Source organism: Actibacterium sp. MT2.3-13A, assembly GCF_018139985.1.
In the GTDB taxonomy this organism is placed as follows: domain Bacteria; phylum Pseudomonadota; class Alphaproteobacteria; order Rhodobacterales; family Rhodobacteraceae; genus JAGSOU01.
Genome location: NZ_JAGSOU010000002.1, coordinates 109571 through 165596 on the forward strand (window position 1 = coordinate 109571; position 56026 = coordinate 165596).

The following is a 56026-nucleotide window of genomic DNA, read 5'->3' on the forward strand; positions in this document are numbered from 1 at the left end:
GCCAGCTGGAGCGGCTCTTCCGCCGTTACCTCAACCGCAGCCCCAAGCGCTACTACATGGAACTGCGGTTGCAGAAGGCGCGCAACCTGTTGATGCAGACCGACATGAGCGTGATCAATGTCGCGCTGGCCTGCGGCTTCGCCTCGCCGTCGCATTTCTCGAAATGCTACCGGGCGCATTACAACACCACCCCCTACCGCGAACGCGGCAGCCAGGCGGCCCGGCCGCCGGCCTGAGGCTCAGAACCGGGCGGCGACCTGGTCGTAATTGCTGTTCAGGGCGAAGCTGATCACCACCACCCCGTCGTCGCGCTGATGGGTGATCGCGTAGAACCAGATATAGGCCAGCCCGGTCCAGTAGCCGACGATCTCCTCGCGGAAGCCATTCTCCAGCAGCCGCGTGCGGACCGTCGCGCGGTGGGTGAAATCGGCGGGGTAGATCGCGAGGAACTGCTGCTGCAGCCCGTTCAGCTGCTCGGCGGTGTATTCGTCGCGCCCGCCCAGCCTCTGGATCAGCGGGATGAAGTCCCGCCGGGCGATATGGCCATCGACGAAGCTGTGGAACGTGGCGTCGTCGGCGAAGATGCTGTCGGTCTCCTGGGACCGGACGGGGGCGGCGCTCAAAAGCGACAGGACGGCGGCAAGGACACAAAGAAAACGCGGCATCAAACCCTCCTCTGGCGATGGGTGATTCCACGCTAGTTTCAAGCCCGAATCCGGTCAATGGACGCTACGGCAACCAACGCATGCAGGGTTTTCATTTCACCGCGCCCGATCTAACGTTCGCGCCGGACGACCTATTCAACATGGGAGTTGAGAGATGAAAAAACTGCTTCTGGCCACCGCGCTGAGCACCCTGGGCGCCACCGGCGCACTCGCCGCCGATGAAATTAAGGTCGGCGTCGCCCTCGCCTTCACCGGCCCGCTCGAATCGCTGGCCCCGCCGATCGCTCAAGGCGCCGAACTGGCCCTGAAGGAGGCCAGCGACTCGGGCGTGTTCCTGGGCGGCGCCACCGTCACCCCGGTCCGCGCCGACACCACCTGCATCGATGCCGCCGCCGCCACCGCGGCCGTGGAGCGCATCATCACCGCCGACCGCGTGTCGGGCGTGATGGGTCCGATGTGCTCGGGCGCGACCACCGCGGCGCTGCAGAACGTGGCCGTGCCGAACGGCGTGGTCATGATTTCGCCCTCGGCCACCTCGCCGGCGCTCTCGACCATCGAGGACAACGGGCTGTTCTTCCGCACCGCGCCCTCGGATGCCCGCCAGAGCCAGGTCATGGCCGACATCATCCTCGATCACGGCATCAAGGAAGTCGCCGTCACCTACACCAACAACGACTACGGCAAGGGCCTGGCCTCGACCTTCGAGGAAGCCTTCACCGCCAAGGGCGGCACCGTGACCCTGAACACCGCGCATGAGGACGGCAAGGCCGACTACTCGGCCGAGGTCGGCGCGCTGGCCTCGGCCGGCGGCCAGGCACTGGTGGTGGCAGGCTATGTCGACCAGGGCGGCGCGGGCGTGGTCCAGGCGGCGCTCGACAGCGGCGCCTTCGACACCTTCGTCTTCCCCGACGGCATGGTTGGAAACGCGCTGACCGACCGCTTCGGCGCGGATATCGACGGCTCCTTCGGCCAGAACCCGGCCGCCGCCGGCGAGGGCCGCGACATCTACACCAAGATGGCCGAGGCCGCGGGTTTCGACGGCACCTCGGCCTTCTCGGGCGAGGGCTATGACGCCGCGGCGCTGATCGTTCTGGCGATGCAGGCGGCCGGCTCGGCCGACCCGGCGGTCTACAAGGACAAGGTGATGGACGTGGCCAACGCGCCCGGCGAGAAGATCCTGCCCGGCGAGATCGGCAAGGCGCTGCAGATCCTCGCCGATGGCGGCGACATCGATTATGTCGGCGCGGCCTCGGTCGAGCTCATCGAGCCCGGCGAAAGCGCCGGCTCCTACCGCGAGATCGCCATCGAGGGTGGCGAGATCAAGGTCGTCGGCTATCGTTGACACCATCCGTCAAATCACTAAGACAGCCCGGCCCGTTGCCGGGCTGTCTGAGTTTTGAGAGAATGACCCACGCGTAAACGGGGGCGGTCGATGATCATCGCACAGGACGTGCACAAGCATTTCGGCGGTTTTCGCGCCGTGGACGGGGCCACGATCGAGATCGCCGAAGGGTCGATCACCGGCTTGATCGGCCCCAACGGCGCGGGCAAATCCACGCTGTTCAACGTGATCGCCGGGGTGCTGAAGCCCACCTCGGGAAAGATCACCATGGCCGGCGAGGACATCACCGGCCTCCCGCCGCATGAGCTGTTCCACAAGGGGCTTCTGCGGACCTTCCAGATCGCACATGAATTCTCGTCGATGACGGTGCGCGAGAACCTGATGATGGTGCCCGGCGGCCAGCGCGGCGAAAACCTGTGGAACGCCTGGTTCCGCCGCGGACAGGTGGCCGAGGACGAGCGCGCGCTGGCGAAAAAGGCCGACGAGGTGCTGAACTTCCTCACCATCGACCACCTGGCGGACGAGAAGGCGGGCAACCTGTCGGGCGGGCAGAAGAAGCTGCTGGAGCTGGGCCGCACCATGATGGTGGACGCCAAGGTGGTGTTCCTCGACGAGGTGGGCGCGGGGGTGAACCGGACGCTTCTGAACACCATCGGCGACGCCATCGTGCGGCTGAACCGCGAGCGCGGCTATACCTTCTGCCTGATCGAGCATGACATGGATTTCATCGCCCGGCTCTGCGACCCGGTGATCGTGATGGCCGAGGGCAAGGTGCTGGCGCAGGGCAAGGCCGACGCGATCATGCAGAACGAGGCGGTGATCGAGGCCTATCTCGGCACTGGCCTGAAGAACAAGGCGACGGCGCAATGAGCGGCGCGAGCCCGGCCGGGAGCGCCCGGCGTGACGGCGCCGCGCCGGCCGCGAAGGGCGGGATCTTGAGTATTTTTGCCAAGAAGAAGGGGGCGTGCTGAGATGGCTGAGCCGTTTCTGATCGGCGAGGGGATGACCGGCGGCTATGGCGGCGCGGACATCCTGCATGGCTGCACGCTGGCCGTGGAGCGCGGCGAGATCGCGGTGATCGTGGGGCCCAACGGCGCCGGCAAGTCGACCGCAATGAAGGCGGTGTTCGGGATGCTGAACATCCACACCGGCCGCGTGGTTCTGGACGGCGAGGACATCACCGCGCTCAGTCCGCAGGAGCGGGTGGCCAAGGGGATGGGATTTGTCCCGCAGGTCAACAACATCTTCGCCACCATGACGGTGGAGGAGAACCTTGAGATGGGCGCCTTCCTGCGGCGCGACGATTTCTCGGGGACGATGGAGGAGGTCTATACCCTCTTCCCGATCCTGCGCGAGAAGCGGCACCAGCATGCCGGCGAACTCAGCGGCGGGCAGCGCCAGCAGGTGGCGGTGGGCCGGGCGCTGATGACCCGGCCGAAGCTGCTGATGCTGGACGAGCCCACCGCGGGGGTCAGCCCCATCGTGATGGATGAGCTGTTCGACCGGATCATCGAGGTGGCGCGCAGCGGCATCTCGATTCTGATGGTGGAGCAGAACGCCCGCCAGGCGCTGGAGATCGCCGACAAGGGCTATGTGCTGGTGCAGGGGCGCAACGCCTATACCGACACCGGCAAGGCGCTGCTGGCGGACCCCGACGTGCGCCGGACATTCCTGGGGGGCTGAGGCATGGATATTCTCAACGCATTGGTGGCGCTGGCGAATTTCGTCATCATCCCCGCCACCGCCTATGGCGCGCAGCTGGCGCTGGGGGCGCTGGGGGTGACGCTGATCTACGGCATCCTGCGGTTTTCCAACTTCGCCCATGGCGACACCATGGCCTTCGGCACGATGGTCACGGTGCTGGTGACCTGGGGGCTGCAGAGGGCGGGCGTGTCGATCGACCCGCTGCCCACGGCGCTGCTCGCCCTGCCCTTTGGAATCGCGGCGACGGCGGGGCTGCTCTTGGGCACGGACCGGATCGTCTACCGTTTCTACCGCCGGCAAAAGGCGAAGCCGGTGATCCTGGTGATCGTCTCCATGGGGGTGATGTTCATCATGAACGGGCTGGTGCGCTTCATCATCGGGCCCGATGACCAGCGTTTCGCCGATGGCGCGCGGTTCCTGATCAATGCGCGCGATTTCAAGCAGGCGACCGGCCTCGAAGAGGGGCTGGCGCTGCGCTCCACCCAGGCGCTGACCATCGTGACGGCGGTGATCGTGGTGGCGGCGCTGTTCTGGTTCCTCAACCGCACCCGCACCGGCAAGTCGATGCGGGCGTTCTCGGACAACGAGGACCTGGCGCTGCTGTCGGGCATCAACCCCGAGCGGGTGGTGATGTATACTTGGCTGATCGTGGCAGCGCTGGCGACGATCGCCGGCACGCTTTACGGTCTCGACAAGAGCTTCAAGCCCTTCACCTATTTCCAGCTGCTTCTGCCGGTTTTCGCCGCCGCCATCGTGGGCGGGCTCGGCAGCCCGCTGGGCGCGATCGTGGGCGGCTTCGTCATCGCCTTTTCCGAGGTGACGGTCACCTATGCCTTCAAGAAGGTGCTGGCCTATCTGCTGCCCGAGGGGCTGGAGCCCGAGGGCCTCGTCCAGCTGATGTCGACCGATTACAAATTCGCGGTCTCCTTCGCCATCCTGATCATCGTGCTGCTGTTCCGCCCGACGGGCCTGTTCAAGGGGAAATCGGTATGACCAAGCGTGACACCTTCCTTTTCGTTCTGGTGGCCCTGCTGATCCTGGGCACCGGCCTGTTCCAGAGCTGGAACGCGGCGCTGGCCATCGTCAACATGGGGCTGATCTCGGCCATCATGGCGCTGGGCGTGAACGTGCAGTGGGGCTATGCCGGCCTCTTCAACGTGGGTGTGATGGGCTTTGTCGCGCTCGGGGGGCTGGGCGCAGTGCTGATCTCCATGCCGCCCGTTCCCGAGGCGTGGTCTGCGGGCGGCGCGCGCGTGCTGCTGGCGCTGGGCGTCGGCGCGGGCGCGCTGGTCGCCGCCGTGATGACATGGAAGCGCATGGCCAAGGGGCGCGTGCGCGGGCTGGCGGTTCTGGCGATCCTGATCGTCGGCTTCTTCGCGTTTCGCGCGCTGTTCGACCCGGCGGTCTCGGCTATCGAGGCGGTGGACCCGGCCCGCACCGGCTATCTCGGGGGGCTGGGCCTGCCGATCCTGCTGGGCTGGCCGGTGGGCGGGCTGCTGGCCGCCGTCGCCGCCTGGGCCATCGGCAAGACCGCGCTGGGGCTGCGCTCGGATTACCTGGCGATTGCCACGCTGGGGATCGCCGAGATCATCATCGCGGTGCTGAAGAACGAGGACTGGCTGTCGCGCGGGGTGAAGAACGTCAACGGCCTGCCCCGCCCCGTGCCCTACGAGGTCGATCTGCAGAGCAGCGCCGCTTTCGTGGCGCGGGCCGATGCCTGGGGGATGGATCCGGTGCTGGCCTCCACCATCTTCGTCAAGCTGTGCTACATGGGTCTTTTCGCGCTTGTCCTGCTGGCCCTGATCTGGCTCAGCCAGAAGGCACTGAATTCGCCCTGGGGGCGGATGATGCGCGCGATCCGCGACAACGAGGTGGCGGCCGAGGCGATGGGCAAGGATGTCAAGGCGCGGCATCTGCAGGTGTTCATCCTGGGCTCCATCGTCTGCGGCATCGCGGGCGCCATGATGACAACGCTGGACGGGCAGCTGACGCCCTCCTCCTACCAGCCGCTGCGTTTCACCTTCCTGATCTGGGTGATGGTGATCGTGGGCGGGTCGGGCAACAACTGGGGCGCGGTCCTGGGCGGTTTCCTGATCTGGTTTCTCTGGGTGCAGGTGGAGCCCCTGGGCAACGCCCTGATGGGGCTGATCACCGCCGGCATGGCCGACGGATCGGCGCTGAAGGCGCATCTGCTGGAAAGCACCGCGCATATGCGGCTGCTGACCATGGGGGTGATCCTGCTGCTGGTGCTGCGCTTCAGTCCGCGCGGGCTGATCCCCGAACGCTGAGGCGCGGGCGCGTCTTCGATGCTGACGGGGCGCGGCCACGCGGCTAGGATCGTGGGCATGGATGACATGGCCCTTCTTCTGCTGGCCGCTGGGGCCTCCTCCCGGATGCGCGGGCGCGACAAGCTGCTGGAGCCGGTGGAGGGCCGGCCGCTGCTGCGCCGGCAGGCGGAGGCGGCGCTGGCCACTGGCGCGCGGGTCTATGTGACCCTGCCGCCCGGCGCCGAGGCGCGCCGCGCCGCACTGGAGGGGCTTGCGGTCGAGGTCGTGGAGGTCGCGGATGCGGCGGCCGGCATGGCCGCCTCCTTCCGCGCGGGCATCGCCGCCCTGCCCGCGGGCTGCCGCGCGGCGCTGGTGGTCCTGGCCGACATGCCGGAGCTTGGCGCGGAGGATTTCAGGCGATTCTTCAATGCTTTCCGGGACGATCCTGAGGCGCCGATCCTGCGCGGGGCCGGCCCCGATGGCCAGCCGGGCCACCCCGTCCTTTTCCCGCAGCGGCTGTTCGCCGAGCTTGCCCGGCTGCACGGCGATCAGGGCGCCCGGACGGTGCTGCAGGCCCACCGGGACGAGATCCGCCCGATCCCCCTGCCCGGCCAGCGCGCGCTGACCGATCTGGACACGCCCGAGGCCTGGGAAACCTGGCGCAACGCGCAACAGTAACGCGAAAGGCGCGCCATTGGCGCGCCCCTCTCAACATTGCAGCGCACGGGCGATGCCACGCACCGCCCGCAGGCCCGGCCGGGGCGCCAGCCCCGGCCCGTGCTGCATATCCCGTCGGATCAGTGCAGAAGCAGCGCCGCCTCGTGCCGCTTGAGCGTCTTGCGCGCGGCGCTGTAGCCCTCGAGCCCCTGATGCGTGCGCAGCTCGGGGAACAGGTCGAGGATCTCGTTGCGCTGCGAATTGCCCATGCCCCGGAGCGTGTAGTCGCCGGGTTGGAAGCTCTCGGTCCAGGCGCCGTTCGACAGCACCACCTCGTGCTGGTCGAACATGAAATGCACATAGGTCGTGCCCAGCGTGTTCAGCACCGAGACCCCGCGGTTGTTCACCAGGTGCTTGGCCGCGGCCAGGACCTCGTGCTCGTCGAAATAGAGCGCGGTGCGGTCGTTGGCGACCAGCAGCCGGTGGTTCGGGCTGACCACCATGTCGCGCTCCGGCAAGCCGTGGCCAAGCGCGCCCTTCTGCACCAGGATCGGCTTCAGATGCGGCGCGCGCGCCAGGTCGCGGCCGTTCAGCGCCTTCTGGCCGATCCAGCGGATCTCCTGAATTCCGTTGTCGCGGGTGATGATCTTGTCGCCCTCGCGCAAATCCTCGACCCGGCGCTCGCCGGTGGGCGTCGCGATCATGGTCCCCGGCGTGAAACAGGGGATCACGTTCTCGATCTCCTCGAAGCGCATGGTGCCGGTGATCTCGCCGTCGGCGTCGCGGAAATAGACGGTGCCGTTCTCGGGGTTCGAGTCGTAGACGACATTCAGCGAGCCGCCCGGGTTCTGCGCAGCCCCCGCCCCGGTCAGGTCGAGCGTGTCGTAATCGTCGCCGCCGCCGCCGCCGTGGACGAATTCGCCCTGGTTGCCGCCGAAGAAGCTGTCGCGGTCGTCGCCGCCCGAGAGTGTATCCGCCCCCTGCCCGCCAATGATCGTGTCGTTGCCGGTGCCGCCGTAAATGGTGTCCTCGTCGATGCCCCCGTCGAGCCAGTCATTGCCCGCGTCGCCGTAAAGCGTGTCATCGTCGTCCTCGCCATGGATCACGTCGTCGCCGGCGCCGCCGTGGATCGTGTCCATGCCGTTGTCGGGCACCAGATCGCCCTGGTCGTCGCGGATGTTCAGGCTGTCCGGGAAGGACGGGCCAAGGCCGCCATAGATGGTGTCGTTGCCCGCGCCGCCATCCACCAGGTCGGAGCCTTCGGAGGCGGTGATCAGGTCGTCGCCCTCGCCGCCCTTCACGGTGTCGTCATCGACGCCCGCGTTGATCACGTCGTTGCCCGCGCCGCCATCGATCAGGTCGTTGTCGTCGCCGGTGGCGATCACGTCGTTGCCGTCGCCGCCAAAAACGGTGTCACGGTCGTCGAACGGGTCCGCATCGCCCGGGAACAGCCCCGGATAGCCGCGATCCGGCAGCGGAGTGCCGTTGCCCGCGTCGATCACATCGTCGCCGTCGCCGCCGTCGACGGAATCGCTTCCGCCGGCGCCGATGATGGTGTCGTTCCCGGTCCCGCCGATCAGCGTGTCGTCATAACCCATGCCGTCCGCTCCCGAGCCACCGGCGTCGGCCGGGTCGTAGCACTGATGGAAATCGGAATATTCGAGCACGAGGTCGGTGGCGCCGGTGTTCAGCGTCGGCCCCGCATCGGGCAGCGCGCCGTTGAGGTTGCCGTCCACGGCGAAATAGGTGCGTTCCGTCCCCGCCTTGAGCGACACGCCCATCAGCGGCTCCAGCCCGGCCAGCGCGGGGTCGTTGACCTCGATGTAATCCCTCAGCTCGGCGTAGAAATCGTCGAGGTCGTTGCTGATGAAGGTCGCGGTTCCGCTGTCGGGGAAATTGTCGATCTTCACCGTGTGGTCATAGAGGCCGTCGCCGTCGGTGTCGTAGTAAAACACGACGTTCGAGATGTCCTTGTCGCTCGGCTCGAAATAGTCGGAGCCGCCGTCGGGGCTGTCGCCGACGATGTAGTCGTCCCCGGTGCCGCCCTCGATCAGGTCGGCGCCGGAATTGCCCAGCAGGGTGTCGTTGCCGCCGCCGCCGAAGAGCGAGTCGTCGCCCGCGCCGCCGATCAGCAGGTCGTCGCCCTCGTCCACGACCTCGGCCGGGGTCGAGACCTCATAGGGCGAATTCAACAGCGTCAGGTCCGGCCCGGTCAGCGCCACCGAGAAGACCGGGTCGTCATAGTCCTGGTCGTCGGCATAATACGGGTCGCCGTTGGCGTTGATGTCCTCGAAGCCCAGCGTCACCGAGCCGTCGGCGTTTTCCGACACGCCGGCGAAATGCTCCACCCCATCGGCGTTCAGACCGACATGGCTGCCGTAGCCGGCGGTGTGGTAGATGTCGCCCGAGATCACGGTTTCGGTGCCGTCGGTGGCGACATGCACCAGGATCGGCGTGACGGTGTCCAGCGTGGCCGGGCCGCCCGTCGCCGCGTCGCGGAACACGAAGCTGCCCGCGCCCAGCCCGTCGAAATCGTTCAGCCCGGCGCCGTTGGTGATGGCGAAGACGCCGACCTGCGCGCCGGCCGGGATGTTGTCGTAGTTGTAGGCGCTCACGCCCGGCTCCAGGTCGCCGCCCGAGCCTTGCGCCGAGGTGTCGTCGAAGGCGATCTCGACCTGTGCGATCTCGCCGGTCGCGGGGTCGATGTAATAGACCCCCAGCGTGTTGTGGTAGCCGGCCTCCTCGTATTCGAAGGTGATGGTGGCCGCGCCGGTGGCGGCGCCGCCGTCACCATAAAGGATGTCGTTGCCGGTGCCGCCGTCCAGCGTGTCGTTGCCCGAGCCGCCGTAGACCTCGTCGTCGCCGCAACCCGACAGCACGGTGTCGTCGCCGGCGCCGGCCAGCACGATGTCGTCATCGGAGGCCTCGCCGGGCAGCATCGCATCGCCCGCGTCGATCATGTCGCCATCCGGGTCGCCGGTGTAGGCGGCGTCGATCAGGTCGTCGTTGGCGGTGCCCTCGACGATGCCGTCGGGCGCCTGCGCCAGGTCGAAGCTCATGTCGGAATAGCCGATGGTGCCGGAATACGTCGCGTCGTCGCCATCCTCGTAGACCAGTTCCAGGCTGACGATCGGGCCGGCGACGGAGACGGTCACGGTATCGGACGCGCCCGAGCCCTCGACGCCGGAGCTGTCATGGCCCTCGCCCTCGATGCTGTTGCCCGAGACGGCGTGGTTGGCGGTGGTGTCGGAAAAGGTGACGGGCACGATATTGCCGTAGGCGTCCCGCGCGATCACGGTCACCTTGTCGTCCCAGCTGCAGCTCCCGGCGTCGACGTCGAAGATCTCGAAGCTGAGGTTCTCGACCGGCTCGGAGAAGTTGATGGTGGTCGTCACCGGCTCGGAAACGCCGCTGGAGGGTGCCAGCGCGCTTTCGCCGAAGCGCGAGCCCTCGCCCACGGCGGCGGCGCTGTCGCCGTCGGAATTGGTGGGGGTGGAAACGGTGACATCCACCGAGCCGGAGCCACTGCTCAGCGTGGTCGTGCCGTCGTCATTCGCGGTTGCCCAATCAAGCAGAAAATCGGCCATTGCGTAATTCCTTTGCCTATCAGCGGGCCTGTCGGCTCAGGCCGCACCACCCTTAAACTCTTCGCTTTCGTCCCCGGCCCACCCCCGATTGCAGGGCCGCGGACAGTCGTGTTCGGACAGGTGGAGGACCGGCCGTTTCACGCACGACCCGCCGTGGCGGGGCACTCGTTCTCGCTTGCCCAACGGATCAGTTCACTCGTCATCCATTGGCCGGTCACACCTGCCCTGGTCATGCGGAGCGACAGTCGTCAGGCCGGATGGCGGGCCCGCATACGCAACGTCGTTCACCGGATCGGAGACAGCCGGGCCGCGGCGGACGGTGGGGCCGCGCCAGTCACATGGCACAGCTTTCCCGTCTGCGCGGTGCATCGCTGCCCGCGCAGTGCCGTTCTCATCGGTCGGTGCACTCCGCCCTGCGGCATCGCCAGGATACCGTTGCGTGTGCGGCCGCCCCCGTGGCCTGATCTTGTCGCCCCCCAGTTGGGCATGGATGTTTTAGCCGGTTGGCCGGGCGGCACAAAACAAAAAAGGCGAAATCGAGGCGTCTAGATGGCATCGAGACGGCCAAAAGATAGCGATCATGCCTCATTTGGGGTGGAATTGGATCGGGGGATTGTTTCCCGAGACGACCCACCGGATTTAGGCAATTCGCCAATATGTTGTGGGGTTTCTAGGGCTTTCGGAGCATATCCGGTCGCCTCGGCGCTGAAATTCCGCGTCTTCTGCGGCGTTTCCGCTGCATTGTTCCCGTTTGGGAAATGGCTGTCCGGCGCAAATCCGGCAACAGGCCGTGGCGAATGTGTCATCAATGGGGCAAGGGTCAAGTGTTCTCGAAACCGCGGCAATGGCATCGGCGCATCGCCATTGGTGACGTTTCTTGTGATCGGACGGGCGGCTCCGCCCGAATCACCCAGCCGTCCCAGGCGCCGTCCGGGACGGCCCGGCGGGGCAGTCGAATGGGCGGCCGCGCCGAGGCGGCGAATCCCAAAAAAACTTTGAAACTGGTGCCCGAGGTGGGACTCGAACCCACACGGCATTGCTACCGGGGGATTTTGAATCCCCTGCGTCTACCATTCCGCCACTCGGGCCAGCCCGCGCGGTGTAGCGTGGCCGCGCGGCCCGGTCAACGCCGCTCAGAACGCCACGCGCACCAGCCACAGCGTCAGCCCCGGACAGGCCAGCAGCAGCGCCACGCGCAGCAGGTCCGACAGCACGAAGGGCGCGACGCCGCGATAGGTCAGCCCCAGCGGCACGTCGCGCGCGACCGCGTGGATGATGAACAGGTTCATCCCCACGGGCGGGGTGATCAGCCCGACCTCGACCACGATCAGGGCCAGCACCCCGAACCAGATCGCGGCCTCCTCGGGGCCGAGGCCGAAATCCAGCGCCTGGATGACGGGATAGAAGATCGGAACCGTCAGCAGGATCATCGAAAGGCTGTCCATCACGCAGCCGAAGACCAGATAGCAGGCCAGTATCGCCACCAGCACCGTCAGTGGCGCGAAGCCCTGCGCCGTCACCCAATCGACCAGCGCCTGCGGGGCCTGCGTGAGGGCAAGGAAGGCGTTGAACAGCTGCGCCCCCAGCACAATGAAGAAGATCATCGCCGTGGCGCTGGCGGTCTCCAGGATCGCGGCGCGCAGCCCGGCCCAGCCCAGCCCCCCGCTCAGCGCGCCGTAAAGCCCGGTCGCCACCGCGCCCACCGCCGCCCCCTCGGTGGGGGTGAACAGCGCCTGCACCCCCTCCCGCCCCCAGTTCCAGTCGGCCGCGATGCCGCCCATCACCAGGGCGAAGATCGCCACCACCGGCCAGATGCCGACCAGCGTGCGCAGACGGCGGGCGAGCGGCACCCGCTCGGCCGCGCTGGCGGCATCGGGGCGCAGCCGCACATAGACCGCCACGGTCAGCATGTAGCCCAAAGCCGCCAGCAGGCCCGGGATCAGCGCCGCCATGAACATCTTGACCATGTTCTGCTCGGTCAGGATCGCATAGAGCACCAGGATGATCGAGGGCGGGATCAGGATGCCCAGCGTGCCGCCCGCCGCCAGAACCCCGGTGGACAGCGCGTCGGAATAACCGCGTTTGCGCATCTCGGGCAGCGCGACATGACCCATGGTGGAGGCGGTGGCGAGGCTCGATCCGCAGACCGCGCCGAAGCCCGCGCAAGCCCCGACCGCGGCCATGGCGATGCCGCCCTTGCGGTGGCCCAGCCAATCCGAGGCGGCGGCGAAAAGCGCCCCGCTCATCCCCGACCGCGTGGCCAGCTGCCCCATCAGCAGGAACAGCGGCACGATCGAGAGGTTGTAGTTGGAGAACGTGTCGTAACTCAGCGATTTCAGCTGGCCGAGCGTGGCGTTGGGGTAGCCCAGCACCATCCATGTGCCGGCAAAGCCGGTGATCCCCATCGCCACGGCGATCGGCACCCGCAGGAAGATCGCCAAGAGCATCAGCGCAAACCCCGCGAGCGCCAGTTCCAGCCCGGTCATGGCCGCCCCTCCTCCCCGTCCAGCGTCCAGTTCAGGCCGCGCCACATGGTATAGAGCGACACCACCAAGAACGCCGCCGCGCCCCCCAGCGACAGCGCGTAGGGGATCCAGACCGGCAATTGCAGGTCATAGGTGGTTTCAGCGAAGAACGGCCTGTCGCCCATGCTCAGCGCCGCGCGCAGGGCATCGCCGCCATAGGGAAACCTCTCGCCGAAGCCGAGCCAGAGCCGCCACAGGATCACGCCCGCGGTCAACGTGATCAGCGTGTCGCCCAGCAGGCCGAATGCCGCCCGCGCGCGCGGCGGGAAACGCTGGATCAGCACATCCACCGTCACATGCCCGCGCCGCAGCTGGCACAGCGGCAGGAAGGAGAACACCGCGATGGCGCAGCCCGCCTCGACCAGCTCGTAATCGCCGGTGACCGGCCCGAGGCCAAGCCCGGACAGCGCGCGCCCCGTCACCGAGGCCACTGTGACCAGCGCGATCCCCAGTAGCGCCGCGCCGCCGCCATAGGCCATCCCGCGCGCCGCCCGATCGAGCACGCGGCCGGTCGCAGCCTCCGCCGCCCTTGCGATCGCCATTCCCCGCGCCTCCCCGCGCCCCGCATTCCCGTTGCGCGCCGGTGTAGCCCGGGCACGTCCCGCCCCGCAAGGTTCGCGCGCGCTTGACCCCGGCGCCGGGACATGCTGCATGGGCCGCGCAACGAGGCGGGAGTGGGCCATGATCCGCGGGCTCTATGACTGGACGATTTCGCTGGCCGAAAGCCGCTATGCGCTCTGGGCGCTGGCGGTGGTGTCCTTCGTGGAAAGCTCGGTCTTCCCGATCCCGCCCGACGTGCTGATGATCCCGATGATCATCGCCCGCCCCGCGCGCGCCTGGGTGATCGCGAGCGTGGCGCTGGCGGCCTCGGTGCTGGGCGGGATGCTGGGCTATTACATCGGCTACGGCCTGTTCGAGAGCGTCGGCCGCCCGGTGCTGGAGTTCTACGGCAAGGACGCCTATTTCGAGGACTTCCGCGCCCGCTACAACGAATGGGGCGCCTGGGCGGTGCTGGTCGCGGGGATGACGCCCTTTCCCTACAAGGTGATCACCATCCTGTCGGGCACCACGGGGCTGAACCTCGGGGTTTTCATGCTGGCCAGCGTGGTCGCGCGCGGCGCGCGGTTCTTCATCCTGGCGGGGCTGCTGTGGAAATTCGGCGCACCCATTCGTGATTTCATCGAGAGGTGGCTGAACTTGATCTTCGTGATCTTCGTGATAGCCCTGATCGGAGGCTTCTATCTGGTGAAATATCTATGAACCGACGCATGCTGATCCTTCTCGCCGCCGGCGGTTCCCTGGCGCTTCTGCTGGGGGCGTTCGGGTTCCAGTATCTCGGCGGGCTCGCGCCCTGCAAGCTGTGCCTGTGGCAGCGCTGGCCACATGGCGCGGCAATCGCGATCGGGGCGCTGGCGCTGGTGCTGCGCGGGCCGGCCCTGCCGGTCTTCGGCGCGCTCGCCGCTTTGACCACGGCCGGTATCGGCACCTATCACACCGGGGTCGAGCGCAAGTGGTGGGCCGGACCCAGCTCCTGCACCGGCGACGGCGGCGCGCTGAGCGGGCTGTCGGGGGGCGATCTGCTGAATTTCGACGCCCAGACGACCATCATCATGTGCGACGTCGTCCCGTGGGAGATGTTCGGCCTGTCGATGGCCAGCTACAACGCGCTGGCCTCGGTCCTGTTCGCCGCGCTGTGGCTGATGGCGGCCCGCGCGCGCTGAGCGCCGCCCGGCGCCACGGCCCGCGCTAAGGCCGCCGGCAAACCGGGGCGCCTCGGAAATGGCCGCCGGAAAGGATTTACATTGCAATGAAAACAATGCGTTACCCCTCCTTCCGCGCAGCGGGTGGGGAAACCGCGCCCGGACCATTGCAGCCCATATCCGGGATCGGATATAGTGAGCGCCACAAGATATAGAGCGCGGACAAACGGGCGGAAAAGAACATGAACGATACGCCGGAAACCCCTGAAAACGAAGACGAAGGCGCAGGCGGTCCGGTCTATTCCGGCCCCTCCATCTCGATCGAGGAGGAGATGAAGACCTCCTACCTCGATTACGCGATGAGCGTGATCGTCTCCCGCGCGATCCCCGATCTGCGCGACGGGCTGAAGCCGGTGCACCGGCGCATTCTCTTCGCCATGCACGAGACCAACAACACCCACGACAAGCCCTATCGCAAATCCGCCCGCCCGGTGGGCGACGTGATGGGGAAATACCACCCCCACGGCGACTCCGCGATCTATGACGCGCTGGTGCGGATGGCGCAGGATTTCTCGATGTCGCTGCCGCTGCTGGACGGCCAGGGGAACTTCGGCTCGATGGACGGGGACAACCCGGCGGCCATGCGCTACACCGAGGTGCGGATGGACAAGCCCGCCCAGGCGCTGCTGGCCGATATCGAGAAAGAGACGGTCGATTTCCAGGACAACTACGACGGCAAGGACCGCGAGCCGACGGTCCTGCCCGCGCGCTATCCCAACATGCTGGTCAACGGCGCCGAGGGGATCGCGGTGGGCATGGCCACGCGCATTCCGCCGCACAACCTGGGCGAGGTCGTGGATGCCACGCTGGCGCTGATCGAGGACCCGGATCTGACCTCGGAGCAGCTGATCAACTATATCCCGGCGCCGGATTTCCCGACGGGCGGGATCATCCTCGGTCGTTCGGGCGCGCGGAAAGCCTATCTCGAGGGGCGCGGCAGCGTGGTGATCCGCGCCAAGACCCGCGTCGAGGAGATCAGGAAAGACCGCTACGCCATTGTTCTCGATGAGATTCCCTATCAGGTGAACAAGGCCTCGATGATCGAGAAGATCGCCGAGATGGTGCGCGAGAAGAAGATCGAGGGCATCGCCCATGTCCAGGACGAATCCGATCGCGTGGGCGTGCGCGTGGTGGTCGAGCTGAAGCGCGACGCAACGCCCGAGGTGGTGCTGAACCAGCTGTTCCGCTTCACCCCGATGCAGGTCTCCTTTGGCTGCAACATGCTGGCGCTGAACGGCGGCCGGCCCGAGCAGCTGACCCTGCGCCGCTTCCTCACCTCCTTCATCAGTTTCCGCGAGGAGGTGGTGGCGCGGCGCACCGCCTATGATCTGCGCAAGGCGCGCGAGCGCAGCCATATCCTGTGCGGTCTCGCCGTGGCGGTCTCCAACGTCGACGAGGTGGTCGCCGCCATCCGCAGCTCGGCCGACCCGGCCGAGGCGCGCGAAAAGCTGATGACCCGGCGCTGGCCGGCCGCCGATATCGCCGATTATATCCGGCTGATCGACGACCCGACCCACAAGATGAACGAGGACGGCACCTACAACCTGTCCGAGACCCAGGCCCGCGCCATTCTTGACCTGCGCCTCCAGCGCCTGACCGCGATGGGCGTGAAGGAGGTCACCGACGAACTGCAGGACCTGGCTGCCAGGATCAAGGACTACCTCGCCATCCTGCGCTCGCGCGAGCGGATCATGGGCATCATCGCCGACGAACTGCGCGAGGTGAAGGAACAGTTCGCCGTGCCGCGCCGCACCGAGATCGTCGACTGGTCCGGCGACATGGAGGACGAGGACCTGATCGAGCGCGAGGAGATGGTCGTGACGGTCACCCAGTCCGGCTATATCAAGCGCACGCCGCTGGCCGATTTCCGCGCGCAGCGGCGCGGCGGCAAGGGGCTGTCGAGCATGGCCACCAAGGAAGAGGACGTGGTCACCACCCTCTTCGTCGCCAACACCCACACCCAGCTGCTGTTCTTCACCACCGAGGGGATGGTCTACAAGCTGAAGACCTGGCGCCTGCCGCTGGGCGGGCGCACCGCGCGCGGCAAGGCGATCGTCAACATCCTGCCGATCCCCGCCGGCGTCTCTGTGGCCGCGATCATGCCCGTCGACCGCCCCGAGGAGGAATGGGCCGATCTGCAGATCGTCTTCGCCACCACCGCGGGCGACGTGCGCCGCAATGCGCTGAGCGATTTCACCAATGTCATGCGCAATGGCAAGATCGCGATGGACCTGCCCGAGGGCGTGTCGCTGGTCAACGCGCGCATCTGCGCCGAGGAGGACGACGTGATGCTGGTCACCGCCCATGGCCGCGCGATCCGCTTCCCGACCACCGATGTGCGTGTCTTCAAGGGCCGCAAGTCAACCGGGGTGCGCGGCATCCGGCTGGCCGAGGGCGACAGCGTCGTGTCGATGGCCGTGATCCGCCATTTCGAGGCCACCGCCGAGGAACGCGCCGCCTATCTGAAGCAGCGCCGCCTGGTGGCCGGCGCCACCGAGGAGCCGGCCGACGAGGACGAGCCCGAAGTCGCCGCCGGCCAGCTCTCGACCGAGCGCTATGCCGAGATGTCGGCGGCCGAGGATCTGATCCTGACCATCACCGCGCGCGGCACCGGCAAGCTCAGCTCCAGCCACGACTATCCCGTCCGCGGGCGCGGCGGCCAGGGCGTGCAGGCGATCGACAAGGCGATGCGCGGCGGGCCGCTGGTGGCCTGCTTCCCGGTCGAGATCGACGACCAGGTGATGCTGGCGACCTCCACGGGACAGTCGATCCGCTGCCCGATCGAGGGCATCTCCTTCCGCTCGCGCAGCGCCGGCGGGGTGAAGGTGTTCGACACCGCCCGGGGCGAAGAGGTGGTGTCGGTCGCGCGGATCGCCGATCAGGCCGACGAAGACGACGCCGAAGCCGGCGAAGCGTAAGCAGACGCGCGCCGCGGCCCCGGACCGGACATCCGGCACGATGGGGCCGCGGCAGGTCCGCCTGTGGCGGCCGCGCGATTCCTTTCGAGTTTTGTGCAATTGTGCGCAGAAACTGTTAGGATTGATGCGTTTATACCGATCTTACGCACACTTAATGTCGCTCCATCGCCTGTCACAGTCAAAAGGGTAACGCGACATGAACGACACCAAATCCTATGCCGGGCTGCTGGCCCGGATCCTGCTCTCCATCCTCTTCATCACCGCCGGCTATGGCAAGCTGGGCGCGGCGGAGGGCACTGCCGCCTACATGGCCTCGCAGGGCGTGCCGGGCCTGCTCGTCTGGCCGACCATCGTGCTGGAGCTTCTGGGCGGCCTCGCCATCCTCGTCGGTTTCCAGACCCGGATCGTGGCGCTGGCGCTGGCCGGGTTCAGCGTTCTGGCCGGGCTGATCTTCCACCTGGTGCCGGGCGACCAGATGCAGATGATCAGCCTTTACAAGAACCTCGGCCTCGCCGGCGGCTTCCTGCTGCTGGCGGCCCATGGCGCGGGCGCGCTGTCGCTCGACGCGCTGCGCGCCGGCAAGCGCCGCGCCGCGACCGCCTGAGACCCGGGCGAAGGGGCGGCCCACGCCGCCCCTTCCCCTTTTCCCGCAAAGCGCTTACATCGCGCAGCATGAGCAAAGAACTTCACATCATCGGCGGCGGGCTTGCGGGCTCCGAAGCCGCCTGGCAGGCCGTTCAGGCCGGCATCCCCGTTGTCATCCACGAAATGCGCCCCGGCGTGGGCACCTTCGCGCACCAGACCGGCAAGCTGGCCGAGATGGTCTGCTCCAACTCCTTCCGCTCGGACGATGACGAGCAGAACGCCGTGGGCCTGCTGCATTGGGAAATGCGCCAGGCCGGCGGGCTGATCATGGAGATGGCCGACGCCCACAGCCTGCCCGCCGGCGGCGCGCTGGCCGTGGATCGCGAGGGCTTCTCGCAGGGCGTCACAGACCGGCTGCGCGCCCATCCCCTCGTTACCGTCGCGGAGGGTGAAATCACCGCGCTGCCCGAGGACGGCCACTGGATCATCGCCACCGGCCCGCTGACCTCCGGCGCCCTGGCCGAGGCGATCCGGGCCGAGACGGGGGCCGAGAGCCTCGCCTTCTTCGACGCCATCGCGCCCATCGTCTATGCCGACAGCATCGACATGGAAAAGGCGTGGTTCCAGTCGCGCTACGACAAGGGCGAAACCGAGGAAGAGCGCACCGCCTATCTCAACTGCCCGATGGACAAGGCACAATACGAGGCCTTCATCGACGCCCTTCTGGCCGCCGACAAGGCCGAGTTCCACGAGGGCGAGACCGCCGGCTATTTCGACGGCTGCCTGCCGATCGAGGTGATGGCCGAGCGCGGCCGCGAGACCCTGCGCCACGGCCCGATGAAGCCCGTGGGCCTGACCAACCCGCACCAGCCGGACGTCAAGGCGCACGCCATCGTGCAACTGCGCCGCGACAACCAGCTGGGCACGCTTTATAACATCGTGGGTTTCCAGACCAAGATGAAGTATGGCGCGCAAACCGATGTTTTCCGGATGATTCCGGGGTTGGAAAACGCCCGCTTCGCGCGCCTGGGCGGCATCCACCGCAACACCTTCCTCAATTCGCCCACGCTGCTCGACGAGCAGATGCGGCTGAAATCGAAACCGCATATCCGCTTTGCCGGTCAGATCACCGGGGTCGAGGGCTATGTCGAAAGCGCGGCGATGGGCCTGCTGGCCGCCCGCCTCGCCGTGGCCGAGATCGAGGGGCGGAGCCTGCCGCCCGTGCCCGCCACCACCGCCACCGGCGCGCTGGTCACCCACATCACCGGCGGGGCCGAGGCCAAGACCTTCCAGCCGATGAACGTCAATTTCGGACTGTTCCCGCCGGTCGAGGGGCTCAGGGCCGGCCGCCGCGGCCGCAAGGACCGCTACAAGGCCTACACCGACCGCGCCAAGGCCGACTGGCGGGCCTGGCTCGCCGGCTAGGATGCGCACCCGCTTCGCCCCCTCGCCCACCGGGCCGCTGCATCTCGGCCATGCCTATGCGGCGATCCTTGCCCATGACATGGCGCGGGCGGCGGGCGGGGAGTTCCTGCTCAGGATCGAGGATATAGACCGGGCCCGCGCGCGCCCCGAATGGGAGGCCCTGATCTACGAGGATCTCGCCTGGCTGGGCCTTTCCTGGGAACCCCCGGTGATGCGCCAGTCCGCGCGCCTGCCCGCCTACCGCGCCGCGCTGGACAGCCTCTGGGCGCGGGGCCTGCTCTACCCCTGCGCCTGCCGCCGCCGCGACATCGAGGAGGCCGCCCGCGCCCCGCAGGAGGGCGCCCCGCAGCACGGCCCCGACGGGCTGGTCTATCCCGGCACCTGCCGCCCCGCCGCCGCCCCGAGCGGCCCGCTGCCCGCCGACCGCGCGCTGCGCCTCGACATGGCCCGCGCCTGGGCGTCGATCGGGCCCGCGCCGATGCATTTCATCGAAACCGGCGCCGGCCCCGCGGGCGAAACCGGCCAGATCGCCATTCGCCGCGAGCAGGCCCTCTCCGGCATCGGCGACATCGTGCTCGCCCGGCGCGACATGGGCACCTCCTATCACCTCTCGGTGGTGATCGACGACGCGGCGCAGGGCATCACCCATGTCACCCGCGGCGCGGACCTGTTCGAGGCCACCGCGATCCATGTCCTCCTGCAACGCCTGCTGGGCCTGCCCACGCCGCTCTACCACCACCACCGCCTGATCCGCGACGAGCACGGCAGGCGGCTGGCCAAGCGCGACGACGCCCGCGCCATCCGCAAATACCGCGAGGACGGGCTCAGCCCCGCCGAGATCCGGGCGATGATCGGCCTCTGACCTTCTTCTTGGAAAAATACTCACGGCGCGACGCCGCCGTCAGCCGGCAACGGGTTTCATCAGCTCCACCTCCTCGCCGTCCCGCACGGCGGTGTAGAAACAGCTGCGCCGGTTGGTGTGGCAGGCGGGTCCCGTCTGCGCCACGATCAGCAGCAGGCAGTCGCGGTCGCAATCGACGCGGAAATCCACCAGCCGCTGGACATGGCCCGAGCTTTCCCCCTTAACCCAGAAGGACTGGCGCGAACGCGACCAGTAGGTCACGCGCCCGGTCTCCAGCGTGCGCACCACGGCCTCGGCGTTCATCCAGGCCATCATCAGCACCTGGCCGCCCTCGTCCTGGGCGATGGCCGGGATCAGGCCCTGGTCGTTGAAACGCAGGGATTTGATGTCGAAAGCCATCGGTGGGCTCCTTTGCAAACGTGTCACAGCGGGTTATCTATGGGATGAGACCGACGAGGGAAAGCCATGAGCGACACCGACCTGATCAAGCTGTATTCCCAGCGCATCCTCGCGCTGGCGGCCGATATCCCGCATCAGGGCCGGCTCGACTCGCCCTGCGGCAGCGCGCGCAAGCGCTCGCCGCTCTGCGGCTCCACGGTGACGGTGGACCTGTGCCTCGCCGACGGGCGGATCACCGATTTCGCGCAGGACGTGAAGGCCTGCGCGCTGGGACAGGCCTCGGCCTCGGTCGTCGGCGCCAGCATCATCGGCCGCAACCGCGCAGAGGTGCAGCGCGCGCGCGACCAGCTTTCCGCGATGCTCAAGGAGGGCGGCCCGGCCCCCGAGGCGCCCTTCGACGGGCTCGAGGTGCTGATGCCCGCGCGTGAATACAAGAACCGCCACGCCTCGATCCTGCTGGCGCTCGACGCCACGCTGGAGGCCTTCGATCAGGCCGCAAGCGCCGCCTGCGCCTGACGGCAGCCCCGCTTCGGAAGACCCCAAGAAAAAACCGCCGCGCGTCGTGGGGCGACGGCGGCGGTCAGTGGCGATTCAGGCGTCCGGGCGGCGGGGAAGAGGCACTCCCCTGAATGCACGAGGACAGGCAAGCCCGGCAGTCAGGCGCATCGCTTGGGGACGGGATGCGCGGCCCGGGACGCGGATCGCAGGCAGAAACGGTTTCGGCTCAGAACAGCCCCGGCAGGTGCAGCCCGGCCAGCAGCATGACCATCAGCGCCATGACGCCAAGCGCATCCTGCAGCAGCGTGGCGGAGGAACGTTCGATCACGGATTTCAGCTCGGTCAGCATGGGTGGGATCCTTGCGATGGTCACTGTGTTGCCACTTTGTTCCCACATCGCGCCGAAAAAATAAAGAACTTTTTAGGAACATTTGAGAACAAAGCGGAACAAAAAGGCTAACCCACTGAAATCAAACGGATCGCCTTGTCCTGCTCCATCAGCCACAGCAGCACGCGCGCAGCGCGGCCGCGGGGGCTGTCCAGCGTCGGATCCTCCTGCAGCAGCAGCCGCGCGTCGGCCTGGGCCACCGCCATCAGCGCCGATTGCCGCTCCAGATCCGCGATGCGGAATCGCGGCAGGCCCGATTGCGCGGTGCCGATCAGGTCGCCCGCGCCGCGCATCGCCAGGTCCTCCTCGGCGATGCGGAATCCGTCCTCGGTCTCGCGCAGGATCTCCAGCCGCCGCCGTCCCCCCTCGGTCAGCGGCGGGTCGTACATCAGCAGGCAGGTGGAGGCCGCAGCGCCGCGCCCGACGCGCCCGCGCAGCTGGTGCAGTTGCGCCAGCCCGAAGCGCTCCGCGCCCTCGATCACCATGATCGAGGCATTGGGCACATTCACGCCGACCTCGATCACCGTGGTGGCGACCAGTACCTTGGTCTCGCCCGCCACGAAGCGCGCCATCGCGGCATCCTTCTCGGCGGGCGGCAATTGGCCGTGGACCAGCCCGACCAGCCCCTCGCCCAGGGCCGCGCGCAGGCGCTTGAACCGCTCCTCGGCGGCGGTGGCCTCGATGGTTTCGCTTTCGCCGACCAGCGGGCAGACCCAATAGGCCTGCCGCCCCTCGGCGATGGCATGGCGCAGGTGATCCACCACCTCCTCCATCCGCCCGGCGGAGACCAGCGCGGTCTTGACCGGCGTGCGCCCGGGCGGCTTCTCGTCCAGAACCGACACGTCCATGTCGCCGTATTGCGCCAGCGACAGCGAGCGCGGGATCGGCGTCGCGGTCATCACTAGAACATGTGCGCCGCGTCCCTTGGCGCTCAACTCCATCCGCTGCGCGACGCCGAAGCGGTGCTGCTCGTCGATGATCGCCAGCCGCAGGTCGTGGAATTCGACGTCCCGTTGGAACACCGCATGGGTGCCTACCAGGACCTGGATGTCGCCGCGCGCCAGCGCGTCGAGCTTGGCGCGCCGCTCCGCCCCCTTGTCGCGGCCGGTCAGCAGCTCCAGCACCACGCCGGCCTCCTCGGCCAGCGGTTGCAGGCTTTCGAGATGCTGGCGCGCGAGGATCTCGGTCGGCGCCATCATCACGCCCTGCCCGCCCGCCTCCACTGCGACCAGAAGCGCCATGAAGGCGACCAGGGTCTTGCCCGCGCCAACATCGCCCTGCAACAGCCGGTTCATGCGGCGACCGGCGGCCATGTCCGCGGCGATCTCGCGCATGGCGCGTTCCTGCGCCCCGGTGGGCGTGTAGGGCAGCGCCGCCAGAACCTTGCGCCGCAGCCGCCCGTCGCCCTCCGTGGGCTTGCCGGCGCCGCGCCGCGCCGACTGGCGGGCCAGCGCCAGCGTCAACTGATGCGCGAACAGCTCGTCATAGGCCAGCCGCTGGCGCGCGGGCGCGGTCGGGGAAAGATCGGCACCGCCGGCGGGCGCATGCGCCGCGCGCACCGCCTCGGCCCAGCCCGGCCAGCCCTCGCGGGCCACAAGGCTGGGGTCGATCCATTCCTCAAGATCCGGCAGCCGCGTCAGCGCCGAGGCGACGGCGCGCGTCATGCCCCGCTGCGTCAGCCCCGCGGTCAGCGGGTAGACCGGCTCGAAATCGGGGATCTCCGCCGCGTCCTCGGGGCGCAGGATATGGTCGGGATGGGCCATCTGCGCCACCCCGTCGAACAGCTCCACCTTGCCCGAGACCACGCGGCTCTCGCCCGGCGGAAGCTGGCGTTGCAGGTAGTCGCCGCGGGCGTGGAAGAAGACCAGCTGAAAGGCGGTCTCGGCATCCTGGACCTGCACCCGGTAGGGGCCGCGCCCGCGCGGGGCCATATGCGCGCCCACCCGCACCTCGACGGTGGCGGTGCTGCCCGGGGTCACCTCGCGGATGCTCGCGCGGCGCCGCCGGTCGGTGCCCGAATGCGGCAGGGTGAAGATCAGGTCGCGGGGCTTCACCACCTCCATCTGCTGGAACAGCCGCGCCGTTTTCGGCCCGATCCCGTCGAGCCCCTCAAGCTCCGCGAAGAGCGGAAACAGGATGTCGGGCCGGCCGCTCATGCGTCCCCGATCAGTTCCAGCCAGGCGTCCTCGTCGATGGTCTCGACCCCCAGTTCCTCGGCTTTCTTGGCCTTGGAGCCCGCACCGGGCCCCGCCACCACCAGATCGGTCTTCTTCGACACCGAGCCCGAGACCTTGGCCCCCAGCGCCTCAGCCCGCGCCTTGGCCTCGGCGCGGGTCATCTTTTCCAGCGTGCCGGTGAAGACCACGGTCTTGCCCGCCACAGGGCTGTCCGCGGCCCTGGGCGCCTCGACGGGCTGGATGTCGAGCTGCGCGACCAGCCGGTCGATGGAGGCGCGCTCGGCCGGCTGGGCGAAGGCGGTGACCAGCGCCACGGCGACGGTGGTGCCGATGCCGTCGACGCCGACCAGGTCGTCCCAGGCTGCGCGCGCCCCCTGCGGGAGCGCGGGTTCCCCGGCCCAGACGGCGGCGCGGGTGTCGGCGACCCTGGCGCGCCGCCCGTCCTCGGCGGCCACGGCGCGCTCGGCCGCGACCGCGGCCTCGGCCTCCAGATACCGCTCCAGCGCCGGGCGCGCGGCGTCGAGCGCGGCGACCATCGCCGGCCATGTGCCGTAGTGGCGGGCCAGATCGGCCGCCACCACCTCGCCGACATGGCGGATGCCGAGGGCGAAGATCACCCGGTTCAGCGCGATGCGGCGCCGCTCCTCGATCGCGGCAAAGAGGTTCTGCGCCGATTTCTCGCCCCAGCCCTTCACCTGGGCCAGCGGTTTGCCGGCGAGGTGTTCGATGCCCGCGATCACATGGTCGGCGTCCTCGTCGGCCACCGGCACGCCTGACGCGCGCAGCATCTCGGCCAGCCGGTCGAGGAACTCCGCCCCGCGCTCCGGCACCGCGATCTGGCGCGACACCAGTTCGCGCGGTTTCGCCGTCAGGCGCTGCGGATCGCCGTCGCGCGCGGCGAGGGTGAAGATATCAGCCGGTTCCGAGATCCGGCAGAGGTAGTAGAAGAATTCCACCTGTTTCGCGCCCAGCCCCTCGATGTCGAAGGCCGCGCGCGAGACGAAATGTTTCAGCTTTTCAACGGCCTGCGCCGGGCAGATCAGCCCGCCGGTGCAGCGGCGCACCGCGTCGCCCTCCTCGCGGATCGCGTCGGAGCCGCATTCGGGGCATTCGGTTGGGAATGCATAGGGCTCGGCATCGTCGGGCCGTTTCGACAGATCCACGTCGGCGACCTTTGGGATCACGTCGCCTGCGCGATAGACCTGCACCCAGTCGCCCTCGCGGATGTCCTTGCCGCCGCGGATCATCTCGCCCGATGCGGACCGCCCGGCGATGTAATCCTCGTTGTGCAGCGTCGCGTTCGACACCACCACGCCGCCCACCGTGACCGGGCTCAGGCGGGCCACCGGGCTCAGCGCGCCGGTGCGGCCGACCTGGATCTCGATCCGCTCAAGCCGGGTCCAGGCGAGCTCGGCCGGGAATTTGTGCGCGACCGCCCAGCGGGGCGTGGTCGCGCGCATGCCGAGGCGGCGCTGCAACTCGAGATCGTCGACCTTGTAGACCACGCCGTCGATGTCATAGCCCAGCGTGGCGCGCTGATCCTCGATCCGGCGGTAATGGTCCAGCAGGGCCTCGGCGCTGTCGCACAGCGCTGTCAGCGGGTTGGTCTGGAAGCCGAGATCGCGCAGCCGGGCGATGGCTCCGCTTTGGGTCTGCGCCAGCGGCTCCGACAGCTCCCCCCAGCCATAGGCGAAGAATTTCAGCGGCCGCCCCTGCGTCACCGCCGGGTCGAGCTGACGCAGCGACCCCGCGGCGGCGTTGCGCGGGTTGGCGAAGCGTTTCTCGCCCGCCGCCTCCTGCCGGGCATTCAGGGCGGCGAAATCGGCGTGGCCCATGTAGACCTCGCCGCGCACCTCGAGGATCTCGGGCGCGCCGCTCAGGAGCTGCGGGATATCGGAGATCGTGCGGGCATTGGCGGTGACATTCTCGCCCACCGCGCCGTCGCCGCGGGTGGCGGCCTGCACCAGCCGGCCATTCTCGTAGCGCAGCGACAGGCTGAGCCCGTCGATCTTGGGCTCGGCGGTGAAGGCCAGCAGCGCGCCGGCGTCCAGCCCGAGATAGCGGCGGATGCGGGCGACGAACTCCTCTACCTCGCCGTCTTCGAAGGCGTTGGCCAGCGACAGCATGCGCTGGGCATGGGTGACCTTGGAAAACCCCTCGGCCGGGGCGGCGCCGACCTGCTCGGTCGGGCTGTCGGGCCGTTTCAGCGCCGGGAATCGCGCCTCGATCGCGGCGTTGCGGTTTTTCAGCGCGTCGAATTCCGCGTCCGACATCACCGGCGCGTCTTTCTGGTAATAGGCGCGGTTCGCCTCGCCCAGAATCCCGGCCAGCCGCGCCAGTTCGGCCGCGGCCTCCGCCTCGCTCAGATCCTCAACCGCCTTCGTCTCGGACAACTCGCATCCCTCCCGGCCTGTCCCCGGAAAGTGATAGGAGGACAGGGCGGGCAGGTCCAGCCCGCGCGTGGCGTCGCCCCGCGCCCTTTGGCCCGGGGCGTCACGGCGCGCGCCTCACGCCCCCAGCGCCACCGGCCCGGCGACGACCGCCGCCTCGGGGTCGCGCAACACATAGCCGCGCCCCCAGACCGTCTCGATATAGTTCTCGCCGCCAGTGGCCTGGCTGAGTTTCTTGCGCAGCTTGCAGATGAAGACGTCGATGATCTTCAGCTCGGGCTCGTCCATGCCGCCGTAGAGATGGTTGAGGAACATCTCCTTGGTCAGGGTGGTGCCCTTGCGCAGCGACAGCAGTTCCAGCATCTGGTATTCCTTGCCGGTCAGGTGCACCGGCGCGTTGTCCACATCCACGGTCTTGTCGTCGAGGTTCACCGCCACCCGCCCGGTGCGGATCACCGATTGCGCGTGCCCCTTGGAGCGGCGGATGATCGCATGGATGCGCGCCACCAGCTCCTCGCGGTGGAAGGGCTTGGTCAGGTAATCGTCGGCGCCGAAGCCGAATCCCTTGAGCTTGCTCTCGGTGTCATCGGCGCCCGACAGGATCAGGATCGGGGTGTCGACGCGCGCGAGGCGCAGCTGGCGCAGGACCTCGTGGCCGTTCATGTCGGGCAGGTGCAGGTCGAGCAGGATCAGGTCGTAATCATACAGTTTCGCCAGATCCAGCCCCTCCTCGCCCAGCGGCGTGGTATAGACGTTCAGGTTCGCGTGGCCCAGCATCAACTCGATGCTCTTGGCCGTTGTCGGATCATCTTCGACAAGCAGGATGCGCATCAGATATTCCCCCCAGTGACTCCAAAATACCTGATCAAATTCGGAAAAAATGGTTAATTACACGTTACCAATGACCTGCATGCTAGTAGTGCAATTCAAGGTTGTCTATAGCGCTGAATGGTTGTGGCCTTCAGGGCCTCTTTCCCGTGATGGCGGATAGCATTCTCCCAGCTGGAAAGCTCCTCTTCGGATAGCGCATAGCGCGCCTTGGCCTCGTCGCGGGTGATCAGCCCGCAGGCCACCGCCTTGACCACTGCGGCCTTGCGGCTGGCGACCCAGCGCCTGGTAAGCTCAGGGGGCAGATCGGCGCGGGTCATGGTGCTGCCATCGGGCAGCGTGACAATGCGCGGCCCGTTGATGCGTTTGATGAACATGGCTCTTCCCTCTTCGTCGCGAGGGCAAGGCTGGCGCAGCCGAACTTAAGGAGACCTTAAACCAGCCCTTGAGAGTATTTCGCATTTTCCTATATTCCCACGGACTTCCCGCAGGAGACCGACATGCCCCTCGACCGCAAGACAGATGCGCTGAACTCGCTTGGATTCGCCAAGCCGCCCTCCGAGACCCGGGTGGTGGTCGCGATGTCGGGCGGGGTGGACAGCTCGGTCGTGGCGGCCATGCTGGCCGACGAGGGCTATGACGTGGTCGGCGTGACGCTGCAGCTCTACGATCACGGCGCGGCGCTGGCCAAGAAGGGCGCCTGCTGCGCCGGCATCGACATCCACGACGCGCGCCGCGTGGCCGAGGAAAAGGGCTTCCCGCATTACGTTCTGGATTACGAGAATATCTTCCGCGACGCGGTGATCGAGGAATTCGCCGAAAGCTACCTCGGTGGCGCCACGCCCGTGCCCTGCATCCGCTGCAACGAGCGGGTGAAGTTCAAGGACCTGCTGCAGACCGCCCGCGATCTGGAGGCCGACTGCATGGCGACCGGCCATTACATCCAGCGCAAGCCGGGCGAAAACGGGGCGGAGTTGCATTGCGCCGCCGATCCGGGCCGCGACCAGAGCTATTTCCTGTTCTCCACCACGCCGGAGCAGCTGGAGTACCTGCGCTTCCCGCTGGGCCACCTGCCCTCCAAGGACGCGACGCGGGCGCTGGCCGCCGAATACGGGCTGGCCGTGGCCGACAAGCCCGACAGCCAGGACATCTGCTTCGTGCCCGACGGCAACTATGCCGGCGTGATCGAAAAGCTGCGCCCCGGCGCGGCCGAGCCGGGCGAGATCGTGCATGCCGACGGCCGCGTGCTGGGCAGCCACGAGGGCGTGATCCATTACACGATCGGCCAGCGCCGGGGCCTCGGCATCGGCGGGCTGAGCGAGCCGCTCTATGTCGTCAAGCTCGACGTCGAGACGCGCCGGGTGATCGTCGGCCCGAAGGAGATGCTCTCGACCCGGATCGTGCCGGTGCGCGAGATCAACTGGCTGGGCGACGCGCCCTTCGACTCCCGGCCGGAATGGCATGTCTCGGTCAAGGTCCGCTCCACCCGCCCGCCGCGCGAGGCGATCCTGCGCCCGCTCTCGGCCACCGAGGCCGAGGTTGAGCTTCTGACCCCCGAGGAGGGCGTCAGCCCCGGCCAGGCCTGCGTGTTCTACGAGACCGGCGGCACGCGCGTTCTCGGCGGCGGCTGGATCTGGCGCGGCCGCTAGAGCCCCAGCAGATAGGCGATCAGGTCGGCGCGGATCGTGGCGTCGGTCGCGCAGTGGTGGTGGCTGAGCAGCGCCTCCAGCCAGGCGGATTTCTCGGCCCGCGTCTGGCCCTGCACGCGGGAGGTGAGCACGCTGGCCGGCCCGTGGCAGTAGAGGCAGGCCTGGCCGTAGAACCACGCGCCGCGGTCGGCATCGGCGGGCAAGGCCTCCGCGTCGCAGCCGCCCATGCCGCCGGGTGCTCCGGGGGTGCCCGGAGGCAGGTCCTCGGCGCGCGCGAGGGCGGGTGTCAGCAGCAGCAGGAACACGGCGATACGGAACATGGCGATCCCTCCGGGATGGCGTCAGTATCGCCCAGGGACGGTCCTCAGCGCAAGCCGTCCAGCACGGCGCGGGCGGCGCGCAGGCCGGGCGCCTCGCCGCCCTGCCCCAGACGCCGCATGGTCTCGGCGCCGGCGGCGCGCTGGGCGGCGCGGGCCGCCTCGTCCTCCAGCAGCGCCAGCAGCGCCCCGGCGATCGGCGTGGGTTTGCACGCCCCGCCCAGGAATTCGGGCACGGCGCGGGTGCCCGTCACGATGTTGACCAGCGTCACCGTGTCGATCTTCAGCATCTGCCCGATCAGGGTGCGGCTGATCCAGTTCATGTCATAGGCGATGACCATCGGCGTGCCCGCCGCAGCCAGTTCCAGAGACACCGTGCCCGAGGCCGCCAGCGCCAGATCGGCGGCGCGGAAGGCGGCGCGTTTCTCGGCCAGCGCCTCGGTCTCGCGCCGACCGCGCGGGTCGAGGAGGATCGGACTGCCCGGCCATTTAGCCAGCAGCTGCGGCAGCATCCCCGCCACCGGCAGCGCCGCGGGCACCACCACGCGCAGATCGGGATGGCGGGCCAGCACCGGGCGCAGCGCCTCGCCGAAGATCGGGGCCAGGCGTTCGACCTCGCCCCGGCGCGAGCCGGGCAGGACCAGCAGGCTCCGCGCGTCGGGGGCAATGCCGTGGGCCGCGCGGAAGGCGGCGGCCTCGACGTCGCTGGCCTGCGGCTGGGCCACCACCGGATGCCCCACGAAATCGCAGCGCATCCCCTCGGCCTCCATATAGGGCGGCTCGAACGGAAAGAGCGCCAGAACCTGGTCGATCACCTCGGCCATCCTGGCCGCGCGCCCCGGACGCCACGCCCAGACCGTGGGGGCGACGTAATGCACGGTGCGGATGGACGAGGCCGCCTTGACCCGGCGCGCCACGCGCAGGCCGAAATCGGGGCTGTCGATGGTGATCAGCGCGTCGGGTGCGACCGCCAGCACCTCCTCCGCGCATTGCTTGATCCGGCGCATCAGCTGGCGGTAGCGCGGCAGCACCTCGGCCAGGCCCATCACGCTGAGCTCTTCCATCGGAAACAGGCTGTCCAGCCCCTCGGCCTGCATCAGCGGCCCGCCCACGCCGTGGAATTCGACGCCCGGCTCCAGTTCCTTCAGACCGGCCATCAGCGCCGCGCCAAGCGCATCGCCCGAAGGTTCGCCCGCGATGAGGAACAGCCGCGTCATGGCCTCCGCGCCCAGAGGAACAGCCCGGCGCGCTCCGCCTCGGCCAGCGTCGCCTCGCGGTCCAGGATCATCACCCCGCCGGCCTCGATCACCACGCCGGCCAGCCCCGCGCGGGCGGCGGCGGCGATGGTCCCGGGGCCGATGGCGGGCAGGTCCACCCGCCGCTCCTGCCCCGGCTTGGGGGCCTTGTAGAAGACGCCACGCGCACCCTTGGGATCGGGTCGCGTGGCGCCCGCCACGTCGGCCACCCATTGCAGCATGGCGTCGGTGCCCGGCAGGGTCTCGACCGCCAGGCACAGCCCCTGCGCCACCACCGCGCCCTGCCCCACGTCCAGCGCCCCGAGCGCCGAGGCGATCTGCGCCGCCCGGGCGGCGTCCTGTTCGTCGGCCGCGGACGGCCGGGCCGGGGTGAGGACCGCTTCGCCGGGCACCAGCTCGGGCGCGATGGCCTCGGCGCCGGCGACCTCGAAGCCGGCCTCCTCGAACAGCGCGATCACGGTCCGCAGCAGCGCGTCGTCGCCCTGCTGGAAGGCTCCGACGAGGCGCGGCAGGAACTGCGCGGTGCCGGGGTCGATCCGGGCCGGGTCGATCTTCGGACGCGCCACCGCGCCAGCAAAGACCACGCGACGGACGCCCGCGTCGTGCAGCAGCGCGAACAGCAGCGCCAGACGCTCCACGCAGAAGCGCTCCACCCGCCAGCCCGGGCGGGCCTCGGCCGGGTGGCCCTCCATCTCGGCCAGCAGGAAGGGGTGCCCCTCGGCCTCCAGCCGTTCGGCCAGAAGGACGGGCAGCGCGCCGGTGCCGGCGATGAGGGCGGTGGCGGTCATGGGGCGGCTCAGCTCGGGGTCAGGAAGGAACGGTCGCTATCGCCGAGGATGAACTCGACGATGTCGCGGACATAATCGCTGTCGGTGTCGTCGGCGAGCCGCTGGGCGCGCTCCTGAAAGGCGCCCTCGCCCTGGGCCAGCGCCTGGTAGGCGGCGCGCAGCGCCGTGATGTCGGAGCGCGGCACGCCGCGCCGCTTCAGCCCCACCAGGTTCAGCCCGTCGAGATGGCCGCGCGGCCCCTGCACCAGCCCGTAGGGGATCACGTCGTTGGTGACCATGGTCACCGCGCCGATGATCGCGCCGCGGCCCACGCGCACCCATTGGTGGATGCCCGACAGCCCTCCGATGATCACCTCGTCGTCGATCACGCAATGCCCCGCCAGCGCCGCGTGGTTGGCCATGATCACCCGGTTGCCCACCTGCGCGTCATGGCCGACATGGGTGCCGGTCATGAACAGGCAGTCGTCGCCGACCCGGGTGACGCCGCCGCCGCCCTCGGTGCCGGTGTTCATGGTCACGCCCTCGCGGATGCGGTTGCGCTTGCCGACAATCAACCGGGTCTCTTCGCCCCGGAATTTCAGGTCCTGCGGGATGTCGCCGATATTGGCGAAGGGGAAGATGACCGTGCCCTCGCCGATCTCGGTGTCGCCGGTGACGATGGCGTGGGATTTCACCTCGACGCCCTCGTGCAGCACCACCCGCGGGCCGATCACCGCGAAGGCTCCGATGACGCAGCCGGCGCCGATCCGGGCGCCCTCCTCGATCACCGCCGAGGGGTGGATGCGTGCGCTTGCGTCGATGCCCATGAGGCTCACTCCTGCGGCATGTCCATCATGGCGGTGAACTCTGCCTCGCAGGCGAGTTCACCCTCGACCTCGGCGCGGCCGAGGAATTTCCAGACCTTGGCGCCGGGCTTGCCGCGCGTCACGGTGACATGCATCTCCAGCACGTCGCCGGGAACCACCTTGCGGCGGAACTTGCATTTGTCGATGGCCATGAAATAGACCAGCATGTTCTTGTCGGCCAGGTCCATCGACACGCCGACCATCACCGCCGCGGTCTGCGCCATGGCCTCGACGATGGTCACGCCGGGCATGATCGGGGTGGCGGGAAAATGGCCCTGGAAATGCGGCTCGTTGAAGGTGACGTTCTTGACGCCCACCGCGCTGTGGTTGGCGACGATGTCGCGCACCTTGTCGACCAGCAGGAACGGGTAGCGGTGCGGGATGATCCGCTGGATCAGGTGGATATCGGCCTCGGTCACCGGCTGGTCGGTCATGTCGTCTCGTCCTTTCTTGCCGCCGGCCGCGCGGACCGGCTGTTGCGCAGGCAGTAGCAACTCGCCCCCGCCGGGGCAAGCGCCGGCTACGGCCGCGGCGCGGCCGGGGCCTCCGGCGCGCCCTCGGTCCCGTTCCCGGTCCCGGCGGGCGCCTCCGCGGCGCCGGCCTGCGGCGCGAACTGCGCGTCGATGCGCGCGATGACCTCGGCGGTCACGTCGATCTGGCCGGCGGACAGCACCACCGAGCGGCTTTCCAGCACCACCACCGCGCCGCGCTCGCGCACGACCTCGGTCAGGACCGGCAGCACCTCCTGGTAGAATCGCTGCTGCACCTCTTCGCGCTCGCGCACCAGTTCGCGCGCCTTGGCGTCCTGCGCGTCGCGGATGCCAACCACCTTTTCGTCGAAGGCGGCGGACAGCTCGCGGAACTTCTCCGGCGCCATGCCCGGGCGGTCCTCGGTGAGCTGCTTTTCCTCCGCCGTCAGCTCGGCCTCGATCCTGCGGTTCTCGGCGGCCAGCGCCGCGGCCTGTTCCTCGACCTCGTCCAGCAGGCCCTGGCCATAGGCAGAGCGCAGGAACAGCCGCTCCTGATCGAGGGTCACGATCAGGCTTTGCACAGGCGCGCGCGCCTCCTGCGCCAAGGCCCCCACGGGCAGGGCCAGCGCCAGGGCCAGCCCCAGGAGAGAGGCGCGCAGAACCATCAGAACCGGGTCGAGATGGTCAGGTCGAAATTCTGCTGCTGGTCGTATTTCAGCTTCTTCAGCGGGCGCGAGAAGTTGAAGCGCAGCGGACCGATCGGCGTGTCCCAGAAGATCGAGAAACCGGCCGCCGCGCGCAGCTCGAAACTGTCATCGACAATGTCGGCGCCGGCCGGGCCGCCATTGACGTTGTCGAGGCTCCAGACCGTGCCCACATCGGCAAAGACGCCGCCGGAGATGCCGTATTCCTCGGGCAGGCCCAGCGGGAACTCGGCCTCGAAGCGGGCGACGGCGAACATGTTGCCGCCGAGCGCGTCCTCGTCAGTCGCCGCCAGGTCGCGCGGGCCAAGCCCGTTGAACTCGAAGCCGCGGATCTTGCCGTTCAGGTAGTAGCGGTCGGTCACCCGGCTGGTGCCGCTCAGCATGTTGATGACGCCGCCCTCAAGCTCGGCGCGCAGGGTCACCTCCTCGCGGAAGGCCAGCGTCTGCGCCTTCGCCAGCGCGGTGGTCTCGATATATTCCGCATCGCCCCCGAGCCCGGCGAATTCCTGGCTGAAGTTCAGCACGATGCCGGTGTTCGGGTTCAGGCCGGCGCGGCGCGAGTCATAGCTGTAGGTGTAGCCGAAGAACGCGGCCAGCCGGTCGCCCTCGGCCGCCTCGGCCGCGATGATCGCGGAATCGCCGGTGTAGTTGGCGATCTTGTTGTTGCGCACGCCCAGCCCGACCTGCAGCCGGCCGTTCTCGCTGACCGGGAATTCCAGCGACGGGTTGAACACCGTTTCGGTGGTCTTGTAGGTCTCGCCGTTTTCCTGGTCCGTCTCGGTGTGGCTGAGCGCGAAGCGGAAGGTCACGTCACGGCCCAGGAAGGCCGGCTCGGCAAAGACGAATTGCGAACTCTGGCTGTCGGCGCCGGTGGTCAGGCTGAAGCTCAGATACTGGCCGCGCCCCAGGAAGTTCGACTCGCTGAAGCTGACCGTGGCGCCGGCGCCGCTGTCGACGCTGTAGCTGAGACCGAAGGAGAGCGAGCCGGTCGGCTGCTCCTCGACGTTGACGTCGACGATCACCTGGTCCGGCGAGGTGCCCTCGCGGGCCTCGACATCGGCCTTGGAGAAGAACCCCAGCGCGCGGATGCGCTCGGCCGACTCGCGGATCTCGCGCGGGTTGAACGGGTCGCCCTCGACGGTCTTGAACTGGCGCCGGATCACCCGGTCCAGGGTGGTGGCGTTGCCCTCGATGTCGATGCGTTCGACGAAGACCCGCGGCCCCTTGGTGATGGCGAAATCCACGTCCAGCGTCAGGTCGCGGTCGTTGCGGGTGATGCGCGGCTCGATCCGGATGAAATTGAGCCCCTGGCGCAGCGCCAGCCGCTCCAGCCGGGCAATGGTGTTCTCGATGGCCAGCGGGCTGTAGACGCCGCCGGCGCGCACCCGGATTTCCTGTTCGAACAGATCGGGATCGACCTCCTCGAGATCGCTCGACGCGGTGATCTCGCCGAAGCGGAAGGATTGCCCCTCGCGGATGTTGAAGGTCACCAGGAAACCGCTGCGCCGCCGGGTCAGTTCGGAACTGACCGAGAGTACCTGGAAATCGACGAAGCCGCGCGACAGGTAGAAGTCGCGCAGCACCTGCTTGTCGAACTCGATGCGGTCGGCGATGAAGGTGTCGCTGCCGATCAGGGCGCGCAGCAGGCCGGCCTGCTTGGTCTGCAGCACCCGGCGCAGACGGCGCTCGCCGAAGCTGCGGTTGCCGACGAAGGAAATGCGCTCGACCTCGACCACCGCGCCCTCGGCGATCTCGAAGACCAGGTCGACGCGATTGTCCGAGCGGCGGATGATGCGCGGCTCGACCGTGGCGGCCAGGCGGCCGCGCTGCTCATAGGCCTGCACGATGGCGGCGGCGTCGGCCTCGGCCAGGCGCGGGCTGTAGACCCGGCGCGACTGCGAGCGGATGATCGCGGCCAGGTCCTCGTCCTTGATCCGGGCGTTGCCCTCGAAGTTGATGACGCTGATCGTCGGATACTCGACCACCCGGATCAGCAGCCGCCCGCCCTGGGGCTGAAGTTCCACGGTTTCGAACAGGCCGCTGTCGACGATGCGCTGGTAGGCGTCGTTCAATTCGGCCGCCGAGACCGTCTGGCCGCGGCCGATTCCGGCGTAGCTGAGGATGGTCGCGCCATCGACGCGCTGGTTGCCCTCGATCTCGACCGAGGTGAAACGGTAGCTTTCCGCCTGCGCCCGGGCCTCGGGAGCGGCCAGACAAATCGTTGCGACGGCAAGGAAAACAGCCATCAGAAGCTGTTGTCCCAAGTCCAGTGCACCCTGCTTCCGCGCCAAGGCGCCAACGATCGATCTGGTCATGTTTCTGTCCCGCTTTGACGCCTTTGTTTCAGAGACTTGACTAGCTGGAATGGCGTCCCTTGTCAAAAGGCAGAACCGCGCCCGGGCTGGTCGGCTCGGCGCGCGGTTCCTTGGGTGCGGGAGGTAAATTTTACAGAAGCGAGCCCACGAAGGCGCCGACCATGAGCGCCCCGAAGATGGTCGCCAGATAGAACAGGCGATCCCAGTTGAGATTGAACAGCACGGAAAGCCCGCGATAGCCGTCCTGGATCGTTTCCATGTTCCGCCCTCCTCTGCTCGAATGACTGCGGTGCAGCAAAGCTATGGGGCGATTATGGCAGCATTAGGGCCCGAACGTGGCCCCGCCGGGTCAGGGGCAGAGGATGTCGTTGCTCAGCGCGAAGACCATGAAGGTCAGCAGCACTGCCAGTCCGAGGCTGAGCAGGATGCTCATCACGCGTTCGTTCGGGGCGCGGCCCGTCACCGCCTCGTAGGCGTGAAACACCAGGTGCCCGCCATCCAGAACCGGGATCGGGAACAGGTTCATCAGCCCGACCGCGGTGGACAGCACCGCGATGAACCAGATGAAGCTCTGCGTGCCCTGGCTGGCCATCGCGCCCGAGGTCTCGGCGATGCCCAGGGGGCCGCGCAGGTTGCATGAGCTGATCGCGCCGGTCACCATGTGGTAGAGGCCCGACAGGCTGGAGCGGGTGATGAACAGCGTCTGCTGCGCCCCCGCCGCGAGCGAGGCCAGCGCGCCGGGTGTCCGGGTCTCGGGGGTGAACAGCAGCCCGCCGGTCATGCCGATCAGCAGCCGGGTCTCGAAGCCGCCATCCGGCAGCGGCAGATCCACCCGGCGCGGGGCCAGCGCGAATTCCAGCTCCTTGCCGTCGCGCCAGACCCTGAGCTGCATGACCTCCCCGCTCGATTGCCGGACCATCTCCTGCAGCTGCCGGAAGGCGGTGACAGGCTTGCCGTCCACCGACAGGATCACGTCGCCGACCTCCAGCCCCGCGTCCATTGCCGCCGATCCCGGCTGCAATGCGTCGATCACCGGCGGAAAGGGATAGGGCCCCTGCACTACCTGCTCGGCGCCGTCGCGGCGCACGGTGTAATCCACCACCGCCGCCGGCGGCAGCGCCGCGGTCGCGGCGTAAAGCGCGGCGTAGTCCGGCGTCGGCCGGTCGCCGATCGCGGCGATCTCGTCGCCGGGGGCCAGGCCCATCGCCTGCGCCGGCACGGGTTTCAGCGTGCCGATGGTGGGCGGCTCGATCGCCTCTCCGCGGAAGAAAAGGATCGCGCCGAAGACCAGGATCGACAGGATGAAGTTGAACACCGGCCCCGCCGCCACGGTGGCCGCGCGCGCCCAGAGCGGCGCGCCATGCATGGTGTGGCGCCGGGTCTCGTCGTCGATCTCGCGCAGCAGTTCGGCATCCATGCCGCTGGCGGCATTGGCATCGCCGAGGAATTTCACATAACCGCCGAAGGGCAGCGCGGCGATCTGCCAGCGCGTGCCGAAGCGGTCCTCGCGCGACAGCAGCACCGGGCCGAAGCCCAGCGAGAAGACCTCGGCGTGGATGCCCGACCAGCGGCCGACGATGTAATGGCCGAATTCATGCACCGCCACGATGACCGAGAGCGCCAGCACGAACGCGCCAACCGTATAAAGAATGTTGCCGAAGGAGGGGATCAGCCCAAGAATATCCACGCGCTCTGCCTCTGATTTATGTCTTTTTCCGCCCGCGGATCACCTTCGCGGCCTCCTCCCGGGCGAGATGGTCAAACTGCAGAACGGTATCAAGGGTGATCTCGGCAGTATTAAGGCGGTTTTCGCGCGAAACCCGGTCAAGGACGGCCGCCACCACCTCGGCCATTTGCAGGAACCCGATCTCGCCGGCGATGAAGGCGTCGAGGGCGCGCTCCTTGGCGGCGTTGAACACCGCGCCGGCCAGACCGCCCGTCTCCATCACCTGCCGCGCCAGCCGCAGCGCGGGGTAGCGCGCCGGGTCGGGCGCGGCGAAATTGAGCTGGCCGATCGCGGCCAGATCCAGCCGCGCCACCGGCAGCTCGGCGCGTTCAGGCCAGTTCAGCGCGTAGCCGATGGCATGGCGCATGTCGGGCGCGCCGAGATGCGCCATCAGCGCCCCGTCGCGGAACCCCACCAGCGCGTGCACCAGGGATTCGGGATGCACCAGAACCTCGATCTTCTCCGGCGCGATGCCGAAGAATTCGTGCGTCTCGATCACTTCCAGCGCCTTGTTGAACATCGAGGCGCTGTCGATGGTGATGCGCTGGCCCATCGCCCAGTTGGGATGGGTCGCGGCCTGTTCGGGCGTGGCAGATGCCAGCGCCGCCAGCGGCCAGTCGCGGAACGCCCCGCCCGAGGCGGTGATCACGATCCGCTCCACCGCTGCGATGTCCTCGCCCGCCAGCGCCTGGAACACCGCCGAATGCTCGCTGTCCACCGGCAGGATGCGCGCGCCGTGCCGGCGCGCGGTCGCCATCAGCAGCGGCCCCGCGGTGACCAGGCTTTCCTTGTTGGCCAGCGCCAGCGTAGTGCCCTGCTCCAGCGCCTTCAGCCCCGGCATCAGCCCCGCCGCGCCAACGATCGCGGACATGATCCAGTCGGCGGGCCGCGTGGCGGCCTCAAGCAGCGCCTCGGGCCCGGCGGCGACCTCGGTCGGGGTCCCGGCCAGCGCATCCTTCAGATCGGCGTAGCAGTCTGGATAGGCGGTCACCGCCAGCCCGGCGTTCAGCGCGCGGGCCTGTTCGGCCAGCCGCGCGACGTTGCGTCCGCCGCTCAGCGCCACCACCTCGAAATCGCCGGGGCGGCGCGCGATCAGATCGACCGTGTTCTCCCCGATCGAGCCGGTGGAGCCGAAGATCGTCACCCGTCGCATCGTCTCAGAACCTCACCTCGGGCACATAGACCAGTTGCGCCACCAGCAGCATCAGCAGCGCCGCGCCCAGCAGCCCGTCGAAGCGGTCGAACAGCCCGCCGTGGCCGGGGATCAGCGCCGAGCTGTCCTTGACCCCGCAGCGCCGCTTGATCGCGCTTTCGGCGATGTCGCCGGCCTGGCTGGCCATCGACAGCGCGACCGAAATCCACGGCAGGTCGCGCCCGGCATCGGTGAAGCCGAGGAACAGCACCCCGATCAGTGCCGCGCCAATCCAGCCCGCCACCGTGCCCGACCAGGTCTTCTTGGGGCTGACGCGGGGCCAGAATTTCGGCCCCCCGATGAAGCGCCCGGCGAAATAGCCCAGCACGTCGGTGGCGATCACCACCAGCACCAGCCACAACAGCCACACCACGCCATATTGATCGCGGAACCCGGCAAGGCCGTAGCCCGCCACCAGGATCCCCAGCGCGAACAGGCCGAACAGCAGCCGCTCGCGTTTCAGCAGCGCGCCGCCCACCAGCGGCGTGGCGGCCAGCAGCGGAAAGGCGAACATGCCGGGCAAGGCGCTGGCCAGCAGCACCGCGGCGCCGCCCAGAAGCCCCAGTTGCAGCGCCTCCGACCGCTTTTGCGGGGCGATCATGCGCGCGAGTTCCCAGATCATCAGGCCGCAGACCGCCGCGGCCAGCGACGTGAACCATGGCCCGCCGAGCCAGATCGTCAGCACGCCGAGCCCCGCCATCGCGGCGCCCGAGACGAGCCGCTGGTTCAGGTCACTCCACCGCCCCTGCGCCATCAGGCCTTCACCGCGCCAAAGCGCCGCTCGCGGCCGGCGAAGCGGCCGAGGATCTCGGCAAAGATCTCGGCCGTGAAATCGGGCCACAGGACCGGCGTGAATTCGTATTCCGCATAGGCCGACTGCCACAGCAGGAAGTTGGAGATGCGCGCCTCGCCGCTGGTGCGGATCACCAGGTCGGGATCGGGCAGCACGCAGGTGTCGAGAAAGCGCGTCAGCGTCGTCTCGTCCACCGATTCCGGGTCAAGCCGGCCTGCCGCCACCTCGCGCGCCAGCCGCTTGGTGGCGCGCGCCACCTCGTCGCGGCCGCCGTAGTTCAGCGCGATGGTCAGATGCACCCGGTCATTGCCCGCGGTCAGCGTCTCCAGATGATCCATCAGCGCCACCAGCTTGGGCTCCAGCCGCTCGCGGTCGCCGATGAAGCGCACCCTCACCCCCTCGGCCAGCAGCGCCTGCGCCTCTTTCTGGATGTAGAGGCGGAACAGGGTCATCAGGCCGGCCACCTCGGCCTGGGTGCGTTTCCAGTTCTCGGTGGAGAAGGCGAAGATCGTCAGGTAGCGCACACCGAGGTCGGGACAGGCGCGCACGATCTCGCGCACCCTCTTGGCGCCGGCCTGGTGGCCAAACAGCCGCGGGCGGCCGCGCTGCTGCGCCCACCGCCCGTTGCCATCCATGATGATCGCCACATGGGCCGGCCCGCCCGCCTGGGATTTGGTCTCGGCCAAGGGTGCCCCTTTCGCGATCACGCAGGTCAAACCTGCATGATCTCCTTCTGTTTGTGCTCAAGCGCCTTGTCGACCTCGGCGATATAGCGGTCGGTCAGCTCCTGCACCTCGTCGTGCCAGATCTTGTGATCGTCTTCGCTCATGCCGGCGGCCTTGGCCTTTTTCAGCTGTTCCATCCCGTCGCGGCGGACGTTGCGGATGGCGACGCGGCCCTGTTCGGCATATTGGCCGGCGACCTTGGTCAGTTCGCGGCGGCGCTCCTCGTTCAGCTCGGGGATCGGCAGCATGATGATGGTGCCGTTGAGCTGCGGGTTGATGCCCAGCCCGCTTTCGCGGATCGCCTTCTCGACCTTGCCGACCATTGCCTTGTCCCAGACGTTGATCGTGACCATGCGCGGCTCGGGCACGTTGACGGTGCCGACCTGGTTGATCGGGGTGCGCTGGCCATAGGCCTCGACCATGACCGGCTCCAGCATCGAGGCCGAGGCCCGGCCCGTTCGCAGCGAGGCGAATTCCGTCTTCAACGCCGCCATGGCGCCGTCCATCCGGCGTTTCAGGTCATCGAGGTCGATCTCAAGCTCTTCGTCTGCCATTGTCAGTCTCTCTTGTTCTTGCGCGGGCCGCGCGGCCCCGGTTGCCTTGCTATACAATCAACCATGCACGATTGTATAGGTGCCTTGCCCGGCGAGGATCCCGCGGAACCCGCCCGGCTCGTCCAGCGAGAACACGATGATCGGCAGGTTGTTGTCGCGCGCCAGCGCGATCGCCGAGGCATCCATGACCGCGAGGTGCTTTTGCAGCACGTCGTCATAGGTGATGTCGTCGAAGCGCTTGGCGTCGGCGTGTTTCGCCGGGTCCTTGTCGTAGACGCCGTCGACCTTGGTGCCCTTGAAGATCGCCTCGCAGGCCATTTCGTTGGCGCGCAGGGTGGCGGCGGTGTCGGTGGTGAAATAGGGGTTGCCGGTGCCGGCGGCAAAGATGCAGACCCGGCCCTTTTCCAGGTGGCGCACGGCGCGGCGGCGGATATAGGGCTCGGCCACCTCGTCCATGCGGATGGCCGAGATCACCCGGCAGAACACGCCCAGCCCCTCAAGCGCCGACTGCATGGCCAGCGCGTTCATCACGGTCGCCAGCATCCCCATGTAATCGGCGGTGGTGCGCTCCATCCCCTGCGCGCTGCCCTGCAGCCCGCGGAAGATGTTGCCGCCGCCGATCACCATGCAGATCTCGACGCCGAGATCATGGACCGATTTCACCTCGCGGGCGATACGCTGGACGGTGGGCGGATGCAGGCCGAAGCCCTGATCACCCATCAGCGCCTCGCCCGAGATTTTCAGAAGCACACGCTTGTAGGCGGGCGCCGGTTGATTGGCAGTGCCGTCGCTCATAGTTAGTTCCCCGGTCCGGTTGTTCTGGCTTGCGCGCAAAATGTCGGAAAAGGGCCAGAGGTTCAACGGCGAACAGGCACCGAAGCAGTATGGATATCACCACCCTCGACCCCGCCCGCCCGGTTCTGATCGCCGGGCCCACCGCCAGCGGCAAGTCCGGGCTTGCCCTGCGCATCGCCGAGGAACAGGGCGGCGTGATCGTGAATGCCGATGCATTGCAGGTGTTTGCCAACTGGCGGGTGCTGACCGCGCGCCCCTCGAAGGCGGACGAGGCGCGCGCGCCGCATGCCCTCTACGGGCATGTGCCGTGGGATGGCGATTATTCCGTCGGCCACTGGCTGCGCGAGGTGGCGCCGCTGCTGCGCGTCGGCGCGCGCCCGATCATCGTCGGCGGCACCGGGCTCTATTTCACCGCGCTCACCGAAGGGCTGGCCGAGATTCCCGCCACCCCGCCCGAGATCCGCGCCGAGGCCGACCGCCGCCGCGCGGCGGAGGGGCACGCGGCCCTGCTGGCCGAACTGGATGCGCAGACCCGCGCCCGCGTCGACACCCTGAACCCGATGCGCGTGCAGCGCGCCTGGGAGGTGTTGCGCGCCACCGGGCGCGGCCTGGCCGCCTGGCAGGACGACACCGGGCCGGCGCTGCTGCCGCTCGACCGGGCGCAGGCGCTGGTGCTGGAGGCCGGCCGCGACTGGCTGGCGGAACGCATCGACCGCCGCTTCGACATGATGCTGGCCGAGGGCGCGCTGGAGGAGGCCCGCGCCAACCTCGCGCATTGGGACCCCGCCCTGCTGTCGATGAAAGCCATCGGCGCGCCCGAGCTGATCGCCCATCTGAAGGGCGAGATGACGCTCGAGGAAGCCCGCGCCGCCGCCCAGGCCGCCTCGCGGCAATACGCCAAGCGGCAGCGCACCTGGTTCCGCTCCAAGATGCGCGCGTGGCGCTGGATCGCGGCCGGATAACCCGCGCCGCGCCCGCTCCACCCGGACACCGAGCCGATTTCCGCGCGGAACTGCACTTTTCGAACATTTTTGTTTACGCAGGACAATCGAGCCGCATAGGGTTGCCCGACCTCGACAGCCCTTGCCGCCGGACCCTGCACATGAGCGATTCCGACCTGCGCCTGATCCCGATCCACCGCCTCGCCCAGGGCGGGCGCTGGCGGGTGGAGGCGATGCGCAGCTATTCGGTGGACCAGCTGTTGTGGTTCACCCGCGGCCAGGGCCGGATCACCGTTGCCGGCGTGACCCGCGGCTACGGCGCGCATAACGCGGTGTTCATCCCGGCCGGCACCATGCACGGCTTCGAGATGACGCCGCAGGTCTTCGGCACGGCGGTGTTCTTTTCCCGCGACCACGGGCTGCACCTGCCCGACACGCCGCGCCACCTGCGGATCCGCGACGCCATGGCCCAGGGCGAGATCACCGGCATCCTCGAACAGCTCCAGCGCGAGGCCGACGCCGACCGCCCGGCGCGCCACCGCGCCATGCTCCATCTCTCCGGCCTGCTGGGCGTGTGGCTGGAGCGGCAATTGCTGACCAACGAGGACGCCATGGCCCCCTCGGACGCCGCCCGGAGGCTGGCGCGGCGCTACAGCGCGCTGGTCGAGCAGGAGTTCGGCACCGAGAAATCGGTCTCGGACTACGCGCAGGCGCTGGGCGTGACGCCGACCCACCTGACCCGGGTGTGCAAGGAGACCTGCGGGCGCACCGCCTCCGACTTCCTGGCAGACCGCAAGATCGCCGAGGCCCGCCGCCTGCTGGCCGACACCAGGCTGCCGGTCAAGCAGATCGCGGCGGGGCTGGGTTTCGCCTCGGCGGCCTACTTCACCCGCGCCTTCCAGCAGCGCGCGGGCAAATCGCCGATGGCCTTCCGCCGCGCCGGTTGACGCTTCGACAATCGAAGCTTTTGGTTGCGCTCCGGCGCGATGTCGTTTTTGTTACAGGCAGATGTCGCATTCCAGCCGACGGCACGCCGCGCCGGCCGATCGACCCATGCGCGACTCGCGGGCCTGATGCGGCTATACTGGGAGCATTGTCTTTCCGGCCCGACCGCCGAGACCGCGGCAACCGGGCCGAGGAGCGGGGCTCCGACGCAGCAGAACCGTCACACCGTCTCACAGGGAGCAAGACATGAAGCATTCCACGATCAACGGCAAACCGCTGCACCCCGCAGTGAAGATGTATGCCGGGGAATTTCGGGCCGGCCTGCTCAGCCGCCGCGAATTCCTGTCGCGCGCCACCGCGATGGGCGCCACCGCCGCCGCGGCCTACGCGCTGGGCGGGATCGACAGCCCCGCCGGCGCGGCGGGCTACGAACTGGCCACGCCGAAGCAGGGCGGCACGCTGCGGATCCAGATGAACTGCCGCGAGCTGAAGGACCCGCGCACCTACGACTGGTCCGAGATCGCCAACGAGACCCGCGGCATCCTCGAATACCTCGTCGAGGTGCGCCGCGACGGAACGCTGCACGGTATGCTGCTGGAAAGCTGGGAGGCCAACGACAACGCCACCGAATACACGCTGAACCTGCGAAAGGGCGTCAAGTGGAACAACGGCGACGATTTCACCGCCGAGGACGTGGCCGCCAACATCATCGGCTGGTGCGATGAATCCGTCGAGGGCAACTCGATGACCGGGCGGGTGGGCACCCTGATCAAGGACGGCAAGGCCGCCCCCGGCGCGGTCGAGGTGGTGGACAGCCACACCGTCAAGGTCAAGCCGCTGACCCCGGACGGGACGCTGATGTTCGGCATGGCCGACTACCCCGCCGCGATCCAGCACCGCGACCTGATCGGCAGCTCGCTGGCCGATCACGGCGTGGGCACCGGCGCCTACAAGTTCGAGGAGTTCAAGGTCGGCGAAAAGATCGTGCTGGTCCGCAACGCCGGGCATGCCTACTGGGGCAATGCCTATCTCGACCGGATCGAGTTCCTCGATTACGGCACCGACCCCTCGGCCTGGCTGGCCGGCGCCGACGCCGACGAGTTCGACGTGACCTACGAGACGGTATCCGATTTCATCGACATCTTCGCCTCGATCGGCTGGATCGAAAGCGAGGTGGGCACCGCCGCCACCGTGGTCATCCGCCCCAACGCAGAAACCGAGGTGGGCGGCATCAAGCCCTACGCCGACAAGCGCGTGCGCCGGGCGCTGGCGCTGGCGGTGGACAACAACGTCCCGCTGGAGCTGGGCATCTCGGGCCGCGGCACGGTGTCGAACAACAACTACCACGTCGCCAACGGTGTGCATCCCGACCATGCCGACATCCCCGCGCATGAAAAGAACGTCGAGGAGGCCCGCCGCCTGATGGAGGAGGCCGGAATGATGGATTTCGAGCATGAACTGATCTCCATCGACGACGATTACCGCAAGAACACCACCGACGCCGTGGCGGCGCAGCTGCGCGACGCAGGCTTCAAGGTGAAGCGCACGGTGATGCCCGGCTCGACCTTCTGGAACGACTGGCAGAAATACGCCTTCTCCTCGACCAACTGGAACCACCGCGAGACCGGCATCCAGTTGCTGAATCTTGCCTACCGCTCGACCGCGGCGTGGAACGAGACCGGCTTCCGATCGGCCGAGTTCGACGCGCTGCTCGACGAGGCGACCGCCATCGCCGACAGCGCGACGCGGCGCGAGGTCATGGCCCGCCTGGAGCAGATGATGGTCGACGAGGGCGTGGCGATCATCCCCTACTGGCGCTCGCTCTTCCGCCATTACAAGGAGGGCGTGGTCAACGCCGAGATGCATCCGAAGTTCGAGATCAACGTTCACCATCTGGGCTGGGCCTGAGCGCGCCGGGACGGCGCGCGTCGCGCGCGCCGTCCCGGCCCCTCCGGCGACAGCCGGCATGAACAACCGCAAGCCGCGCCCGATCCGGGCCGCGGCAAGCCACAGGGGAACAGATGGGACCATTCATCCTCAAACGCCTCGGCGTGATGCTGCTGACCGCGCTGTGCATGACGCTGATCGTCTTTTTCCTGACCAACCTGCCGCCCAACCTCGAAAAACTGGCCAAGACGCAGCTCGGCGCCCGCATCACCGATGCGGAGGTGTCCAGCTGGCTGGAGCGCAACGGCTACGCCCAGCCGATGCTGGCGCGCTACGGCGAATGGCTCGGGGTGCTGCCGGGCTACACCTATGAGGCCGCGAACGGAACGCGGAGCGGCCGCTGCGCGCGCCTGGCCGGCGATGACGGGGCGATCCCGCGCCATTGCGGCGTGCTGCAGGGCGACTGGGGCTATTCCACCAAGTTCCGCGTCCCCGTGACGGAGCTGATCGGCGAACGCCTGGCCCGCACCGGCATGCTGATGTTCTGGGCCTTCGCGGTGATGGTGCCGATGGCGCTGATCATCGGGGTGGTGGCGGGGATGCGCGAGGGCTCAGCCACCGACCGGACGCTCTCGACCTTCGCCATCGCCTCGACCTCGACGCCGGAATATGTCTCCGGCGTGATCTTCGTGGTGATCTTCGCCTCTTCGATGGTCGGGCTGAAATGGTTCACCGGATCGGCGAAATCGGCGGTGGACGGCATCACCTTCGAAAACTTCACCCTGCCGGTGATCACCGTCGCGCTGTACGGCATGGGCTACATCGCGCGCATGACCCGGGCCTCGATGGCCGAGGTGATGACCGCGCAATACATCCGCACCGCCCGGCTGAAGGGCGTCAGTTTCCGCAACATCGTGCTGAAACACGCGCTGAGAAACGCCCTGATCGCGCCCTTCACCGTGATCATGCTGCAATTTCCCTGGCTGCTGACCGGCGTGGTGATCGTCGAGGCGCTGTTCGTCTATCCCGGCTTCGGCAACGCGCTGGTCGAGGGGGCGTCGAACAACGACATCGAGCTGCTGATGGCGGTCTCGGTGGTGGCGGTGGTGGTTGTGCTGGTCACACAGCTGATCTCCGACATCGGCTATGCGCTTCTCAATCCGCGCATCCGCGTCAACTGAGCGAAAGGGGAGCAGACGGATGGAACCCTTGACCTGGACGGGCGCGATCGGCCCGTATCTGAACCCCGCGCTGGGCCTCGCCGTGGCGGTGCTGGCGCTGTCGATTCTGACCCATGCCGGGCTGGCGATCGCGCGGTTGGGTGGCGTCGCGCGGCCTGGCGCCGGGGCCGCCGGCAGCCATGCCGCAGCCGCAGCCGGCCGGGTGACGCGCTGGAGCCTTTTCGCCGTGCTGGCGCTGATCGTGATCTACCTGGTCGCGGGCATCGTGGCGCCGGTCGAGGCCAAGGGCATCATCGGCCGCATCTCCACCCGCTTCCTGCCGGTCTGGATCGCGCTGGCCGCGACCTTCGCCCTGTCCATCGCCTTCAAGCGCCGGCTGGGGCTCTACGGCAATCTGTTCGACAACAGGGTGGGGATGATCGGCTTCGCCCTGGTGATGTTCTGGGTCTATTCGGCGCTTTTCGCGGATGTGATCGTCACCCATGACCCGGTCGGCGACGTTATCTCGGGGATGAAGAACAAGGCGCCGGGCACGCCGCTGCGCAGCCCCGGCGAAGGCGTCTACGGATACTACCTGCTGGGCGGCGACGCGCTGGCGCGCGACGTGTTCTCGCGCATGGTGGCAGGCGCGCGGGTGGTGCTGACCATCGCGCCGGCGGCGACGCTGTTCGCCTTCATGGTGGGGATCACGCTGGGCGTGCCCGCGGGCTATCTCGGGGGCAGGTTCGACACCGCGCTCTCCTTCGTTGCCAATCTCGTGCTGGCCTTCCCGGTGATCCTGCTGTTCTTCCTGCTGGTCACGCCCGAGATCATCGCCATGGGCGTGCCGAAATACATGGCGGAGGTGCTGTTCCTGTTTCCGGTCGTCTTCCTCGTGATCCTGTGGAATTCCCGGTTCCACACCAGGCCGATGACACGCAACATCCATGTCGGGCTGACGGTGCTGATCGGCGGCTGGCTCTATCTGGGGCTCGCCTGGGACGCCGACCCGCTGGGGCTGGTCTCCATCCCCGGAGGGGTGCTGATCGTCTTCGTCTCGGTGGTCTTCGTCAATTCGCCCACCGTGTTCCGTATCGTGCGGGGTCTGACGCTGGACATCCGCACCCGTGACTATGTGGCCGCCGCCCAGACCCGCGGCGAGGGCGCGTGGTACATCATGCTGTGGGAGATCCTGCCCAACGCGCGCGGGCCGCTGCTGGTCGATTTCTGCCTGCGCATCGGCTACACCACGATCCTTCTGGGAACGCTGGGCTTCTTCGGCCTCGGCCTGCCGCCCGACAGCCCCGACTGGGGCACCTCGATCAACGCGGGCCGGGGGTTGCTGCAATTCTTCCCCTTCCCGCCGCTGGTGCCCGCCGTCGCCATCATGAGCCTCGTTCTGGGGCTGAACCTGCTGGCCGACGGGCTGCGCGAAGAAAGCCTGAAGGACTGAGGGAGAGGGATCATGGCGAAATGGCAGTATGACGGCCCGGTTCTGGAGATCGACCGCCTCTCGATCAGCTTCTTCACGCGGCTGCGCGAGATCCCGGCGGTGATGGATTTCTCGGTCACCGTGCAGCCGGGCGAGGCGGTGGGCCTCGTCGGCGAATCCGGCTGCGGCAAGTCCACCGTGGCGCTGGGGGTGATGCAGGACCTCGGCGTCAACGGCCGCATCGTTGGCGGCACGATCAGGTTCAAGGGCCGCGACCTCGGCGCGATGTCCGAGACCGAGCTGCGCGGCCTGCGCGGCTCAGAGATCGCGATGATCTACCAGGAGCCGATGGCCAGCCTGAACCCCGCCATGCGGGTCGGCCGGCAGCTGATGGAAGTGCCGATGATCCACGAGGGCCTGTCGGCAAAGGCGGCCTACGATCGCGCGCTGGCGATGGTCGAGGACGTGAAACTGCCCGACCCCAAACGCATCCTGAACAGCTATCCGCACCAGCTGTCGGGCGGGCAGCAGCAGCGCATCGTCATCGCCATGGCGCTGATGTCAAAGCCCTCGCTGCTGATCCTAGACGAACCCACCACCGCGCTCGACGTCACGGTCGAGGCCGCAGTCGTCGCTCTGGTCAAGGAGCTGGGCCGGAAATACGGCACATCCATGCTGTTCATCAGCCACAACCTCGGGCTGGTGCTGGAGACCTGCGACCGCATCTGCGTGATGTATTCCGGCGAGGCGGTGGAGCGCGGCTCGATCGGGGACGTGTTCGACGAGATGCGGCACCCCTACACGCAGGCGCTGTTCCGCTCGATCCCGCTTCCCGGCGCGGACAAGAACGCGCGGCCGCTGGTGGCGATCCCGGGCAATTTCCCCCTGCCCCACGAACGGCCGCCGGGATGCAACTTCGGTCCCCGCTGCGACTATTTCGAGGCCGGGCGCTGCGACGCGCAGGACGTCCGCATGACCCCCGTGCACGGCAATGACCGCCACGAGACCCGCTGCCTGAAATTCCGCGAAATCGACTGGAGCGCACCGCCCGCGCCCCCCGCCCGCAGCGAAACCGCCGAGCCGGGCCCTGTCGTGCTGAAGATGGAGCAGCTCAGGAAATATTACGAGGTCGCGGCCAGCAAGATCTTCGGCGGCGGCGCGAAACGGGTGGTCAAGGCGAACGAGACCCTCTCCTTCGAAGCGCGCGAGGGCGAGACGCTGGCCATCGTGGGCGAATCCGGTTGCGGCAAGTCCACCTTCGCCAAGGTGCTGATGGGGCTGGAGACCGCCACGGGCGGCACGATCCTGCTCGACGGGCAGGAGATCCAGGACATCCCCATCCAGAAACGCGACACCAGGACGGTCTCGGACATCCAGATGGTGTTCCAGAACCCGTTCGACACGCTGAACCCCGCGATGAGCGTGGGCCGGCAGATCATGCGCGCGCTTGAGGTCTTCGGCGTGGGCGGGACCGAGGCCGCGCGACGGCAGAGGATGCTGGAGCTGCTGGACCTGGTGAAACTGCCCCGCGAATTCGCCGGCCGCATGCCGCGGCAGCTGTCGGGCGGGCAGAAACAGCGCGTGGGCATCGCGCGGGCCTTCGCCGGCGGCGCGCGGATCGTGGTCGCGGACGAGCCGGTCTCGGCGCTGGACGTCAGCGTGCAGGCCGCGGTGGCCGACCTGCTGCTTGAGATCCAGCGCGAGAACAGAACGACGCTGCTGTTCATCGCCCATGACCTCAGCATCGTGCGCTATCTCGCCGACCGGGTGATGGTTATGTATCTCGGCCATGTGGTCGAGATGGGAACGACCGACCAGGTGTTCTCGCCCCCCTACCACCCCTATACAGAGGCTCTGCTTTCGGCGGTGCCCATCGCCGACACCCATGTCCAGAAACAGCGCATCGTGCTGGAGGGCGACGTGCCCTCGGCGATCGACCCGCCGCCGGGCTGCCCGTTCCAGACCCGCTGCCGCTGGAAGGCCGAGGTGCCGGGCGCGCTGTGCGAGACGCAGGTGCCGCCGATCCGCACAGTGCAGGGCGGCCACCAGATCAAGTGCCACCTCAGCGAGGACTGGCTGGCCCGGATGGAGCCGGTGATCCGGATCGCCGCGGAGTGACGCAAGGGCCCGGATGATTTGGCGGCGCGTTTCTGCTATGGCGGGGCCATGAGCCGTTTCGCCCCCCTGCCCGAGCCCCCCTATTACGCCGTGATCTTCACCGCGCAGCGGAGCGCGGGCGATCACGGCTACGCCGCGATGGCCGACGAGATGTCGGCGCTCGCGGCCGCCCGGCCCGGCTATCTGGGCATGGAAAGCACCCGCGACGAGACCGGCCTCGGCATCACCGTCAGCTACTGGGCCGACGAGGCCGCGCTGATCGCCTGGAAACAGCAGGCCCGGCACCTGCTGGCGCAGAAACTGGGGCACGAGCGGTGGTATGAGCATTACACCCTGCGCGTGGCGCGGGTGGAACGTGCCTATGACGGGCCCGAGGGGCGCTGAGCGTCATTCCGTCGGAAAGGCGCCTAGCTGCCCCAGATCGCGCGGACGTAGTTCCGGGTCTCGCTATAGGGCGGCACGCCGCCGTGTTTCTGCACCGCCTCGGGGCCGGCGTTATAGGCCGCCAGCGCCAGACGCCAGTTGCCGAACCGCTCGTATTGCTGGCGCAGGTAGCGCGCCCCGCCCTCGAGGTTCTGACGCGGATCATGGGGATCGACCCCCAGCTTGCGCGCGGTGCCGGGCATCAGCTGCGCCAGCCCGATCGCGCCCTTGTGGCTTTTCGCACCGGGGTGCCAGCCGCTTTCCTGTTGCACCAGCCGCAGGAACAGGTCCTCGGGCACGTTGTGCAGCGCCGCGGCGTTGCGCGCCATCTGCAGGAATTCGCCGCGGTATTTGCCCCCATAGGCCGGGCTGCCGAATTTCGACGGCGTGATCACCGGAGCGGGCTGCAGGCGAACGGAATTCGAATATTGCTGCGCGGCGCGGGTATCGAGAAGCCGGGTCTGCGACTTGAACAGCCGCGCGCGGGATTTGGAGCTGGCCGAATAGCTGTCGGCCAGCGCCGCGCCCGCCGCCAGCCCCCCCGCCAGGGCCAGGATCGCCACCCTTCGAACAAACATGTCGCCCCCCTCAGAAATCTGCGCGCAATATAACGCAAAACCCGGTTTTCACCAGTCCCCGGGCAACTTCTTGCCGAAAGGGCCGCGCGATTTGACCTTCCATTAACGCTGATGGGGTGGTGTAACCCTAGGACCAGACACACGCAGATTCGGGGAGCGACACATGGCAGGTTCGGTGAACAAGGTAATCCTGGTGGGCAATCTGGGCCGCGACCCCGAGGTGCGCAGCTTCCAGAATGGCGGCAAGGTGTGCAACCTGCGCATCGCCACCTCGGAAACCTGGAAAGACCGCAACACCGGCGAGCGCCGCGAAAAGACCGAGTGGCACTCGGTCGCGATCTTTTCCGAGGGCCTCGTGCGGGTCTGCGAGCAATATCTCCACAAGGGCTCGAAGGTCTATATCGAGGGCCAGCTTCAGACCCGCAAATGGCAGGACCAGTCGGGCCAGGACCGCTATTCCACCGAGGTCGTCCTGCAAGGGTTCAACGGCACGCTGATCATGCTCGACGGCCGCGGCGAAGGCGGCGGGCAATCGGGCGGCTACGGCGCGGGCGGCGGCGGCTACGGCGCGCCCTCGGGCGGCTACGACCAGGGGGCGCCGGGCGGCTACGACCAGGGCGCAATGGGCGGCGGCGCACCCTCCCCCTCGCGCGATCTCGACGACGAGATCCCGTTCTAAGGACTTCCCCAGCCCGCGGAGGGCGACGCGATGACATGGTCCTTCCCCATCGGACGGCTGTTCGGCTCGGAGTTGAGGGTGCACGCCACCTTCTTCCTGCTGCTGCTCTGGGTGGGGGCGGTCGCCTATGCCGAGGGCGGCCCGGCGGCGGCGGTGGAGAACGTGCTGTTCATCGTGGCGCTTTTCGCCTGCGTGGTGGCGCATGAGTTCGGCCATGCCCTGACCGCGCGGCGCTACGGCATCAGGACCCCCGACATCACCCTGCTGCCGATCGGCGGCATGGCCCGGCTGGAACGCCTGCCCGAAAAGCCGCTGCGCGAGATCGCGGTGGCGCTGGCCGGTCCCGCCGTCAACGTGGCGATCTGGGCGGCGCTGACGCTGATCACCGGCGTGCAGTCCCAGATCGACGCCCTCGGCGCGATCGAGGATCCGGGCGTCGGCATCGTCGAGCGGCTGGCCGCGGTCAACCTGTTCCTGGCGCTGTTCAACCTGTTGCCGGCCTTCCCGATGGATGGCGGGCGGGTGCTGCGCGCGGTGCTGGCGATGGGGATGAGCCGGGTCAAGGCGACCCGCGTCGCGGCCGGTGCGGGGCAGGTGCTGGCCTTCCTCTTCGGCTTCCTCGGCCTGACCGGGGGCAACCCGATCCTGCTGTTGATCGCGGTGTTCATCTTCATGGCGGCGGCGGCCGAACGTTCGGACGTGGCGCTGCGCGCGGCGGCGCGCAGCCTGCGGGCGCGCGATGCGATGATCACCAGCTTCGAATCCCTCCGCCGCGACGACAGCCTTCAGGCCGCCAGCAACGCCCTGATCCGAACCACGCAGCACGAATTTCCGGTGCTCGACGCCGGGGGCCGGCCCGAGGGCGTGCTGACCCGCGGCGCGCTCTTCACCGCGCTCAACAGCGCGCAGCCGCCGCATCATGTCGGCGAGATCATGGCCGGCCCGCCGCCCAGCGTCGCGCTGACCGCGCCTCTGGACGCCGCGCTGGACGCGCTGTTCCAGGAGACCGCCGCGGCGGTGGCGGTGGTCGCACGCGACGGGCGGATGGTCGGCTACATCACGCGCGAGAACATCGGCGAACTGATGGTCGTCAGCGGGCAGGAGCGCTAGCGTCCGCCCGGGCAGCGCCGCCCCTCCCCACGGTGAGGGCGCGATCGCGCCAATCGGGGGCAGGCACCGCCCCAGGCGCACGAACCTCTGCGCGCGGCTCTTGTCACTGGCAGTATATCCGCGCCCTGCGGGAGCGTTTCATGGTGCCGCGGCTCAGCGCGCGGCCAGCGCCTCGTCCAGCACCGCGCGCAGCGCCTCGCGGTCCACTTCCGAGGTCACGAAGGCCCGCCCGATGCCGCGCGCAAGAATGAAGCGCAGCTTGCCGTCGAGCACCTTCTTGTCCTGCGCCATCAGCCCGATCAGGGCCTCCGTTCCGGGCAGGTCGCCGGGGATGTCGGCCAGATCCTTTTTCATGCCCATCTCGGCCAGATGCGCGCGCACACGCGAGGGCTCCTCCTGGGCACACAGCCCCATCCGCGCCGACAGCTCGAACGCCAGCGCGCAACCGATCGCCACCCCCTCGCCGTGCAGCAGCCGGTCCGAATAGCCGGTCGCGGCCTCCAGCGCGTGGCAGAAGGTGTGGCCGAGGTTCAGCAGCGCGCGGTCGCCCTGCTCGGTCTCGTCGCGCACCACGATCTCGGCCTTCATCTCGCAGGAGCGGCGCACCGCGTAGGCGCGCGCGGCCATGTCGCCGGCCGCCAGCGCCGGGCCGTTCGCCTCGAGCCATTCGAAGAACTCGGCGTCGCCCAGCAGCCCGTATTTCACCACCTCGCCATAGCCAGCCAGGAAATCGCGCGCCGTCAGCGTGCCGAGGATGCCGATATCGGCCAGCACGAGGCTGGGCTGGTGAAAGGCCCCGATCAGGTTCTTGCCGAGGGGCGAATTGATGCCGGTCTTGCCGCCGACCGAGCTGTCCACCTGCGCGAGCAGCGTCGTGGGCACCTGAACGAAGCGAACGCCGCGGCGAAGAACGGCCGCGGCGAAGCCCGCCAGATCGCCGATCACCCCGCCGCCGAAGGCCAGCACCATGTCGCGGCGCTCGACCTTCTGTTCGATCAGCCATTCCACGGCGCGGCTGAACTGCTCCCACCCCTTGGTGGCCTCGCCCGGCGGCAGGGCCAGAGCGACCATCTCGATGTCCGCCCCGGCCAGCCCCGCGCGCAGGGCGTCCAGATGCAGGGCGGCCACGGTCTCGTCGGTGATCACCGCCACCCGGGGCCGGCTGAGAAGCGGCGCGATTTCCTGCCCTGCGCGGCCGATCAGCCCCTCGCCGATGCGGATGTCGTAGGCGCGGCCCTCCAGTGGAACGTGAACGGTCTGCATGTTCTCAGGTCCTTTCCAGCACGTCCGGCCGCGTCTCGAGCGCGGCGATCACGGCGTCGGTCATGTCCTCGATCGAATATTCCGGGCGCCCCTCGACCACCAGATCGGCCTGTTCGTAGAACGGCACCCGTGCCGCGTGGATATCGGCGAGCGTCTGGTAGGGGTTCGCGGTGCGCAGCAGCGGGCGCGTGTCGCGGTGGCGGACGCGGTTCCACAGCAACTCCAGATCGGCCTTCAGCCAGACCGACACGCCCTTTTCCGTGATGATGCGGCGATTGCGCTCCGACAGGAAGGCGCCGCCGCCGGTGGACAGCACGCCGCGCTCCTCGTCCAGCAGGCGGGCGATGACCTGGCTTTCCTTCTCGCGGAAGAACGCCTCGCCGTCGCGCTCGAAAATCTCGGCGATGGACATGTTTGCGGCCTTGACGATCTCTTCGTCGCTGTCGAGGAAGGGCACCTCCAGCCGCCGGGCCAGCGCGGTTCCCACCGCCGTCTTGCCCGCGCCCATCATGCCCACCATCACGATCGTCTTTTTCAGCCGCCAGCCCAAGATGGGCGCCCTCCTGCCTGATTTTCGCATCGGCCCCCTGAATGGCGTGAAGTCGCGGGAAATGCCATATATAATCGTGACAAGCGCGGCATTCGCGCAGCAACGGGACAGAAAAAGAGGCAGTTCTATGAGGCGGATTTTCAAGGCACTCGTCTTCCTGGCAATCCTCGGCCTGATCGGGCTGGCGGGATTCGCCTATCTGGGATTGGGCAACATGGCGCCCGAGCGGCACGAGGTCAGCGTGCCGGTGACGCTCGATGTCGATTAAGCGCGCCGCGCGGGCGCTGTGCGTCGGTCTTGCGCTCGCCGGGCCGGCGCGCGCCGAGCCGCCGTTGTCGGCCATCGACTGGCTGTCGGATTCGGTCGCCGAGCCCGCGGCCCCGGCCCAGCCCCGCCCCGGTGAGGAAGTCCACGGCGCCGCGCCCGAGCAGATCAGCGTCACCGCCCTCGACGGTCCGCGGCTGGATGCAGTGGGCCTGCTGCCGCCCGCCGTCACCGGCCTGCCGGCCGACGCATGGGGCGACAGCGACATCGACGAACTGGTGCGCCTGATCCAGGCCAAGCGCGCGCCGCGCCTGCCGGCCACGGCGGGGCTGCTCTACACCCTTCTGCTGGCCGAACTGGACCCGCCCGCCGGCAGCACGCAGGACGGGCGGCTGCTTCTGGCCCGGCTCGACACGCTGCTGGCGCTGGGGGCGCTCGACCAGGCGCAGGCGCTGCTGGAGCGCGCGGGCCCGACCGACGCGGCGCTGTTCCGGCGCTGGTTCGACGTCTCGCTGCTGACCGGCCACGAGGACCGGGCCTGCGCCGCGATGCGCGCCGCCCCCGACATCGCGCCGACCTTTCCCGCCCGCATCTTCTGCCTTGCGCGCGGCGGCGACTGGAACGCGGCGCTGCTGACGCTGGACACCGCCAAGGCGCTCGGCTTCGTCACCGAGGAGGAGGACGCGCTGCTGATCCGCTTCCTCGATCCCGAGCTGTTCGAGGGCGAACCGCCCCTGCCCGTGCCGTCGCATCCCAACCCGCTGTTCTTCCGCATGTTCGAGGCGATCGGCGAGGCGCTGCCCACCACCACCCTGCCGCTGGCCTTCGCGCAGTCCGACCTGCGCTTCACCGCCGGCTGGAAGGCGCGGATCGAGGCCGCCGAGCGGCTGGCGCGCAGCGGCGCGATCGACGCCAACCGCCTGCTCGGGATCTATACCGAGCGGATGCCGGCGGCCTCGGGCGGGGTCTGGGACCGGGTCGAGGCGGTCCAGGCCTTCGACGTGGCGCTGCTGTCGGGCGATCCCGGCGCGGTGGCGCGCGCCCTGCCCTCGGCCTGGGCCGCGATGGAGGAGGCGGGCCTGGAGGTGCCCTTCGCCACGCTCTACGGCGAGCGGCTGGCGCGCCTGCCGCTCAGCGACGTGCCGCGCGCGCTGGCCTTCCGCATCGGGCTGCTGTCCGACAGCTACGAGGCGGTGGCCGCCGCGCATCGGCCCGACACCCCGCGCGAGGCGTTCCTGGCCGGGCTGGCGCGCGGCGATGTGAGCGGGCTTGAGCCCCCCACCCCTGCCGCCGCCGCGCTGGCCGAGGCCTTCGCCGGCGCGGATCCCGGCCCGCAGCTCGGCGCGCTGCTGGAGCGCGGCCGGCTGGGCGAGGCGCTGTTGAACGCGATCGCCCTGATCGGCACGGGGGCGGTGGGCGACCTGGGCGACCTGACCGCGGGCGTGGCGCTGCTGCGCGCCGTGGGGCTGGAGGACGCGGCCCGCCGCGCGGCCCTGCAGATCGTGATCCTGGAGCCCAAGGCATGACCCCCGAGGCCGCCCGCTGGATCCAGACCTTCCTTGAGGCCCAG

At 68.5% G+C, this 56026-nt stretch carries 54 protein-coding genes and 1 tRNA gene (2 of these 55 cut by a window edge); 27 read left to right on the forward strand and 28 right to left on the reverse strand.

Translation table 11 applies throughout. The features are described 5' to 3' along the window. Positions 1-236 carry the 3' end of a GlxA family transcriptional regulator gene (locus KCI33_RS02595; RefSeq protein ID WP_212523192.1) on the forward strand. 778 nt of this gene lie to the left of the window's left edge, so 236 of the gene's 1014 nt are visible here — the last part of the coding sequence; its start codon lies off the left edge, out of view; the stop codon is at positions 234-236. Positions 237-239: 3 nt separating this feature from the next. Here KCI33_RS02595 and KCI33_RS02600 read toward each other — a convergent pair whose 3' ends face one another. Next, positions 240-665 (reverse strand): hypothetical protein, encoded by a 426-nt coding sequence (locus tag KCI33_RS02600; RefSeq protein WP_212523193.1) that lies wholly within the window; start codon positions 663-665, stop codon positions 240-242. Between the two features lie 154 nt (positions 666-819). Between KCI33_RS02600 and KCI33_RS02605 the strand changes: the two genes are divergently transcribed. The 6 genes from KCI33_RS02605 to KCI33_RS02630 all read left to right on the forward strand — a co-directional run bounded on the left by KCI33_RS02605 (position 820) and on the right by KCI33_RS02630 (position 6656). Continuing rightward, a complete protein-coding gene (locus KCI33_RS02605) occupies positions 820-2007 on the forward strand; it encodes an ABC transporter substrate-binding protein (protein WP_212523194.1) in 1188 nt (395 codons plus the stop codon). A gap of 90 nt (positions 2008-2097) precedes the next feature. Continuing rightward, positions 2098-2877 carry an ABC transporter ATP-binding protein gene (locus KCI33_RS02610; RefSeq protein WP_212523195.1) on the forward strand — a complete coding sequence of 260 codons (780 nt, stop codon included), beginning with the start codon at positions 2098-2100 and terminating at the stop codon, positions 2875-2877. 102 nt (positions 2878-2979) lie between these two features. After that, positions 2980-3690 (forward strand): ABC transporter ATP-binding protein, encoded by a 711-nt coding sequence (locus KCI33_RS02615; RefSeq protein WP_212523196.1) that lies wholly within the window; start codon positions 2980-2982, stop codon positions 3688-3690. A 3-nt stretch (positions 3691-3693) separates the two neighbouring features. Beyond that, on the forward strand, positions 3694-4704 hold the full coding sequence (locus KCI33_RS02620; RefSeq protein WP_212523197.1) for a branched-chain amino acid ABC transporter permease: 1011 nt from the start codon (positions 3694-3696) through the stop codon (positions 4702-4704). Next, positions 4695-5999 carry a branched-chain amino acid ABC transporter permease gene (locus tag KCI33_RS02625; RefSeq protein ID WP_349252172.1) on the forward strand — a complete coding sequence of 435 codons (1305 nt, stop codon included), beginning with the start codon at positions 4695-4697 and terminating at the stop codon, positions 5997-5999. The genes KCI33_RS02620 and KCI33_RS02625 overlap by 10 nt, the downstream gene beginning before the upstream one ends. 57 nt (positions 6000-6056) lie before the next feature. Then, a complete protein-coding gene (locus KCI33_RS02630) occupies positions 6057-6656 on the forward strand; it encodes a nucleotidyltransferase family protein (protein WP_212523199.1) in 600 nt (199 codons plus the stop codon). A gap of 119 nt (positions 6657-6775) precedes the next feature. On the opposite strand, the gene KCI33_RS18020 is transcribed toward KCI33_RS02630, so the two are convergent. The 4 genes from KCI33_RS18020 to KCI33_RS02655 all read right to left on the reverse strand — a co-directional run bounded on the left by KCI33_RS18020 (position 6776) and on the right by KCI33_RS02655 (position 13289). Next, positions 6776-10222, reverse strand: coding sequence for a Hint domain-containing protein (locus tag KCI33_RS18020; protein ID WP_282960700.1), 3447 nt, complete (start codon positions 10220-10222; stop codon positions 6776-6778). A gap of 1002 nt (positions 10223-11224) precedes the next feature. After that, a tRNA-Leu gene (locus KCI33_RS02645) sits at positions 11225-11310 on the reverse strand. Between the two features lie 45 nt (positions 11311-11355). Then, positions 11356-12708, reverse strand: coding sequence for a TRAP transporter large permease (locus KCI33_RS02650; protein ID WP_212523200.1), 1353 nt, complete (start codon positions 12706-12708; stop codon positions 11356-11358). Further along, positions 12705-13289, reverse strand: coding sequence for a TRAP transporter small permease (locus tag KCI33_RS02655; RefSeq protein WP_212523201.1), 585 nt, complete (start codon positions 13287-13289; stop codon positions 12705-12707). The genes KCI33_RS02650 and KCI33_RS02655 overlap by 4 nt, the downstream gene beginning before the upstream one ends. Positions 13290-13428: 139 nt before the next feature. On the opposite strand from KCI33_RS02655, the gene KCI33_RS02660 reads away from it, so the two are divergent. The 6 genes from KCI33_RS02660 to gluQRS all read left to right on the forward strand — a co-directional run bounded on the left by KCI33_RS02660 (position 13429) and on the right by gluQRS (position 20297). After that, a complete protein-coding gene (locus KCI33_RS02660; protein WP_212523202.1) occupies positions 13429-14007 on the forward strand; it encodes a YqaA family protein in 579 nt (192 codons plus the stop codon). An 8-nt stretch (positions 14008-14015) separates the two neighbouring features. Beyond that, positions 14016-14468, forward strand: a complete 453-nt coding sequence (locus tag KCI33_RS02665) for a disulfide bond formation protein B (RefSeq protein ID WP_249138872.1) — start codon at positions 14016-14018, stop codon at positions 14466-14468. 221 nt (positions 14469-14689) lie between these two features. Continuing rightward, on the forward strand, positions 14690-17425 hold the full coding sequence (gene gyrA / locus KCI33_RS02670; RefSeq protein WP_212523204.1) for a DNA gyrase subunit A: 2736 nt from the start codon (positions 14690-14692) through the stop codon (positions 17423-17425). Positions 17426-17621: 196 nt separating this feature from the next. Beyond that, positions 17622-18029 (forward strand): DoxX family protein, encoded by a 408-nt coding sequence (locus tag KCI33_RS02675; protein WP_212523205.1) that lies wholly within the window; start codon positions 17622-17624, stop codon positions 18027-18029. Between the two features lie 68 nt (positions 18030-18097). Further along, entirely contained in the window at positions 18098-19435 is a 1338-nt protein-coding gene (trmFO, locus tag KCI33_RS02680; protein ID WP_212523206.1) for a methylenetetrahydrofolate--tRNA-(uracil(54)-C(5))-methyltransferase (FADH(2)-oxidizing) TrmFO, read from the forward strand. 1 nt (position 19436) lies between these two features. Beyond that, positions 19437-20297, forward strand: coding sequence for a tRNA glutamyl-Q(34) synthetase GluQRS (gene gluQRS, locus KCI33_RS02685; protein WP_212523207.1), 861 nt, complete (start codon positions 19437-19439; stop codon positions 20295-20297). Positions 20298-20336: 39 nt separating this feature from the next. Here the strand turns inward: gluQRS and hisI are convergent, their stop codons facing one another. Then, the gene (gene hisI, locus KCI33_RS02690; RefSeq protein WP_212523208.1) at positions 20337-20696 is read right to left on the reverse strand and encodes a phosphoribosyl-AMP cyclohydrolase; all 360 of its coding nucleotides are present in this window, start codon (positions 20694-20696) and stop codon (positions 20337-20339) included. A 66-nt stretch (positions 20697-20762) separates the two neighbouring features. Here hisI and KCI33_RS02695 point away from each other — a divergent pair, with 66 nt between their 5' ends. Beyond that, positions 20763-21212 (forward strand): iron-sulfur cluster assembly scaffold protein, encoded by a 450-nt coding sequence (locus KCI33_RS02695; protein ID WP_212523209.1) that lies wholly within the window; start codon positions 20763-20765, stop codon positions 21210-21212. Between the two features lie 208 nt (positions 21213-21420). Here KCI33_RS02695 and KCI33_RS18025 read toward each other — a convergent pair whose 3' ends face one another. The 5 genes from KCI33_RS18025 to KCI33_RS02715 all read right to left on the reverse strand — a co-directional run bounded on the left by KCI33_RS18025 (position 21421) and on the right by KCI33_RS02715 (position 27354). After that, positions 21421-21543 carry a hypothetical protein gene (locus KCI33_RS18025; protein WP_282960701.1) on the reverse strand — a complete coding sequence of 41 codons (123 nt, stop codon included), beginning with the start codon at positions 21541-21543 and terminating at the stop codon, positions 21421-21423. 107 nt (positions 21544-21650) lie between these two features. Next, on the reverse strand, positions 21651-23738 hold the full coding sequence (recG, locus tag KCI33_RS02700; protein WP_212523210.1) for an ATP-dependent DNA helicase RecG: 2088 nt from the start codon (positions 23736-23738) through the stop codon (positions 21651-21653). Then, entirely contained in the window at positions 23735-26152 is a 2418-nt protein-coding gene (gene ligA, locus KCI33_RS02705) for an NAD-dependent DNA ligase LigA (protein WP_212523211.1), read from the reverse strand. The genes recG and ligA overlap by 4 nt, the downstream gene beginning before the upstream one ends. 114 nt (positions 26153-26266) lie before the next feature. Continuing rightward, positions 26267-26980, reverse strand: coding sequence for a response regulator transcription factor CtrA (gene ctrA, locus KCI33_RS02710; RefSeq protein ID WP_212523212.1), 714 nt, complete (start codon positions 26978-26980; stop codon positions 26267-26269). Between the two features lie 95 nt (positions 26981-27075). Then, positions 27076-27354 carry a DUF1153 domain-containing protein gene (locus KCI33_RS02715; RefSeq protein WP_212523213.1) on the reverse strand — a complete coding sequence of 93 codons (279 nt, stop codon included), beginning with the start codon at positions 27352-27354 and terminating at the stop codon, positions 27076-27078. A gap of 123 nt (positions 27355-27477) precedes the next feature. Here KCI33_RS02715 and mnmA point away from each other — a divergent pair, with 123 nt between their 5' ends. Then, positions 27478-28626, forward strand: a complete 1149-nt coding sequence (mnmA, locus tag KCI33_RS02720) for a tRNA 2-thiouridine(34) synthase MnmA (RefSeq protein ID WP_212523214.1) — start codon at positions 27478-27480, stop codon at positions 28624-28626. Here mnmA and KCI33_RS02725 read toward each other — a convergent pair. The 14 genes from KCI33_RS02725 to pyrH all read right to left on the reverse strand — a co-directional run bounded on the left by KCI33_RS02725 (position 28623) and on the right by pyrH (position 41106). Continuing rightward, positions 28623-28946 (reverse strand): hypothetical protein, encoded by a 324-nt coding sequence (locus tag KCI33_RS02725; RefSeq protein ID WP_212523215.1) that lies wholly within the window; start codon positions 28944-28946, stop codon positions 28623-28625. The genes mnmA and KCI33_RS02725 overlap by 4 nt on opposite strands. A gap of 44 nt (positions 28947-28990) precedes the next feature. Next, positions 28991-30160: a lipid-A-disaccharide synthase gene (gene lpxB, locus KCI33_RS02730; RefSeq protein ID WP_212523216.1), complete on the reverse strand. Its 1170-nt coding sequence runs from the start codon at positions 30158-30160 to the stop codon at positions 28991-28993. Further along, the gene (lpxI, locus tag KCI33_RS02735; protein WP_212523217.1) at positions 30157-30987 is read right to left on the reverse strand and encodes a UDP-2,3-diacylglucosamine diphosphatase LpxI; all 831 of its coding nucleotides are present in this window, start codon (positions 30985-30987) and stop codon (positions 30157-30159) included. The genes lpxB and lpxI overlap by 4 nt, the downstream gene beginning before the upstream one ends. Before the next feature lie 8 nt (positions 30988-30995). Beyond that, the gene (gene lpxA, locus KCI33_RS02740) at positions 30996-31793 is read right to left on the reverse strand and encodes an acyl-ACP--UDP-N-acetylglucosamine O-acyltransferase (RefSeq protein WP_212523218.1); all 798 of its coding nucleotides are present in this window, start codon (positions 31791-31793) and stop codon (positions 30996-30998) included. A 5-nt stretch (positions 31794-31798) separates the two neighbouring features. Beyond that, positions 31799-32266 carry a 3-hydroxyacyl-ACP dehydratase FabZ gene (gene fabZ / locus KCI33_RS02745; RefSeq protein WP_212523219.1) on the reverse strand — a complete coding sequence of 156 codons (468 nt, stop codon included), beginning with the start codon at positions 32264-32266 and terminating at the stop codon, positions 31799-31801. A gap of 86 nt (positions 32267-32352) precedes the next feature. Continuing rightward, entirely contained in the window at positions 32353-32967 is a 615-nt protein-coding gene (locus KCI33_RS02750) for an OmpH family outer membrane protein (RefSeq protein ID WP_212523220.1), read from the reverse strand. Beyond that, the gene (bamA, locus tag KCI33_RS02755) at positions 32967-35252 is read right to left on the reverse strand and encodes an outer membrane protein assembly factor BamA (protein ID WP_212523221.1); all 2286 of its coding nucleotides are present in this window, start codon (positions 35250-35252) and stop codon (positions 32967-32969) included. The genes KCI33_RS02750 and bamA overlap by 1 nt, the downstream gene beginning before the upstream one ends. A gap of 199 nt (positions 35253-35451) precedes the next feature. After that, positions 35452-35580 carry a hypothetical protein gene (locus KCI33_RS18030; protein ID WP_282960702.1) on the reverse strand — a complete coding sequence of 43 codons (129 nt, stop codon included), beginning with the start codon at positions 35578-35580 and terminating at the stop codon, positions 35452-35454. A gap of 90 nt (positions 35581-35670) precedes the next feature. Continuing rightward, positions 35671-37008 carry an RIP metalloprotease RseP gene (gene rseP, locus KCI33_RS02760; RefSeq protein WP_212523222.1) on the reverse strand — a complete coding sequence of 446 codons (1338 nt, stop codon included), beginning with the start codon at positions 37006-37008 and terminating at the stop codon, positions 35671-35673. A 16-nt stretch (positions 37009-37024) separates the two neighbouring features. Beyond that, complete coding sequence (dxr, locus tag KCI33_RS02765) at positions 37025-38200, reverse strand: 1-deoxy-D-xylulose-5-phosphate reductoisomerase (protein WP_212523223.1); 1176 nt, start codon at positions 38198-38200, stop codon at positions 37025-37027. A gap of 4 nt (positions 38201-38204) precedes the next feature. Continuing rightward, on the reverse strand, positions 38205-38993 hold the full coding sequence (locus KCI33_RS02770) for a phosphatidate cytidylyltransferase (protein WP_212523224.1): 789 nt from the start codon (positions 38991-38993) through the stop codon (positions 38205-38207). Continuing rightward, on the reverse strand, positions 38993-39718 hold the full coding sequence (uppS, locus tag KCI33_RS02775; protein ID WP_282960703.1) for a polyprenyl diphosphate synthase: 726 nt from the start codon (positions 39716-39718) through the stop codon (positions 38993-38995). The genes KCI33_RS02770 and uppS overlap by 1 nt, the downstream gene beginning before the upstream one ends. Before the next feature lie 26 nt (positions 39719-39744). Then, positions 39745-40311 carry a ribosome recycling factor gene (gene frr / locus KCI33_RS02780; protein WP_212523225.1) on the reverse strand — a complete coding sequence of 189 codons (567 nt, stop codon included), beginning with the start codon at positions 40309-40311 and terminating at the stop codon, positions 39745-39747. 57 nt (positions 40312-40368) lie between these two features. Next, complete coding sequence (gene pyrH, locus KCI33_RS02785) at positions 40369-41106, reverse strand: UMP kinase (protein WP_212523226.1); 738 nt, start codon at positions 41104-41106, stop codon at positions 40369-40371. Between the two features lie 89 nt (positions 41107-41195). On the opposite strand from pyrH, the gene miaA reads away from it, so the two are divergent. The 7 genes from miaA to KCI33_RS02820 all read left to right on the forward strand — a co-directional run bounded on the left by miaA (position 41196) and on the right by KCI33_RS02820 (position 49973). After that, positions 41196-42068 carry a tRNA (adenosine(37)-N6)-dimethylallyltransferase MiaA gene (gene miaA, locus KCI33_RS02790; protein WP_212523227.1) on the forward strand — a complete coding sequence of 291 codons (873 nt, stop codon included), beginning with the start codon at positions 41196-41198 and terminating at the stop codon, positions 42066-42068. Positions 42069-42208: 140 nt separating this feature from the next. Continuing rightward, positions 42209-42994 carry an AraC family transcriptional regulator gene (locus KCI33_RS02795; RefSeq protein WP_212523228.1) on the forward strand — a complete coding sequence of 262 codons (786 nt, stop codon included), beginning with the start codon at positions 42209-42211 and terminating at the stop codon, positions 42992-42994. A gap of 244 nt (positions 42995-43238) precedes the next feature. Next, positions 43239-44900 (forward strand): ABC transporter substrate-binding protein, encoded by a 1662-nt coding sequence (locus KCI33_RS02800; RefSeq protein WP_212523229.1) that lies wholly within the window; start codon positions 43239-43241, stop codon positions 44898-44900. A 113-nt stretch (positions 44901-45013) separates the two neighbouring features. Further along, positions 45014-46060, forward strand: a complete 1047-nt coding sequence (locus tag KCI33_RS02805) for an ABC transporter permease (RefSeq protein ID WP_212523230.1) — start codon at positions 45014-45016, stop codon at positions 46058-46060. A gap of 19 nt (positions 46061-46079) precedes the next feature. Then, a complete protein-coding gene (locus KCI33_RS02810; RefSeq protein ID WP_212523231.1) occupies positions 46080-47492 on the forward strand; it encodes an ABC transporter permease in 1413 nt (470 codons plus the stop codon). Between the two features lie 12 nt (positions 47493-47504). After that, positions 47505-49589 (forward strand): ABC transporter ATP-binding protein, encoded by a 2085-nt coding sequence (locus KCI33_RS02815; RefSeq protein ID WP_212523232.1) that lies wholly within the window; start codon positions 47505-47507, stop codon positions 49587-49589. Between the two features lie 48 nt (positions 49590-49637). Further along, a complete protein-coding gene (locus KCI33_RS02820; protein WP_212523233.1) occupies positions 49638-49973 on the forward strand; it encodes an antibiotic biosynthesis monooxygenase in 336 nt (111 codons plus the stop codon). Positions 49974-49996: 23 nt separating this feature from the next. Here the strand turns inward: KCI33_RS02820 and KCI33_RS02825 are convergent, their stop codons facing one another. Continuing rightward, positions 49997-50590, reverse strand: coding sequence for a lytic transglycosylase domain-containing protein (locus KCI33_RS02825; RefSeq protein ID WP_212523234.1), 594 nt, complete (start codon positions 50588-50590; stop codon positions 49997-49999). Between the two features lie 163 nt (positions 50591-50753). Between KCI33_RS02825 and KCI33_RS02830 the strand changes: the two genes are divergently transcribed. After that, on the forward strand, positions 50754-51269 hold the full coding sequence (locus KCI33_RS02830; RefSeq protein WP_212523235.1) for a single-stranded DNA-binding protein: 516 nt from the start codon (positions 50754-50756) through the stop codon (positions 51267-51269). A 30-nt stretch (positions 51270-51299) separates the two neighbouring features. After that, positions 51300-52379: a site-2 protease family protein gene (locus KCI33_RS02835; protein ID WP_212523236.1), complete on the forward strand. Its 1080-nt coding sequence runs from the start codon at positions 51300-51302 to the stop codon at positions 52377-52379. A gap of 153 nt (positions 52380-52532) precedes the next feature. On the opposite strand, the gene aroB is transcribed toward KCI33_RS02835, so the two are convergent. Together aroB and KCI33_RS02845 are read right to left on the reverse strand one after the other, a co-directional pair. Continuing rightward, positions 52533-53642 carry a 3-dehydroquinate synthase gene (gene aroB / locus KCI33_RS02840; RefSeq protein ID WP_212523237.1) on the reverse strand — a complete coding sequence of 370 codons (1110 nt, stop codon included), beginning with the start codon at positions 53640-53642 and terminating at the stop codon, positions 52533-52535. 4 nt (positions 53643-53646) lie between these two features. Then, a complete protein-coding gene (locus KCI33_RS02845) occupies positions 53647-54222 on the reverse strand; it encodes a shikimate kinase (protein ID WP_212523238.1) in 576 nt (191 codons plus the stop codon). Between the two features lie 97 nt (positions 54223-54319). Between KCI33_RS02845 and KCI33_RS02850 the strand changes: the two genes are divergently transcribed. The 3 genes in view from KCI33_RS02850 to KCI33_RS02860 are tightly spaced (each overlapping or abutting the next) and all read left to right on the forward strand, a layout consistent with a single transcriptional unit that may run on beyond the window. Further along, entirely contained in the window at positions 54320-54460 is a 141-nt protein-coding gene (locus KCI33_RS02850; RefSeq protein WP_212523239.1) for a hypothetical protein, read from the forward strand. Continuing rightward, a complete protein-coding gene (locus KCI33_RS02855) occupies positions 54450-55982 on the forward strand; it encodes a hypothetical protein (protein WP_212523240.1) in 1533 nt (510 codons plus the stop codon). Before KCI33_RS02850 ends, KCI33_RS02855 begins: the two co-directional genes overlap by 11 nt. Next, positions 55979-56026, forward strand: partial view of a site-specific tyrosine recombinase XerD gene (locus tag KCI33_RS02860; RefSeq protein ID WP_212523241.1) — the beginning only. It continues 870 nt past the right edge of the window; 48 of the gene's 918 nt are visible here — the first part of the coding sequence; it begins with the start codon at positions 55979-55981; the stop codon falls past the right edge of the window. The genes KCI33_RS02855 and KCI33_RS02860 overlap by 4 nt, the downstream gene beginning before the upstream one ends.

Bases quoted from the DNA above. Each gene is read 5' to 3' on its own strand.
- KCI33_RS02600 (WP_212523193.1), bottom strand. From the start codon at position 665: ATGCCGCGTTTTCTTTGTGTCCTTGCCGCCGTCCTGTCGCTTTTGAGC.
- KCI33_RS02605 (WP_212523194.1), top strand. From the start codon at position 820: ATGAAAAAACTGCTTCTGGCCACCGCGCTGAGCACCCTGGGCGCCACC.
- KCI33_RS02610 (WP_212523195.1), top strand. From the start codon at position 2,098: ATGATCATCGCACAGGACGTGCACAAGCATTTCGGCGGTTTTCGCGCC.
- KCI33_RS02615 (WP_212523196.1), top strand. From the start codon at position 2,980: ATGGCTGAGCCGTTTCTGATCGGCGAGGGGATGACCGGCGGCTATGGC.
- KCI33_RS02620 (WP_212523197.1), top strand. From the start codon at position 3,694: ATGGATATTCTCAACGCATTGGTGGCGCTGGCGAATTTCGTCATCATC.
- KCI33_RS02630 (WP_212523199.1), top strand. From the start codon at position 6,057: ATGGATGACATGGCCCTTCTTCTGCTGGCCGCTGGGGCCTCCTCCCGG.
- KCI33_RS18020 (WP_282960700.1), bottom strand. From the start codon at position 10,222: ATGGCCGATTTTCTGCTTGATTGGGCAACCGCGAATGACGACGGCACG.
- KCI33_RS02650 (WP_212523200.1), bottom strand. From the start codon at position 12,708: ATGACCGGGCTGGAACTGGCGCTCGCGGGGTTTGCGCTGATGCTCTTG.
- KCI33_RS02655 (WP_212523201.1), bottom strand. From the start codon at position 13,289: ATGGCGATCGCAAGGGCGGCGGAGGCTGCGACCGGCCGCGTGCTCGAT.
- KCI33_RS02660 (WP_212523202.1), top strand. From the start codon at position 13,429: ATGATCCGCGGGCTCTATGACTGGACGATTTCGCTGGCCGAAAGCCGC.
- KCI33_RS02665 (WP_249138872.1), top strand. From the start codon at position 14,016: ATGCTGATCCTTCTCGCCGCCGGCGGTTCCCTGGCGCTTCTGCTGGGG.
- gyrA (WP_212523204.1), top strand. From the start codon at position 14,690: ATGAACGATACGCCGGAAACCCCTGAAAACGAAGACGAAGGCGCAGGC.
- KCI33_RS02675 (WP_212523205.1), top strand. From the start codon at position 17,622: ATGAACGACACCAAATCCTATGCCGGGCTGCTGGCCCGGATCCTGCTC.
- trmFO (WP_212523206.1), top strand. From the start codon at position 18,098: ATGAGCAAAGAACTTCACATCATCGGCGGCGGGCTTGCGGGCTCCGAA.
- gluQRS (WP_212523207.1), top strand. From the start codon at position 19,437: ATGCGCACCCGCTTCGCCCCCTCGCCCACCGGGCCGCTGCATCTCGGC.
- hisI (WP_212523208.1), bottom strand. From the start codon at position 20,696: ATGGCTTTCGACATCAAATCCCTGCGTTTCAACGACCAGGGCCTGATC.
- KCI33_RS02695 (WP_212523209.1), top strand. From the start codon at position 20,763: ATGAGCGACACCGACCTGATCAAGCTGTATTCCCAGCGCATCCTCGCG.
- KCI33_RS18025 (WP_282960701.1), bottom strand. From the start codon at position 21,543: ATGCTGACCGAGCTGAAATCCGTGATCGAACGTTCCTCCGCCACGCTG.
- recG (WP_212523210.1), bottom strand. From the start codon at position 23,738: ATGAGCGGCCGGCCCGACATCCTGTTTCCGCTCTTCGCGGAGCTTGAG.
- ctrA (WP_212523212.1), bottom strand. From the start codon at position 26,980: ATGCGCATCCTGCTTGTCGAAGATGATCCGACAACGGCCAAGAGCATC.
- KCI33_RS02715 (WP_212523213.1), bottom strand. From the start codon at position 27,354: ATGTTCATCAAACGCATCAACGGGCCGCGCATTGTCACGCTGCCCGAT.
- mnmA (WP_212523214.1), top strand. From the start codon at position 27,478: ATGCCCCTCGACCGCAAGACAGATGCGCTGAACTCGCTTGGATTCGCC.
- KCI33_RS02725 (WP_212523215.1), bottom strand. From the start codon at position 28,946: ATGTTCCGTATCGCCGTGTTCCTGCTGCTGCTGACACCCGCCCTCGCG.
- lpxB (WP_212523216.1), bottom strand. From the start codon at position 30,160: ATGACGCGGCTGTTCCTCATCGCGGGCGAACCTTCGGGCGATGCGCTT.
- lpxI (WP_212523217.1), bottom strand. From the start codon at position 30,987: ATGACCGCCACCGCCCTCATCGCCGGCACCGGCGCGCTGCCCGTCCTT.
- lpxA (WP_212523218.1), bottom strand. From the start codon at position 31,793: ATGGGCATCGACGCAAGCGCACGCATCCACCCCTCGGCGGTGATCGAG.
- fabZ (WP_212523219.1), bottom strand. From the start codon at position 32,266: ATGACCGACCAGCCGGTGACCGAGGCCGATATCCACCTGATCCAGCGG.
- KCI33_RS02750 (WP_212523220.1), bottom strand. From the start codon at position 32,967: ATGGTTCTGCGCGCCTCTCTCCTGGGGCTGGCCCTGGCGCTGGCCCTG.
- bamA (WP_212523221.1), bottom strand. From the start codon at position 35,252: ATGGCTGTTTTCCTTGCCGTCGCAACGATTTGTCTGGCCGCTCCCGAG.
- KCI33_RS18030 (WP_282960702.1), bottom strand. From the start codon at position 35,580: ATGGAAACGATCCAGGACGGCTATCGCGGGCTTTCCGTGCTGTTCAAT.
- dxr (WP_212523223.1), bottom strand. From the start codon at position 38,200: ATGCGACGGGTGACGATCTTCGGCTCCACCGGCTCGATCGGGGAGAAC.
- KCI33_RS02770 (WP_212523224.1), bottom strand. From the start codon at position 38,993: ATGGCGCAGGGGCGGTGGAGTGACCTGAACCAGCGGCTCGTCTCGGGC.
- frr (WP_212523225.1), bottom strand. From the start codon at position 40,311: ATGGCAGACGAAGAGCTTGAGATCGACCTCGATGACCTGAAACGCCGG.
- pyrH (WP_212523226.1), bottom strand. From the start codon at position 41,106: ATGAGCGACGGCACTGCCAATCAACCGGCGCCCGCCTACAAGCGTGTG.
- miaA (WP_212523227.1), top strand. From the start codon at position 41,196: ATGGATATCACCACCCTCGACCCCGCCCGCCCGGTTCTGATCGCCGGG.
- KCI33_RS02795 (WP_212523228.1), top strand. From the start codon at position 42,209: ATGAGCGATTCCGACCTGCGCCTGATCCCGATCCACCGCCTCGCCCAG.
- KCI33_RS02800 (WP_212523229.1), top strand. From the start codon at position 43,239: ATGAAGCATTCCACGATCAACGGCAAACCGCTGCACCCCGCAGTGAAG.
- KCI33_RS02805 (WP_212523230.1), top strand. From the start codon at position 45,014: ATGGGACCATTCATCCTCAAACGCCTCGGCGTGATGCTGCTGACCGCG.
- KCI33_RS02810 (WP_212523231.1), top strand. From the start codon at position 46,080: ATGGAACCCTTGACCTGGACGGGCGCGATCGGCCCGTATCTGAACCCC.
- KCI33_RS02815 (WP_212523232.1), top strand. From the start codon at position 47,505: ATGGCGAAATGGCAGTATGACGGCCCGGTTCTGGAGATCGACCGCCTC.
- KCI33_RS02820 (WP_212523233.1), top strand. From the start codon at position 49,638: ATGAGCCGTTTCGCCCCCCTGCCCGAGCCCCCCTATTACGCCGTGATC.
- KCI33_RS02825 (WP_212523234.1), bottom strand. From the start codon at position 50,590: ATGTTTGTTCGAAGGGTGGCGATCCTGGCCCTGGCGGGGGGGCTGGCG.
- KCI33_RS02830 (WP_212523235.1), top strand. From the start codon at position 50,754: ATGGCAGGTTCGGTGAACAAGGTAATCCTGGTGGGCAATCTGGGCCGC.
- KCI33_RS02835 (WP_212523236.1), top strand. From the start codon at position 51,300: ATGACATGGTCCTTCCCCATCGGACGGCTGTTCGGCTCGGAGTTGAGG.
- aroB (WP_212523237.1), bottom strand. From the start codon at position 53,642: ATGCAGACCGTTCACGTTCCACTGGAGGGCCGCGCCTACGACATCCGC.
- KCI33_RS02845 (WP_212523238.1), bottom strand. From the start codon at position 54,222: ATGCGAAAATCAGGCAGGAGGGCGCCCATCTTGGGCTGGCGGCTGAAA.
- KCI33_RS02850 (WP_212523239.1), top strand. From the start codon at position 54,320: ATGAGGCGGATTTTCAAGGCACTCGTCTTCCTGGCAATCCTCGGCCTG.
- KCI33_RS02855 (WP_212523240.1), top strand. From the start codon at position 54,450: ATGTCGATTAAGCGCGCCGCGCGGGCGCTGTGCGTCGGTCTTGCGCTC.